The sequence below is a fragment of the Pseudomonas sp. PLB05 genome (genome assembly GCF_021106615.1).
GTDB classification, from domain to species: domain Bacteria; phylum Pseudomonadota; class Gammaproteobacteria; order Pseudomonadales; family Pseudomonadaceae; genus Chryseomonas; species Chryseomonas benzopyrenica.
Genome location: NZ_JAJOHO010000003.1, coordinates 449,979 through 505,144 on the forward strand (window position 1 = coordinate 449,979; position 55,166 = coordinate 505,144).

General features: G+C 64.5%; 54 protein-coding genes and 4 tRNA genes (2 of these 58 cut by a window edge). 14 read left to right on the forward strand and 44 right to left on the reverse strand.

Going from position 1 to position 55,166, the window contains the following annotated elements:
• A protein-coding gene (gene dacB / locus LRS53_RS14865; RefSeq protein ID WP_231356423.1) for a D-alanyl-D-alanine carboxypeptidase/D-alanyl-D-alanine endopeptidase crosses the window boundary here: on the forward strand, positions 1-1,360 show its 3' portion. The gene continues 104 nt to the left of window position 1, outside the view; only the last 1,360 of its 1,464 coding nucleotides appear in the window; its start codon lies beyond the left edge, outside the window; it ends in the stop codon at positions 1,358-1,360.
• Between the two features lie 159 nt (positions 1,361-1,519).
• Here the strand turns inward: dacB and LRS53_RS14870 are convergent, their stop codons facing one another.
• The 25 genes from LRS53_RS14870 to LRS53_RS14990 form a co-directional block, all read right to left on the reverse strand.
• Positions 1,520-1,678: a DUF3309 family protein gene (locus tag LRS53_RS14870; protein ID WP_007159093.1), complete on the reverse strand. Its 159-nt coding sequence runs from the start codon at positions 1,676-1,678 to the stop codon at positions 1,520-1,522.
• A gap of 202 nt (positions 1,679-1,880) precedes the next feature.
• Positions 1,881-3,536, reverse strand: coding sequence for a cation acetate symporter (locus tag LRS53_RS14875; protein WP_231356424.1), 1,656 nt, complete (start codon positions 3,534-3,536; stop codon positions 1,881-1,883).
• Positions 3,533-3,844 (reverse strand): DUF485 domain-containing protein, encoded by a 312-nt coding sequence (locus tag LRS53_RS14880; protein WP_017639709.1) that lies wholly within the window; start codon positions 3,842-3,844, stop codon positions 3,533-3,535. The genes LRS53_RS14875 and LRS53_RS14880 overlap by 4 nt, the downstream gene beginning before the upstream one ends.
• Before the next feature lie 96 nt (positions 3,845-3,940).
• The gene (locus LRS53_RS14885) at positions 3,941-4,843 is read right to left on the reverse strand and encodes an efflux RND transporter periplasmic adaptor subunit (protein WP_231356425.1); all 903 of its coding nucleotides are present in this window, start codon (positions 4,841-4,843) and stop codon (positions 3,941-3,943) included.
• Positions 4,844-4,871: 28 nt separating this feature from the next.
• Positions 4,872-5,075, reverse strand: a complete 204-nt coding sequence (locus LRS53_RS14890) for a DUF1656 domain-containing protein (RefSeq protein WP_017639707.1) — start codon at positions 5,073-5,075, stop codon at positions 4,872-4,874.
• Positions 5,062-7,065: an FUSC family protein gene (locus tag LRS53_RS14895; RefSeq protein ID WP_231356426.1), complete on the reverse strand. Its 2,004-nt coding sequence runs from the start codon at positions 7,063-7,065 to the stop codon at positions 5,062-5,064. The genes LRS53_RS14890 and LRS53_RS14895 overlap by 14 nt, the downstream gene beginning before the upstream one ends.
• Before the next feature lie 154 nt (positions 7,066-7,219).
• Entirely contained in the window at positions 7,220-8,218 is a 999-nt protein-coding gene (locus tag LRS53_RS14900; protein ID WP_184291157.1) for a tRNA dihydrouridine synthase, read from the reverse strand.
• Between the two features lies 1 nt (position 8,219).
• Positions 8,220-8,660 carry an acyl-CoA thioesterase gene (locus tag LRS53_RS14905; protein ID WP_017639704.1) on the reverse strand — a complete coding sequence of 147 codons (441 nt, stop codon included), beginning with the start codon at positions 8,658-8,660 and terminating at the stop codon, positions 8,220-8,222.
• A gap of 142 nt (positions 8,661-8,802) precedes the next feature.
• Positions 8,803-8,879, reverse strand: a tRNA-Arg gene (locus LRS53_RS14910).
• Between the two features lie 60 nt (positions 8,880-8,939).
• Positions 8,940-9,016, reverse strand: a tRNA-Arg gene (locus tag LRS53_RS14915).
• Positions 9,017-9,122: 106 nt separating this feature from the next.
• Positions 9,123-9,213, reverse strand: a tRNA-Ser gene (locus LRS53_RS14920).
• A gap of 61 nt (positions 9,214-9,274) precedes the next feature.
• Positions 9,275-9,460 carry a carbon storage regulator CsrA gene (csrA, locus tag LRS53_RS14925; protein WP_007159101.1) on the reverse strand — a complete coding sequence of 62 codons (186 nt, stop codon included), beginning with the start codon at positions 9,458-9,460 and terminating at the stop codon, positions 9,275-9,277.
• 155 nt (positions 9,461-9,615) lie between these two features.
• A complete protein-coding gene (locus tag LRS53_RS14930) occupies positions 9,616-10,851 on the reverse strand; it encodes an aspartate kinase (protein ID WP_017639703.1) in 1,236 nt (411 codons plus the stop codon).
• 84 nt (positions 10,852-10,935) lie between these two features.
• On the reverse strand, positions 10,936-13,560 hold the full coding sequence (alaS, locus tag LRS53_RS14935) for an alanine--tRNA ligase (protein ID WP_231356427.1): 2,625 nt from the start codon (positions 13,558-13,560) through the stop codon (positions 10,936-10,938).
• A gap of 185 nt (positions 13,561-13,745) precedes the next feature.
• The gene (ltaE, locus tag LRS53_RS14940; RefSeq protein WP_231356428.1) at positions 13,746-14,744 is read right to left on the reverse strand and encodes a low-specificity L-threonine aldolase; all 999 of its coding nucleotides are present in this window, start codon (positions 14,742-14,744) and stop codon (positions 13,746-13,748) included.
• Between the two features lie 11 nt (positions 14,745-14,755).
• Positions 14,756-15,763: a succinylglutamate desuccinylase gene (gene astE, locus LRS53_RS14945; RefSeq protein ID WP_231356429.1), complete on the reverse strand. Its 1,008-nt coding sequence runs from the start codon at positions 15,761-15,763 to the stop codon at positions 14,756-14,758.
• A gap of 200 nt (positions 15,764-15,963) precedes the next feature.
• On the reverse strand, positions 15,964-16,260 hold the full coding sequence (locus tag LRS53_RS14950) for a GTPase (RefSeq protein WP_231356430.1): 297 nt from the start codon (positions 16,258-16,260) through the stop codon (positions 15,964-15,966).
• A gap of 14 nt (positions 16,261-16,274) precedes the next feature.
• Positions 16,275-17,636 (reverse strand): N-succinylarginine dihydrolase, encoded by a 1,362-nt coding sequence (astB, locus tag LRS53_RS14955; RefSeq protein WP_231356431.1) that lies wholly within the window; start codon positions 17,634-17,636, stop codon positions 16,275-16,277.
• The gene (gene astD, locus LRS53_RS14960; RefSeq protein WP_231356432.1) at positions 17,633-19,096 is read right to left on the reverse strand and encodes a succinylglutamate-semialdehyde dehydrogenase; all 1,464 of its coding nucleotides are present in this window, start codon (positions 19,094-19,096) and stop codon (positions 17,633-17,635) included. The genes astB and astD overlap by 4 nt, the downstream gene beginning before the upstream one ends.
• Positions 19,097-19,105: 9 nt before the next feature.
• On the reverse strand, positions 19,106-20,113 hold the full coding sequence (gene astA, locus LRS53_RS14965) for an arginine N-succinyltransferase (RefSeq protein WP_231356433.1): 1,008 nt from the start codon (positions 20,111-20,113) through the stop codon (positions 19,106-19,108).
• Between the two features lie 26 nt (positions 20,114-20,139).
• Positions 20,140-21,159: an arginine/ornithine succinyltransferase subunit alpha gene (gene aruF, locus LRS53_RS14970; protein ID WP_231356434.1), complete on the reverse strand. Its 1,020-nt coding sequence runs from the start codon at positions 21,157-21,159 to the stop codon at positions 20,140-20,142.
• 62 nt (positions 21,160-21,221) lie between these two features.
• Positions 21,222-22,442: an aspartate aminotransferase family protein gene (locus LRS53_RS14975; RefSeq protein ID WP_231356435.1), complete on the reverse strand. Its 1,221-nt coding sequence runs from the start codon at positions 22,440-22,442 to the stop codon at positions 21,222-21,224.
• 186 nt (positions 22,443-22,628) lie between these two features.
• Positions 22,629-23,093 (reverse strand): glycine zipper 2TM domain-containing protein, encoded by a 465-nt coding sequence (locus tag LRS53_RS14980; RefSeq protein WP_017639693.1) that lies wholly within the window; start codon positions 23,091-23,093, stop codon positions 22,629-22,631.
• A gap of 132 nt (positions 23,094-23,225) precedes the next feature.
• Positions 23,226-23,873: a pyridoxamine 5'-phosphate oxidase gene (pdxH, locus tag LRS53_RS14985; RefSeq protein WP_231356436.1), complete on the reverse strand. Its 648-nt coding sequence runs from the start codon at positions 23,871-23,873 to the stop codon at positions 23,226-23,228.
• Between the two features lie 80 nt (positions 23,874-23,953).
• On the reverse strand, positions 23,954-24,799 hold the full coding sequence (locus LRS53_RS14990) for an OmpA family protein (RefSeq protein WP_231356437.1): 846 nt from the start codon (positions 24,797-24,799) through the stop codon (positions 23,954-23,956).
• Between the two features lie 307 nt (positions 24,800-25,106).
• Here LRS53_RS14990 and LRS53_RS14995 point away from each other — a divergent pair, with 307 nt between their 5' ends.
• Together LRS53_RS14995 and LRS53_RS15000 are read left to right on the forward strand one after the other, a co-directional pair.
• Positions 25,107-25,526, forward strand: coding sequence for a hypothetical protein (locus tag LRS53_RS14995; RefSeq protein WP_231356438.1), 420 nt, complete (start codon positions 25,107-25,109; stop codon positions 25,524-25,526).
• Positions 25,527-25,781: 255 nt separating this feature from the next.
• Positions 25,782-26,375, forward strand: a complete 594-nt coding sequence (locus LRS53_RS15000) for an NYN domain-containing protein (RefSeq protein ID WP_231356439.1) — start codon at positions 25,782-25,784, stop codon at positions 26,373-26,375.
• A 9-nt stretch (positions 26,376-26,384) separates the two neighbouring features.
• Here LRS53_RS15000 and LRS53_RS15005 read toward each other — a convergent pair whose 3' ends face one another.
• The 4 genes from LRS53_RS15005 to LRS53_RS15020 form a co-directional block, all read right to left on the reverse strand.
• Positions 26,385-27,530, reverse strand: coding sequence for a serine hydrolase domain-containing protein (locus LRS53_RS15005; protein ID WP_231356440.1), 1,146 nt, complete (start codon positions 27,528-27,530; stop codon positions 26,385-26,387).
• Between the two features lie 171 nt (positions 27,531-27,701).
• Positions 27,702-29,846: an ATP-dependent DNA helicase DinG gene (gene dinG, locus LRS53_RS15010; RefSeq protein WP_231356441.1), complete on the reverse strand. Its 2,145-nt coding sequence runs from the start codon at positions 29,844-29,846 to the stop codon at positions 27,702-27,704.
• 135 nt (positions 29,847-29,981) lie between these two features.
• Positions 29,982-30,242 (reverse strand): DUF1145 domain-containing protein, encoded by a 261-nt coding sequence (locus LRS53_RS15015; RefSeq protein ID WP_017638810.1) that lies wholly within the window; start codon positions 30,240-30,242, stop codon positions 29,982-29,984.
• 90 nt (positions 30,243-30,332) lie between these two features.
• A complete protein-coding gene (locus tag LRS53_RS15020; protein WP_231356442.1) occupies positions 30,333-30,998 on the reverse strand; it encodes an OmpA family protein in 666 nt (221 codons plus the stop codon).
• Positions 30,999-31,134: 136 nt separating this feature from the next.
• On the opposite strand from LRS53_RS15020, the gene LRS53_RS15025 reads away from it, so the two are divergent.
• Positions 31,135-31,632, forward strand: coding sequence for a DUF6231 family protein (locus LRS53_RS15025; protein WP_231356443.1), 498 nt, complete (start codon positions 31,135-31,137; stop codon positions 31,630-31,632).
• Between the two features lie 10 nt (positions 31,633-31,642).
• Entirely contained in the window at positions 31,643-32,107 is a 465-nt protein-coding gene (locus LRS53_RS15030; RefSeq protein WP_173147001.1) for a YchJ family protein, read from the forward strand.
• Positions 32,108-32,119: 12 nt separating this feature from the next.
• On the opposite strand, the gene LRS53_RS15035 is transcribed toward LRS53_RS15030, so the two are convergent.
• Positions 32,120-32,686 carry a hypothetical protein gene (locus LRS53_RS15035; protein WP_231356444.1) on the reverse strand — a complete coding sequence of 189 codons (567 nt, stop codon included), beginning with the start codon at positions 32,684-32,686 and terminating at the stop codon, positions 32,120-32,122.
• Positions 32,687-32,855: 169 nt separating this feature from the next.
• Here LRS53_RS15035 and LRS53_RS15040 point away from each other — a divergent pair, with 169 nt between their 5' ends.
• Positions 32,856-33,338, forward strand: coding sequence for an LEA type 2 family protein (locus tag LRS53_RS15040; RefSeq protein ID WP_064306598.1), 483 nt, complete (start codon positions 32,856-32,858; stop codon positions 33,336-33,338).
• Position 33,339: 1 nt separating this feature from the next.
• Positions 33,340-33,537, forward strand: a complete 198-nt coding sequence (locus LRS53_RS15045) for an SEC-C metal-binding domain-containing protein (protein ID WP_058762382.1) — start codon at positions 33,340-33,342, stop codon at positions 33,535-33,537.
• A gap of 121 nt (positions 33,538-33,658) precedes the next feature.
• On the opposite strand, the gene LRS53_RS15050 is transcribed toward LRS53_RS15045, so the two are convergent.
• Positions 33,659-35,152, reverse strand: coding sequence for a RimK family protein (locus LRS53_RS15050; protein WP_064306599.1), 1,494 nt, complete (start codon positions 35,150-35,152; stop codon positions 33,659-33,661).
• Positions 35,153-35,291: 139 nt separating this feature from the next.
• On the opposite strand from LRS53_RS15050, the gene LRS53_RS15055 reads away from it, so the two are divergent.
• From LRS53_RS15055 to yghU, 3 genes are all read left to right on the forward strand, one after another.
• On the forward strand, positions 35,292-36,386 hold the full coding sequence (locus LRS53_RS15055; protein WP_231356445.1) for a GNAT family N-acetyltransferase/peptidase C39 family protein: 1,095 nt from the start codon (positions 35,292-35,294) through the stop codon (positions 36,384-36,386).
• Positions 36,387-36,451: 65 nt separating this feature from the next.
• Positions 36,452-37,354, forward strand: a complete 903-nt coding sequence (locus LRS53_RS15060; protein ID WP_231356446.1) for an AraC family transcriptional regulator — start codon at positions 36,452-36,454, stop codon at positions 37,352-37,354.
• Between the two features lie 159 nt (positions 37,355-37,513).
• Complete coding sequence (gene yghU, locus LRS53_RS15065; protein WP_064306601.1) at positions 37,514-38,347, forward strand: glutathione-dependent disulfide-bond oxidoreductase; 834 nt, start codon at positions 37,514-37,516, stop codon at positions 38,345-38,347.
• A 34-nt stretch (positions 38,348-38,381) separates the two neighbouring features.
• On the opposite strand, the gene LRS53_RS15070 is transcribed toward yghU, so the two are convergent.
• Complete coding sequence (locus tag LRS53_RS15070) at positions 38,382-39,773, reverse strand: CoA transferase (protein WP_231356447.1); 1,392 nt, start codon at positions 39,771-39,773, stop codon at positions 38,382-38,384.
• A gap of 162 nt (positions 39,774-39,935) precedes the next feature.
• Here LRS53_RS15070 and LRS53_RS15075 point away from each other — a divergent pair, with 162 nt between their 5' ends.
• From LRS53_RS15075 to LRS53_RS15085, 3 genes are all read left to right on the forward strand, one after another.
• Positions 39,936-40,979 (forward strand): SDR family oxidoreductase, encoded by a 1,044-nt coding sequence (locus tag LRS53_RS15075; RefSeq protein WP_231356448.1) that lies wholly within the window; start codon positions 39,936-39,938, stop codon positions 40,977-40,979.
• Between the two features lie 889 nt (positions 40,980-41,868).
• Positions 41,869-43,500, forward strand: coding sequence for a methyl-accepting chemotaxis protein (locus LRS53_RS15080; protein ID WP_231356449.1), 1,632 nt, complete (start codon positions 41,869-41,871; stop codon positions 43,498-43,500).
• Positions 43,501-43,967: 467 nt separating this feature from the next.
• Positions 43,968-44,405 carry a YqaA family protein gene (locus LRS53_RS15085; RefSeq protein WP_231356803.1) on the forward strand — a complete coding sequence of 146 codons (438 nt, stop codon included), beginning with the start codon at positions 43,968-43,970 and terminating at the stop codon, positions 44,403-44,405.
• Between the two features lie 77 nt (positions 44,406-44,482).
• Here LRS53_RS15085 and LRS53_RS15090 read toward each other — a convergent pair whose 3' ends face one another.
• The 3 genes from LRS53_RS15090 to LRS53_RS15100 form a co-directional block, all read right to left on the reverse strand.
• Entirely contained in the window at positions 44,483-45,256 is a 774-nt protein-coding gene (locus LRS53_RS15090) for a lipopolysaccharide biosynthesis protein (RefSeq protein ID WP_231356450.1), read from the reverse strand.
• A gap of 549 nt (positions 45,257-45,805) precedes the next feature.
• The gene (gene uraH / locus LRS53_RS15095; protein WP_231356451.1) at positions 45,806-46,204 is read right to left on the reverse strand and encodes a hydroxyisourate hydrolase; all 399 of its coding nucleotides are present in this window, start codon (positions 46,202-46,204) and stop codon (positions 45,806-45,808) included.
• A gap of 11 nt (positions 46,205-46,215) precedes the next feature.
• Positions 46,216-46,689: a heme-binding protein gene (locus tag LRS53_RS15100; RefSeq protein ID WP_231356452.1), complete on the reverse strand. Its 474-nt coding sequence runs from the start codon at positions 46,687-46,689 to the stop codon at positions 46,216-46,218.
• Between the two features lie 257 nt (positions 46,690-46,946).
• On the opposite strand from LRS53_RS15100, the gene LRS53_RS15105 reads away from it, so the two are divergent.
• Positions 46,947-47,198 (forward strand): hypothetical protein, encoded by a 252-nt coding sequence (locus LRS53_RS15105; RefSeq protein ID WP_081594562.1) that lies wholly within the window; start codon positions 46,947-46,949, stop codon positions 47,196-47,198.
• A gap of 598 nt (positions 47,199-47,796) precedes the next feature.
• Here LRS53_RS15105 and LRS53_RS15110 read toward each other — a convergent pair.
• From LRS53_RS15110 to thrS, 9 genes are all read right to left on the reverse strand, one after another.
• A tRNA-Pro gene (locus LRS53_RS15110) sits at positions 47,797-47,873 on the reverse strand.
• 64 nt (positions 47,874-47,937) lie between these two features.
• Positions 47,938-48,297, reverse strand: coding sequence for a MerR family transcriptional regulator (locus tag LRS53_RS15115; protein ID WP_160922895.1), 360 nt, complete (start codon positions 48,295-48,297; stop codon positions 47,938-47,940).
• A complete protein-coding gene (gene ihfA / locus LRS53_RS15120) occupies positions 48,278-48,580 on the reverse strand; it encodes an integration host factor subunit alpha (protein WP_007159196.1) in 303 nt (100 codons plus the stop codon). Before ihfA ends, LRS53_RS15115 begins: the two co-directional genes overlap by 20 nt.
• A gap of 3 nt (positions 48,581-48,583) precedes the next feature.
• A complete protein-coding gene (gene pheT / locus LRS53_RS15125) occupies positions 48,584-50,962 on the reverse strand; it encodes a phenylalanine--tRNA ligase subunit beta (RefSeq protein WP_231356453.1) in 2,379 nt (792 codons plus the stop codon).
• 18 nt (positions 50,963-50,980) lie between these two features.
• Positions 50,981-51,982 (reverse strand): phenylalanine--tRNA ligase subunit alpha, encoded by a 1,002-nt coding sequence (gene pheS, locus LRS53_RS15130; protein ID WP_017638834.1) that lies wholly within the window; start codon positions 51,980-51,982, stop codon positions 50,981-50,983.
• Between the two features lie 96 nt (positions 51,983-52,078).
• A complete protein-coding gene (gene rplT / locus LRS53_RS15135) occupies positions 52,079-52,435 on the reverse strand; it encodes a 50S ribosomal protein L20 (RefSeq protein WP_007159199.1) in 357 nt (118 codons plus the stop codon).
• Positions 52,436-52,465: 30 nt separating this feature from the next.
• A complete protein-coding gene (gene rpmI, locus LRS53_RS15140) occupies positions 52,466-52,660 on the reverse strand; it encodes a 50S ribosomal protein L35 (RefSeq protein ID WP_007159200.1) in 195 nt (64 codons plus the stop codon).
• Positions 52,661-52,721: 61 nt separating this feature from the next.
• Positions 52,722-53,255 (reverse strand): translation initiation factor IF-3, encoded by a 534-nt coding sequence (gene infC / locus LRS53_RS15145; RefSeq protein WP_017638835.1) that lies wholly within the window; start codon positions 53,253-53,255, stop codon positions 52,722-52,724.
• 20 nt (positions 53,256-53,275) lie between these two features.
• Positions 53,276-55,166: the 3' portion of a threonine--tRNA ligase gene (gene thrS / locus LRS53_RS15150; RefSeq protein WP_017638836.1), read on the reverse strand. It continues 32 nt past the right edge of the window; only the last 1,891 of its 1,923 coding nucleotides appear in the window; its start codon lies off the right edge, out of view; it ends in the stop codon at positions 53,276-53,278.

The window sequence follows — 55,166 nt, forward strand, 5'->3', positions numbered from 1 at the left end:
AAAGGCGATGCAGACCAACAAGATTCCCGGTAGCGATCTGTCGCTGGTGATGCTGCCCCTCGACGGCCCGGGCGAAAACGACTACTACAACGCCGACGTCTCGGTGAATCCGGCGTCGGCCATGAAGCTGATCACCACCTATGCCGCCCTGGAACTGCTGGGCCCCACCTACCAGTGGAGGACCGAGTTCTATACCGACGGCACCCTCAAGGACGGCATCCTCAACGGCAACCTCTATCTCAAGGGTGGCGGCGATCCCAAGCTGAACATGGAGCGCCTCTGGCTGCTCATGCGCGACCTGCGCGCCAATGGCGTGCTGGAGGTCACCGGCGACCTGGTGCTGGATCGCGGTCGCTTCGTGAAGCCCAACCTGCCGGCCTTCAACGACGACGGCGAAGACGAGAACAAGACCTTCCTGGTGGGCCCGGATTCGCTGCTGGTGAACCTGAAATCGGTACGCATGGTGGTGCGCTCGGCCGATGGCCGCGTCAGCGTCTCCATGGATCCACCGCTGACCAACGTCAACATCGACAACCAGATGCGCGCAACCGGCAAGAGCGGCTGTCCCGCCTGGCCGGACGTGCGTTTCAATCCGGTGCCCCAGGCCGATGGCAGCACCAGCCTCATCGTCAGCGGCCAGTTGCCGGACGGCTGCAACGCCCAGAGCTATCTGTCGCTGCTCGATCACCCGGCCTACACCGCCGGCGCGGTGCGGGCCATCTGGCAGGAGCTGGGCGGCAGCATCAAGGGCCGCACCCGCGAGGGCAGCGTGCCGCGCAACGCCGAGGTACTGGCGCGGGCCTTCTCGCCCGATGTGGTGGAGATCATTCGCGACATCAACAAGTACAGCAACAACACCATGGCCCAGCAGCTGTTCCTGTCCATCGGCGCGCAATTCCGCACCTCGGCGGATGCCGACGACGGCAAGGCGGCGCTGCGGGTCATCCGCTCGTGGCTGGCGCGCAAGGGCATCAATGCCAGCCACCTGATCATGGAGAACGGCTCGGGGCTGTCCCGTGCCGAACGGGTCAGCGCGCGGGAGATGGCGGAGATCCTCAGATCGGCCTGGCAGAGCCCCTATGGGCCGGAGTTCATCTCCTCGTTGCCGCTGGCCGGCATGGACGGCACCCTGCGCAAGCGCATGAAGAATTCGCCGCTGACAGGCCAGGCGCACATGAAGACCGGCACCCTGAACAACGTCCGCGCCCTGGCAGGCTTCGTTCGGGACGCCAACGCCCGCAACTGGGTGGTGGTCGCCATCCTCAACAGCAGCCGTCCCTGGGGTGCCTCCTCCATCCTGGACGAGGTCGTGCTGGATCTTTATCTGCGCAGCCGCCAGGACGGCGCGGTCGCCAACTGACGCGCAAAACAAAACCGGCGTCTGCTCACGCAGACGCCGGTTTTGTTTACAGCACTCGGCAAGGCAGGCCGGAAAGCCGACGTTACCGCGGTGCACCGCATTGGGCAAGACCTTTGTCCAATGCACCCTTGTGGGGCACTTTCAGGCCGCGGCTATGGCCTAGATCATGCCGAGCAAGAGCAGCACCAGCAGGACCACCAGGATGGCGCCCACGATGCCGGACGGGCCATAGCCCCAGCTGCGCGAATGGGGGAACACCGGAAGTCCGCCGATGAGCAGGACCAGCAGCACCAGAACCAGGATGGTCGAGAGAGTCATCTGCCATTCTCCATGAAGGCCAGGGGTCGACCGTCGTCGTAACAGGTTGCTACGAAGCGACGGGCCTGTTCCATGGACCCGCGCCAGCGGCGGAAAATTCCGAAGTCGTCAGGCGACCTCTGCCATCCCTCGATCCACCGGTGTTCCCGGCAAAAAAAAGCCCGGATCAGGGATCCGGGCTCGGTCTTGGTGCAGGTATCTATCAGTGCGAGACGGCGCCGCTGGCCCCCAGGCCGGTCTGGGATCTGACGAACTGCGGGTAGAAGCGCGCGCGCTCTTCTTCGGCAGCCGCCGACTTGTCGGTGATGGAGAAGAACCAGATGCCGATGAAGGCCACGGCGATGGAGAACAGCGCCGGGTATTCATAGGGGTAGATCGGCTTGGCATGACCGAGGATGGTCACCCAGATGGTCGGGCCGAGCACCATCAGGCCCACCGCGGTGATCAGGCCGAGCCAGCCGCCGATCATGGCGCCCCGCGTGGTCAAGCGCTTCCAGTACATCGAGAGCAGCAGGATGGGGAAGTTGCAACTGGCGGCGATGGAGAAGGCCAGGCCCACCATGAAGGCGATGTTCTGCTTCTCGAAGAGGATGCCCAGGGCAATGGCGACTACGCCCAGCGCCACGGTGGTCATCTTGGAGACGCGAATCTCGTCCTTCTCGTTGGCCTTGCCCTTCTTGATCACGCTGGCGTAGAGGTCATGGGAGACCGCGGAAGCACCGGCCAGGGTCAGACCGGCCACCACCGCCAGGATGGTGGCGAAGGCCACCGCCGAGATGAAGCCCAGGAAGATGCTGCCGCCCACGGCGTTGGCCAGGTGCACCGCCGCCATGTTGTTGCCGCCCAGCAGGGCGCCGGCGGCGTCCTTGAAGGCCGGGTTGGTGCTGACCAGCAGGATGGCGCCAAAGCCGATGATGAAGGTCAGGATGTAGAAGTAGCCGATGAAGCCGGTGGCGTAGAACACGCTCTTGCGGGCTTCCTTGGCGTCGCTCACGGTGAAGAAGCGCATCAGGATGTGCGGCAGGCCGGCGGTGCCGAACATCAGTGCCAGACCTAGGGAGAAGGCCGAGATCGGATCCTTCACCAGGCCGCCGGGGCTCATGATGGCCTCGCCTTTTGGGTGCACGGCGATGGCTTCGGCGAACAGTCGGTTGAAGTCGAAGCCGACGTGTTTCATCACCATGAAGGCCATGAAGCTGGCGCCGGACAGCAGCAGCACCGCCTTGATGATCTGCACCCAGGTGGTGGCCAGCATGCCGCCGAAGAGGACGTAGAGCACCATGAGGATGCCCACCAGCACCACGGCCAGGGTGTAGTCCAGGCCGAACAGCAGCTGGATCAGCTTGCCGGCACCGACCATCTGGGCGATCAGGTAGAGGGCGACCACCACCAGCGAACCGCAGGCGGACAGGGTACGGATGTCCTTTTGCTTGAGGCGATAGGACGCCACGTCGGCGAAGGTGTACTTGCCCAGGTTGCGCAGGCGCTCGGCGATCAGGAACAGGATGATCGGCCAGCCCACCAGGAAGCCGATGGAGTAGATCAGGCCGTCGTAGCCGGAGGTGAACACCAGAGCGGAAATGCCCAGGAAAGAGGCGGCCGACATGTAGTCACCGGCGATGGCCAGACCATTCTGGAAACCGGTGATGCGCCCGCCAGCGGCGTAGTAGTCCGCTGCCGAGCGGTTGCGCTTGGAGGCCCAGTAGGTGATGCCCAGGGTGGCGCCGACGAAGGCCACGAACATCAGGATGGCGGAGACGTTCAGGGGTTGGCGCTGGACCGCGCCGCTGATGGCGTCGGCCGCCCACAGCGAAGGCGAGAGGGCCAGCAGTGCAGCGGCCAGGGAAAGACGTCTCATGGCTGCACCTCCCGGAGGATTTCCGCGTTGAGCCGATCGAATTCGCCATTGGCCCGGCGTACATAGATACCGGTCAGGACGAAGGCCGACAGGATCAGACCGACGCCCAGGGGAATGCCCCAGGTCATGGCGGTCTCTGCATGGATACGGGTGCCGAGGACCCTGGGGGCGAAGGCGATCAGGAGAATGAAGGCGGAATAGAGTCCGAGCATGATGGCGGAGAGCGTCCAGGCAAAGCGCCCGCGCTTGGTCACCAGTTCTTGGAAACGCGGACTGGCTTCAATCCGCCGGTAGGTGCTGTCATTCATTATTGTTGTTCCTTACAGCATGACGGGAGCGTCGAGCTCTACTCTAGGCCCGCCCGGTAAGGCTTCCAGACGACTTTAGTCGTACCTTCTCCGACCTCAGTAATCCCAGAGCCGACGCCAGCCCTGCAGCGGGTGGTGACCCTCGCCATTGAGCACCGAGACGCTCGCCGTCATCCCCGCGCTGAGGTGGATATCCACCGGTACGTCCAGCAGTTCGATGCGCACCGGAATGCGTTGCGCCAGGCGTACCCAGTTGAAGGTCGGCTCGACGTTGGCCAGCAACTGGGCATCGTTGGCCGCATTGCGATCGGTGATGCCGCTGCTGATGCTCGCCACCCGTCCCTGCAGCGGCGCTGCCTGGTTCATCAGGCGCACCCGTACCGCAGCGCCGGGGTGGATATGGGGGATCTTGGTCTCCTCGAAATAGGCCATGACGTAGAAGGACTTGGTATCCACCAGCGCCATCACCGCCTGGCCGGTCTGCACATAGTTGCCCTCGGCGAATCTGAGGTTGGTGATCCGCCCTTCCCGCGGCGCCAGCACCCGGCTGCGATCCAGGTTGATCTGAGCCAGGTTCACGTCGCTCAGGGCTTCCTGGTACTGGCTGCGGGCGACGGCGACATTGACCTGGGCGGTCTCGCGGTCCTCGGCGCTGATGGCGCTGGTACCCAGGCGCTGGCGCCGGGCCGCCTCGCTTTCGCGCAGACGCAGTTGCTGCTGGCGCGTATCGGCCACCGCCTTGGCATGGTCGAGATTAGCCTGATAGCGCTGCTGATCGATATGCAGGAGCAGATCGCCGCGCTTTACCAGCTGGTTGTCTGCCACTGCCAGGCGCGTCACCCAGCCGGACACGTCGGGCGCGACCACCACCACATCGGCCCGTACCCGCGCATCGCGCGTCCAGGGCGTATAGAGATAGAAATGCCACAGCCAGGTACCGGCCAGGATGGCGAGCAGTACCACGATCAGGGTTATCGCCACACGCAGGGTCTTGTGCATCGCCTTTGCGATCCTCTTGTCATAGGGCTCAGGTGGCCAGCACGGCCACGATGCCGGCCAGCCAGAGCACGAACAGCGCGCAGCCGAACAGGGCGCCGTGCCAGAGATGGCGGCCGAGGCCGCTGCGCTGCAGTAGCCACAGCGAGAGGGCCGTCAGTAACAGCGCCAGGACGCCATAGACGAACAGCGGCCCCAGGTAGACCCCGCCGATGGCCCATTCATGCAGATTCATCCGCGCCCTCCTCCACTACCGCCTCTAGACAACAGCTGCGCCAGGTCTGCTGGAGCTGGCCGATGGCACCGCGCGCCAGTCGATGCGGCTCATCGTCCGGCGCCTGGTCCAGCGCCTGGCGCAAACGCTCCGCTGCGGCGTCCAGCGCGCCCGGCTGGAGGTCACCGAAGCCCACTTCCAGCTGTTCGGCAAAGCGCGCGAGAAAGGCATCCCGCGCCCGCGCCACCTCGCCCTGGGCATCGGCCAGGCAGGCGCGCAGGTGCAGCAATTCGTTGCCCAGGTCCAGCGCCAGCAACCCCTGCTCCCAGCGCCCGCGCTCGCCCGCCGACAGCTGCTCGATATGCCGCGCCAGCAGCAACAGGCGATCCGCCATGCGTCCACCGAACCAGGTCTCGGCATTGGCCAGAGGGACCCTGGTCAGTCGCTGCAGGTCGTAGGTGGTGGCCTCCAGGATCCGGCGACTGGTACGCCGCGGCGTCCGCAGGCTGATCAGCCGGAACATCAGCACCGCCGCGCCCACCCCGATCAGCAGACTCTGCAACTGGTTGAGCAAGGCGCCCATCTCCACCTGGCCGTGATTGTTGGGCGAGACCAGCACCAGCAGGTGGATGGCGAAGGCCGTCGCGGTGCCCACCACGCTGGGTGGACCGGCCATCCCCAGGGCGGCAAAGAACAGCGGCACCCCCAGTACCAGGCACAGCAGCGGATAGCCACTGATCTGCGGCAGCAGCACCTGGCTGACGAGGATGGCGACCGGTGCGGCATAGAGGATGCCGCGCAGGAACCCGAGACCTATGGTCGCGGCGTTGTCGCGATTGGCGAACAGACTGCAGATGACGCCGGCCATGAGCATGGCACCCGGCGCCGAGGGCCAGGCACTGGCCAGCCAGAAGACGCCTACGGCCAGCAGCGCACAGGCGCTGCGCAGGCCATAGAGCAGCGCCGTCTGGACATCGCGATGGCGGGCCAATGCCGAGGGCGCCACGGCGCTGAGCTGCGCCGTATGGACGCTGTCCAGGGCTCGACCGGCGAGCAAAATCTTGTCCAGCAGGATGGCGAAGCGGGCCAGCAGGTAGCGCTGGTCGTTGTCCAGCTCCGGGGCGGTGCCGGCAGCCTCTCGCAGACGCTGCAGGAGGGCTTCCAGAGCGGGAGCCTGGGGGTCGGCCAGGGTCACCAGCAGTTCGTCGCGCCAGGGCTGCAGCGCGACCCTTCGCGACTCGTCCAGGCCACGCCACTGGCGCATGGCGCCGCGAGCGGTGCGCAGCAGGCTGAGCAGGTCGCGCGAGAGCAGGCGCAGCGCCCGGGCACGCTGCCGGCCACGCTGGCCTTCGAACCAGGCGTGGTCGCGCTGAGCATCCACCGCCACCACCTGGCCGAGCATGGCCAGCAGGCCCTGGGTGGCGTCCTGGGCCTCCGCCAGCTCCGCCCGCGCGGCGGCCACGCCCTGCTCCCAGGTGCGCCGCGCCTGGGCGGCCAGATTCTGCTCCACGCGCTGCGGCCAGAACAGCGTGCTGACCGCCGAGGCCACGACGATGCCCAGGCAGATCTCGGTACAGCGGGCCACCGCCTGGTCGAACACCGTCAGCGGATGGGCGATGGCGGGCAGACCGATGATCGCCACCGTATAGCCGGCCAGGACGAAGCCATAGGCGACATGGTTGCGCAGCAGGGTCGAGGCGGCCGTGCAGAGGGCCATCCAACCTGCAAGGGCCAGCAGGAACAGCCAGGGGGTCTGGGCGAAGAAGCCCATGAGTACCACCGCCATGCAGGTGCCAGCGAGGGTGCCGAGCAGGCGGAACAATCCCTTGGCCAGCACCATGCCGGACAGCGGCTGGGAGACGATCATCACCGTCATGCAGGCCCAGACCGGTTGCTCGAGGCTGAAACGAAAGGCCAGCCAGAGCGCCAGTCCGGCGGCGAACAGGGTCTTGCCGGCAAAGAGGAGCGCCGCCGGCGTGGGTGCGAGAAAGACCGTCCAGGGTAGGCGCACGTCGGCTCTTGGTCTGCAGGGGATCCAGCATAGGCCGCGCGACCCGGGCGAAGTTCCAGCGGGTCGCCCGGACGAAAAAAAGGCAACCCGGGGGTTGCCTGAAGTGCCTTGCGTGCTCGAGCGACGACGCTCCGTCGTCACCACTCCCTGCAGACTAGACGAGTTGCAGCCGGCGTTCTTGATCGAGATCAAGATTGCCCGGGTTTTGCCCGGCCATGCCGAGCAGGCGGTCGATCAGGGCGCAGTCGGATTCACGCCGCACCTGGGCGAACAGAGCCGCCGCCTCGGGATAGCTGCGCGTCAGCATGCCCAGCCACTGTTTGAGGCGCCCTGGGGCGTAGCGCGGCGCCAGCTTGCGCTGCGCCATGACCCAGAAGCGCTGCACTCGCGGCAGGATCTCGGCCCAGCTTTGCGCAGCCGTCTCCTCGCCGCGTACGGCAGCGGCGATCTGCAGCGCCAGATCCGGTCGCGAGACCAGGCCGCGGCCCAGCATGACCGAGGCCTGACCGCTGACACTGCGGCAGCGCCAGTAATCATCCAGAGTCCAGATCTCGCCATTGGCCAGCACCGGCACGGACACCCGGTCGGCCACCCGCGCCACCCACTCCCAGTGCGCCGGCGGCCGATAGCCCTCGACCTTGGTTCGTGCATGGACCACCAGTTGCGCCGCGCCGCCTTCCGCCAGGGCCTCGGCGCAGGCCAGGGCGCTGTTCGGGCTGTCATAGCCCAGGCGCATCTTGGCGGTGACCGGAATGTGCGCCGGAACGGCCTGACGCACGTTCTCGACGATCCGGTTGAGCAGTTCCGGCTCCTTGAGCAGCACCGCGCCGCCGCGGGACTTGTTGACGGTCTTGGCCGGGCAGCCGAAGTTGAGGTCGATCACCGGTGCGCCCAGGGTGCAGGCGAAGGCCGCATTGTCGGCCAGGCAGGCCGGATCCGAGCCCAGCAGTTGCACGCGCATGGGGGTGCCCGATGGCGTACGCGCCCCCTGCCCCAGCTCCGGCGCCAGCTTGGCGAAGGCCGCCGCTGGCAGCAGGCGATCGCAGACACGGATGAATTCGCTCACGCACCAGTCGAGTCCACCGACTTCGGTCAGCAACTCGCGCAGGATGTCGTCGACGAGTCCCTCCATGGGCGCCAGGGCGATCTCCATGTCAGACGTCCTCGCCGGGCAGCGCCTGACCGTAACCGGCCAGGAACTCAGGTGGCATACGCTTGGGCTTGCCGGAAGACAGCTCGATGCAGACGAAGGTCGTCCGGGCGCGCAGCAGGGTCACGCCATCGGCGGGACGCTGCAGCTGGAATTGCCGGGTCATGCGCAGACGGCGATCCCAGTCCACCAGCCAGGTGCCGAGCACCAGCTCATCGTCCTGGTAACCGCTGCTGAGGTAGTCGATCTCGTGGCGCACCACGGCCATGGCGCGATCCAGGCGCTGGAAGGTGGCCAGGTCCAGGCCCAGGGCCGCCGAATGCTGCCAGGCGCACTGTTCGAGCCAGCTGACGTAGACGGCATTGTTGGCATGGCCCAGGCCGTCGATGTGCTCGGCACCGATGCGCAGCGGCAGGAGATGGGGCGTCGGTCTGTCCCACTGCATGATGAGACCCTCTCGCGGGCAAGGTCGAAAGACGGAAGGCCAGGCCGAACGGGATCCTGGCCAGGTCATCGGTCGCGGATACTGGCATGAATCCGCGGACAATAAAAAAGGGCCTGCATCGCTGCAGGCCCTTCTTCATGTTTGGCGCACTCGGGAGGATTCGAACCTCCGACCGCTCGGTTCGTAGCCGAGTACTCTATCCAGCTGAGCTACGAGTGCGTTTCGGTGAGTTTAGCCAGAACACCGCTGGTACTGCTGAAGCCAGAAGCTTCGTCGATTTGGCGCACTCGGGAGGATTCGAACCTCCGACCGCTCGGTTCGTAGCCGAGTACTCTATCCAGCTGAGCTACGAGTGCGTTGAAGCTGCGTATTCTAGCTTCCGTTTCTGACGTGTCAAGCAAATTTGCTTGTTTATCAGGTACTTACCATTTGGTCAGTACAGCGGAGCCAGTTTGAAGCAAATGGCGGTGAGGGAGGGATTCGAACCCTCGACACCCTTTTGAGGTGTACTCCCTTAGCAGGGGAGCGCCTTCGGCCACTCGGCCACCTCACCGCAACGGGGCGAAACTATATCGAAGGTTTGCCCGTTTGCAAAGAGAAAAATTCAAAAAAAATCAGTGGTTTGGTTCTTGGTCCTTTTCCTTCTGGATGCGCTGGTAGATTTCCTCGCGATGAACCGCGACTTCCTTGGGTGCATTGACGCCAATGCGGACCTGGTTGCCCTTGACTCCCAGTACCGTCACGGTGACTTCGTCACCCACCATCAGGGTCTCACCAACCCGACGAGTCAAAATAAGCATTCCATTCTCCTTAAGCTTTAACTCAGTCTGCACGTATGAACCGAAACGATCCCTGAATGGACCCTCTAGTCGCTATTGACCTCTGTCCATGCAAGTAAAGTTCCGCAAGAGCCGCGATAGATGAGGCCCCTGTGGCAGGGACCTCGCTTGGCGGGTCACTCGGCGCCGCGTGCGGGGGCGTCGAGCTCGAAAGCGGTGTGCAGCGCGCGAACGGCCAGCTCGAGGTATTTCTCCTCGATGACCACCGACACCTTGATCTCGGAGGTGGAGATCATCTGGATGTTGATGCTCTCCTTGGCCAGGGCTTCGAACATCTGGCTGGCCACGCCGGCGTGGGATCTCATGCCGACGCCGACGATGGAGACCTTGGCGATCTTGCTGTCGCCCACGGACTCGCGGGCCCCGATCTCGACGCCGGTGCGCTTGAGGATCTCCAGCGCCGCCTGGTAGTCGTTGCGGTGCACGGTGAAGGTGAAGTCGGTGGTGTTATCGTGCGCGACGTTCTGCACGATCATGTCGACTTCGATGTTGGCCGCGCTGATCGGGCCGAGGATCTTGAAGGCCACGCCGGGGGTATCCGGCACACCGCGAATGGTCAGCTTGGCTTCGTCACGGTTGAAGGCGATGCCGGAGATGATCGGCTGTTCCATGGATTCCTCTTCATCAAGGGTAATGAGGGTGCCCGGACCCTCCTGAAAGCTGTGCAGCACGCGCAGCGGCACGTTGTATTTGCCGGCGAATTCCACCGAGCGGATCTGCAGCACCTTGGAGCCGAGGCTGGCCATTTCCAGCATTTCCTCGAAGGTGATCTTGTCCAGCCGCTGGGCCTGGGGCACCACGCGCGGATCGGTGGTGTAGACGCCGTCGACGTCGGTGTAGATCTGGCATTCGTCGGCCTTCAGCGCGGCCGCCAGGGCCACGCCCGTGGTGTCGGAGCCACCACGGCCCAGGGTGGTGATGTTGCCCTGCTCGTCGACGCCCTGGAAGCCGGCCACGACCACGACCTTGCGTGCCTTGAGGTCGGCGCGGATGCGGGCATCGTCGATCTGCTGGATACGTGCCTTGGTGTGGGCGCTGTCGGTGAGGATGCGCACCTGGCTGCCCGTGTAGGAGACCGCCTGGACGCCGCGCTTGAGCAGCGCCATGGTCAGCAGGCCGATGGTGACCTGCTCGCCGGTGGAGACCATGACATCCAGCTCGCGCGGATCGGGTTGCTCCATGATCTGCTTGGCGAGGCCGATGAGGCGATTGGTCTCGCCACTCATGGCCGACACCACCACCACGATCTGGTCGCCCGCTTCATGGAAGCGTTTCACCTTGTCGGCGACCTGCTCGATACGCTCCACCGTACCCACCGAGGTACCGCCGAATTTCTGTACGATCAATGCCATTGCTTGCTGCCCGTCCGCAGAAAAATCTGATTCATGTTGTTATGGGAGGAAGCGAGCCGCCCTCCCCGGCGACCCGCAGCGCTCTTAGAGGCTTTCCTCGGCGTACTGGCCGGCACAGGCCAGGGCCGCTGCGAGCTGGCTGGCATCGGTGCCGCCGCCCTGGGCCATGTCAGGACGACCACCGCCCTTGCCCCCGACCACGGCTGCGGCGCGCTTCATCAGCTCGCCGGCCTTGAGCTTGGCGGTCAGGTCGGCAGTGACGCCGGCCACCAGCACCACCTTGCCGTCGGCTTCGCCGCCCAGCAGGATCATGCCGCTGCCCAGCTTGTTCTTGAGCTGGTCGACCAGCGCCAGCAGCGCCTTGCCGTCGAGGCCGTCGAGACGCGCGGTGAGCACGTTGGCGCCCTTCACATCCTGCGCCTGGTCCACCAGGTCACCGGCCGAGGCACTGGCGGCCTTGGCCTTGAGCTGCTCGATTTCCTTTTCCAGCTGGCGATTGCGCTCGACCAGCGCGGCCAGCTTGTCCAGCACGTTGTCGCGACTGCCCTTGAGCAGGCTAGCGGCTTCGCGCAGTTGCTCCTCGGCGCCGTTGAGGTAGGCCAGGGCCGCGGTGCCGGTGATGGCTTCCACGCGGCGTACGCCGGAGGCCACGCCACCTTCGCTGACCAGTTTGAGCAGGCCGATGTCGCCGGTCTGGGCGACGTGGGTACCGCCGCACAGCTCGACGGAGAATTCACCGCCCATGCCGACCACGCGTACCACGTCGCCGTACTTCTCGCCGAACAGCGCCATGGCGCCACGGGCCTTGGCCTCGTCGATGGCCATGACCTCGGTGGTCACCGCGCTGTTCTTGCGGATCTCTTCGTTGACGATGGTCTCGATGCGCTTGAGCTCCTCGGGCTTGATGGCCTCGAAGTGGCTGAAGTCGAATCTCAGGCGCTGGTCGTTGACCAGGGAGCCCTTCTGGTGGACATGGTCGCCCAGCACCTGGCGCAGCGCGGCGTGCAGCAGGTGGGTACCGGAGTGGTTCAGGGCGATACCCTGGCGGCGACCGGCATCCACCTGGGCCATGAGCGCGGTGCCGACGTTGAGGCTGCCCTTGGTCACCACGCCATGGTGCAGGAAGGCGCCCTGGGTCTTGGTGGTGTCGCGCACGGCAAAGCCAACGCCGGCGCTTTCCAGGAAACCGGTATCGCCGACCTGGCCACCGGATTCACCGTAGAACGGCGTCTGGTCGAGGATGACCACGCCCTCTTCGCCTTCGGCCAGGCTGTCCACTGGCTGACCGGCACGGTACAGGGCGACGATGGTGCCCGAGGCGCTGGTGGTGTCGTAGCCGAGAAAACGGGTTTCGCCCTCGACCTTGACCAGGCTGTTGTAGTCCACGCCAAAGGCGCTCGCGGAACGGGCCCGCTCGCGCTGGGCCTCCATCTCGCGTTCGAAGCCGGCCTCGTCGAGATTCAGGTTGCGCTCGCGGGCGATGTCGTTGGTCAGGTCGACCGGGAAGCCGTAGGTGTCATAGAGCTTGAATACCACGTCGCCGGGGATGGTGTCGCCCTGCAGCTGCGCCAGATCCTGTTCGAGGATCTTCAGGCCCTGCTCCAGGGTCTTGGCGAACTGCTCTTCCTCGGTACGCAGCACACGCTCGATGTGGGCCTGCTGCTGGACCAGCTCGGGATAGGCCTGACCCATCTCGGCCACCAGGGCGGCGACGATCTGGTGGAAGAAGGTGCCCTTGGCGCCCAGCTTGTTGCCGTGGCGGCAGGCACGCCGAATGATGCGGCGCAGCACATAGCCACGGCCTTCGTTGGACGGCAGCACGCCATCGGCGATCAGGAAGCTGCAGGAGCGGATGTGGTCGGCCACCACCTTGAGCGACGGGGCGTCGTCGTTGGCGCAACCGATGGCCTCGGCGGAGGCTGCCAGCAGCTGCTGGAACAGGTCGATCTCGTAGTTCGAATGCACGTGCTGCAGCACGGCGCTCACCCGCTCCAGACCCATGCCGGTGTCGACGCTGGGCGCCGGCAGCGGATGCAGGACGCCATCGGCGGTGCGATTGAACTGCATGAAGACGTTGTTCCAGATCTCGATGTAGCGATCGCCGTCTTCTTCCGGCGAACCGGGCGGGCCGCCCCAGATCTCGGGGCCATGGTCGAAGAAGATCTCGGTGCACGGACCGCAGGGACCGGTGTCACCCATGGTCCAGAAGTTGTCCGACGCATAGGGCGCGCCCTTGTTGTCGCCGATGCGCACCATCTGCGCCGCGGGCACCCCGACTTCCTTGGTCCAGATGTCGTAGGCCTCGTCATCGGTGGCGTAGACGGTGACCCAGAGCTTTTCCCGGGGCAGACCCAGCCACTGGGGCGAGGTGAGGAATTCCCAGGCGAAGGTGATGGCGTCGCGCTTGAAGTAGTCGCCGAAGCTGAAGTTGCCCAGCATCTCGAAGAAGGTGTGGTGACGCGCCGTGTAACCGACGTTCTCCAGGTCGTTGTGCTTGCCGCCCGCGCGCACGCACTTCTGGCTGGTGGCAGCGCGGGTGTAGCTGCGCTTTTCCATGCCGAGGAAGCAGTCCTTGAACTGGTTCATCCCGGCGTTGGTGAACAGCAGGGTCGGATCGTTCGCAGGGATCAGCGAACTGGAGGCGACCCGGGTGTGCCCCTTCTCTTCGAAGAAGCGGAGGAAGGCTTCACGGATTTCGGCGCTTTTCATATTCATTCCAGACAATGGGCTTTTCGACGCGCGTGACGGGCATCCGACTGGATCGCAGACGAGACGAACGGAGCGGGCGCCGCAGACGCGGCACGTGCGGAAAACGGACACGCATGCCTGGGAGTATATCGACGCCTGCGCCCCGGTGTCGCCCCGGTTGCGCAGGAAAAACGTCGTCGGAAGACTTAGCGGTGGCGGTAGGCGGCGAAAGCGGCGATGACCGCCTCGATATCGGCAGCGTTGACGTCCAGATGGGTCACCAGGCGCAGGCGTGGGGCCGGACTGACGCGGATGCCGCGTGCGGCGAGGAAGGCCTGCAGGGCGGGTGCTTCGTTACCCATGGCGAGGTAGACCATGTTGGTCTGCACCGGCTCCACCTGGTAGCCGAGTTCGGCCAGGGCGGTGCCGAGCTGGGCGGCATGGGCGTGGTCTTCGGCCAGGCGCTCGACCTGGTGATCGAGGGCATGCAACCCCGCCGCTGCCAGCATGCCGGCCTGGCGCATACCGCCGCCGACCACCTTGCGCCAGCGACGCGCCTTGGCGATCAGCTCGGCATCGCCGCAGAGTACCGAACCCACCGGTGCACCGAGACCCTTGGACAGGCAGATCGACACCGAATCGAAATGCTGGCTGATCTCGCGCACCGGTACGCCCAGCTTGACCGCAGCGTTGTACAGCCGCGCGCCGTCCAGGTGCAGAGCCAGACCGTGCTCCCGGGTGAAGGCGCGCGCCGCCGCCAGATAGGCCAGCGGCAGGACCTTGCCGTGCATGGTGTTTTCCAGCGCCAGCAGCCGGGTACGGGCGAAGTGGAAGTCGTCGGCCTTGATGTAGCTGCGCACCAGGTCGAGGTCCAGGCTGCCGTCGGCGGCGATCTCGATGGGCTGCGGCTGGATGGAGCCGAGCACCGCGGCGCCCCCGCCTTCGTACTTGTAGGTGTGGGCCTGCTGGCCGACCAGGTATTCGTCGCCCCGCTCGCAGTGCGCCAGCAGGCCGAGCAGATTGCTCATGGTGCCGCTGGGCACGAAGAGTCCGGCCTCCAGGCCGAGATCGCCCGCCAGACGCTGCTCCAGCCGGGTAACGGTCGGGTCTTCGCCATAGACGTCATCGCCGAGTTCGGCGTCCAGCATCGCCTGGCGCATGGCCGGCGTGGGCTGGGTGACGGTATCGCTGCGCAGATCGATCATGCGGTGGCTCCTTATGCCGGGACCACGATGAGTCCGGCCCGCAGGCCGACGGCGACCTTGGGATTGGGAAAGATGATGCGCGCCTCGGCTTCGTCGACGATCCAGCGCTCGCTGCCGTCCTCGGCCAGCAACGAACCCTGGCGCAGCGGCGAGAAGTTAGCCACGTCGTCGGCCAGGTGCAACTGGAAGCGCGGACTGGACTTGTACACCTGGCGCGCCACGCGGAATCTCAGCAGCGAGGAATCTGGCGGCGGCAGTTCGGCTTCACGGCCTTCGATCAGGGCTTCGAGCAGCAGCTGCAGGCGACTCAGGTCGAGTTCGCTGTTCTCGCCGAAGGGCCGCGCCTGACCCAGCTCCAAGGTCAGGGCCTCGGCCTGGCATTCGGCGTAGGTGTAGGCGCTGAAGGTGATACCCGGCTTGTCGTAGAGCAGCACGGCTTCGATGCCGGCGGCTTCCAGGCGCTGCAACTCGGCTTCCGAATGCTCACGCCCGGCGCTCCAGGGATAGAGGGCGAAGCGCGGCAGCGCCGAGGCGCGCAGCGCGGTGTGCAGGTCGTAGTGCAGGCGCGCCCGGTCGGGCTTGCTGAAGAATTGCGCGGACAGACGTTCGAGGTCGTTGGCGCGCTGCGCCTCGGAGCCTTCGGCCTGGGCGTGGCGGCCATTGAACAGGCGATTCAGGTCCTGCTCGACGTAGCGGGTACCGCGACGCATGGCGTCGGGATTACCGTACATGAACAGCAGGCGGCAGGCGGGACGCAGGGCGCCGCTGGCGATGCCGCCGAGCAAGGCGTCGAGCAGCTCCATGGGCGCGGTCTCGTTGCCATGGATGCCCGCCGAGAGCAGCAGGTCCAGGTGGTTGTCGCGCGCCACCGGCGGAGTGACTTCCAGCACGCCTTCGGTCAGCCAGTGGAGACGGGTGCCGTCGGCAGTCAGTTGAATCTTTTCGGTCGGCTCGCGGCCGGCCAGGGTCAGGTCCAGCAGGCGGCCAAGCGCCAACCGATAACGTTCAGATGCAGCCATGCTCTACTCCGCTGAGCGACGTGTCGGGGCTAGTGTGGCGCTTCAGAAGTTGTCTACACAATTTTGGCGGCGCTTTTGGTTCCCGAGCGGCGTTGCCCCTCCTCGCCATAGCCCTGCTATGACTCGTCGCGGCGCCTTGCCCGGAAACAAAAATCACTCGCCAATTCTTGCGCGAACGTCTGAAACACCACACTAGATACTCAATGATCGTGGCCGCAACCGCAATCGGCGTCATGCACATGATTCTCATCGCCGTCGTCGGTGAAGGTCTCCAGGGCGATGGACAGGCCCAGGGCATTGAGGGCCTGGGGCCGCAGCACCAGGACCGGGGTCTGCTCTTCGTCATCCTGGGAGTCGGCGAAGATGTTGAGACCGCCGCTGCCGTCGGCTTCCAGCCAGAGGTCGCGACCAGCCAGGCGGATGGCCAGGCGCTGGACCTGCAGCGTCTGCTGCTCGTCGGCGGTGGGTTCGAGGATGAGATCGAGACGGTCGCTCATGGAAACTCCGGGCGTCAGGGCAATTGAAAGGGATAGACCGAGCCGAGGCCCAGCAATTGGGTCAGCTCGTCGAGGGCGGTGCGGACCTCGCCCAGCAACTGGGGATCGGCGAGATCCGCAGGTGTCAGGCGGTCGCGGTAGTGGCGGTCCACCCAGTCGAGTAGTTGGGTGTGCAGCGTCGGCGTGAAGCGCACCCCTGGATTCACCGCCGCCAGTTCGTCGGGCTTGAGGGCCACCCGCAACCGCAGGCAGGCAGGTCCGCCGCCGTTCTGCATGCTTTGCTTGAGATCGAACACCTTGACCTCGCCCAGGGGCCCCGCGCTATTGACCTGGGCCTGCAGATAGTCCCAGACCGCCGGATTCTGCCGGCACTCGTCGGGCACCACCAGCAACGCGCCTTGCCCGAGTCGATCCAGCAGCTGGCTGTTGAACAGATAGGAGCGCACGGCATCGCCGACGCTGATCTCGTTGCGCCGCACGCAGAGGCGCTGCAGCTGGCCGCCGCGCCGGGCGAGCTTGGCCTGCAGTTCGTCGAGCACCCGGTCGCTGTCGAGAAAGGCATCCTCGTGGTGGAACAGCACCTGGGCGTTGCCCACCGAGATGACGTCGTTGTGGAAGACGCCCTGGTCCACCACCGCTGGATTCTGCTGGGCGAACACCACGCCCTCCTCGCTCAGGCCATGCAGACGGGCGATGGCCTGGGAGGCTTCCAGGGTCTGGCGCGCTGGATAGCGATGGGGCTCAGGATAGCGTGGATCGAAGGCGCTACGACCGAAGACGAAGAATTCCACGCCCGGGGCGCCGTGGTCGTGGCTGAAGCGGGTGTGGTTGGCCGCGCCCTCGTCGCCGAACTGGGCCACCGAGGGCAGCGGCGCATGGTGCTGGAAATGCGCAGGATCGCGAAACATCGCCTGGAGGATGCGCGCCGTGGTGGTCGGTTCGAGGCTGCGGTGAAATTTGCAGGCCAGGTTGGCCGGGGTGAAATGGACCCGGCCATCGCGGGTGTCGGCGCTGGGGCTGACGGTGGCGGCGTTGGCCGTCCACATGGCCGAGGCGGAGCTAGCGGACAGCAGCAGCGGCAAGGCTTCGCGCGCCGCACTTTCCAGCACCTGGGCATCGCTGCCGGCGAACCCCAGGCGGCGCAGCGAGGCGATGTCGGGCCTTTCGTGGGGGGCCAGCACGCCCTGCTCGAAGCCCAGCTCCATCAATGCCTGCATCTTCGCCAGGCCCTGGCGCGCCGCCTCACGGGGATTCGAGCATTGCTGCTTGCTGGCCTGGGAGGCCACGTTGCCATAGGACAGGCCCGCATAGTTGTGGGTCGGACCGACCAGGCCATCGAAATTGACCTCCCGAGCAGCGAGAGCGAGGTGACTCATAGGTGTAGTCCTGGGGGCAATTGGGCAGGCAGGCTCAGGGCGTCGCTCTCCAGCGAGGCGACCGGGAAGGCGCAGTAATCCGCGGCGTAGTAAGCGCTGGGACGGTGATTGCCCGAGGCGCCGACGCCGCCAAAGGGCGCTGCACTAGCCGCCCCGGTCAGGGGACGGTTCCAGTTGACGATGCCGGCACGCACGCCCTGCCAGAACCGTTCGTAGGTGGCCGGATCGTCGGCCAGCAACCCGGCCGCCAGACCGAAGCGGGTGGCATTGGCCAACGCCAGGGCCTGGTCGAAGTCCGCATAGCGCTGGACCTGCAGCAGTGGCCCGAAGACCTCCTCGTCGGGTAACTCGGAGATCCCCGAGACATCGAGGATGCCCGGGGTGAGCAGCGCGCGCGTCGCATCCGGCTGACGCATTTCCAGCAGCGCGCGGCCACCCTGCGCCAGGCGCTGGGCCTGGGTCCGCAGCAGGGCCTCGGCAGCGGCGAAGGAGATGACAGTACCCATGAAAGGCGCCGGATCGGCGTCGAAGCGACCGGTACTGAGACCCGCGCTGACGCTTACCAGACGCGCCAGCAGCGCATCGCCCCAGTCACCCTGGGGCACGAGCAGCCGGCGCGCGCAGGTGCAGCGTTGGCCGGCGGAAAGAAAGGCCGACTGGACGGTAGTCACCACGGCAGCGTCCAGATCGGTCACTGGCGCGACCACCAGGGGATTGTTGCCGCCCATCTCCAGGGCCAGCAGCCGCTGCGGACGGTCCGCGTTGAGGCGGTGCAGGGCCGCGCCCGTGGCGCTGGAACCGGTGAAGAGGATGCCGTCCAGACCGGGATGCGCGGCCAGGGCCTCACCCGTGGCACGCCCCCCTTGAATCAGGTTGAGCACGCCTGCTGGCAGCCCGGCGGCGATCCAGCAATCCAGGGTCAGGGCAGCGAAGCGCGGCGTCAGCTCGCTAGGCTTGAACACCAGCGTATTGCCAGCCAGCAGCGCCGGCACGATATGGCCGTTGGGCAGATGGCCGGGAAAGTTGTAGGGACCAAACACCGCCAACACCCCATGGGGGCGATGACGGGTCACGCTACGGGCGTCGGCTACCGTCGCCGAGCGCTCGCCGCTACGGACCGCTTCGGCCTGGGCGGAGATGGCCACCTTGGCGATCATGCTGCCGAGCTCGGTATCGGCCTCCCACAGTGGCTTGCCGGTTTCCTCGGCCAGGGCATGGGTCAGCGCCGGGCGGCGTTGCTGCAGCACCTGGGCGAAGGCCTGCAGGATCTCCAGGCGCGCGGCCTGGCCGCGTCTTTCCCAGGAGGGAAAGGCCTGGCGCGCCGCGGCGATCGCCTGGTCGACGTCCGCTGCATCCGCGGCGGCGCCCTGCCAGAGCGCGGTACCGGCGTAGGGATCGAGCGAGGTGAAGGTCTCGCCGCGCCCGGGGCACCACTGACCAGCGATATAGAGGCTATCCATGGAGTCTCCTCAGGGCATCAGGCGCACGGCGCGCACCTGAGCGCCGGCCATCAGCCGCAGTTCGCGGGCAGTGGCCAGATCGACCACCAGGGTGCCGGCAGCCAGGCGAGCGCGGGCACTGGTGATGCGGCAGTCCTGGCATTTGCGGTTGTGGATTAGATAGATCTCGGCATCGTCGCCCGGCGTGCCGACCGCTAGTACCAGGCGCTGACTGTCGCGGATCGCGCGCACCTTGGCGGTCTCGGCCTCGACGGTCGGACCCGCGTCGAAGATGTCGACATAGCCCTGGTAGTTGAAGCCCTCGGCCTCCAGCAGCCGGCGCGCCGCCTCGGTGTCCGGATGTACCCGGCCGATCACCTGGCGCGCTTCCGGCGACAGGAAGCAGGTGTACAGCGGAAAGCGCGGCATCAGTTCGGCGATGAAGCCGCGATTGCCGATGCCGGTAAGATAGTCCGCCTGGGAGAATTCCATCTTGAAGAAATGGCGGCCCAGGGCTTCCCAGAAGGGTGACTGGCCCTGGTCGTCGGACATGCCGCGCAACTCGGCGATGAGGCGCTCGGCGAACAACTCGCGGAATTCGGCGATGAACAGGAAGCGTGACTTGGATAGCAGGCGCCCAGCCGCGCCACCACGCCGATCCGCGCGCAAGAACAGCGAGCAGAGTTCGGAGCTGCCGGTCATGTCGTTGGCCAGGAACAGCGTGGGGATCTGCCGGTGGATGTCCAGTTCGCGCGAGGCGCTCACCGTCAGGCCGACCCGGTAGTTGTACCAGGGCTCACGCAGGCCCAGGGCGGCGGCGATCCCGGCGATGCCGATGACTTCGCCGTCCTCTTCGAGGGCGAAGAGATAGTCCGCATCGGCGGCTTCAACCTGCTGCAGGAAACTGCGCTCGGCATTTTCCACCCGCTGCGCCAGGCGTTCTTCGCTGGCCGGCAGGGTGGTGAGGCCGGCGCCGGCCGCCTGCGCCAGTTGCAGCAGCGCGGGCACATCGGCACGGGTGACGGGACGGACGATCATCGGACCTCCAAAGACGCTAGGGTCGGCTACAGCGCTACCAGACGAACCCGGTCGCCTTCGGCGATCTCCAGGGTGGCGATCTGCTCGGGGGAAAGGACGACGGCTTCGCCGGGCGTCCAGCGCAGCGGCGTGGCTAGCGCCCGGAAATTCTCCAGGCCATCGTTGGCGATCAGGAACCAGGGCGCGTCCTCGGGCGCTGCTGCGCCTTCGCTCACCGGTGCGAGACGGCTCTCGGCGATGGACCTGATGGCCGTGGTGCGGGCGTGCAAGGTCGGGCCGCCATCGAAGATATCGATGTAGTTATCGGTCTCGAAGCCTTCCCGACTGAGGATGTCGAAGGTGATCTGGGCGCGCGGGTGCACCTGGCCCATGGCTTCCTGAGCACTGTCGGGCAGCAGGGGCACATAGAGCGGATAGGTCGGCATCAACTCGGCGAGAAAGGTGCGGCTCCTCTGTCCGGACAGCCGCTCGGCGGTGGTGTAGTCCAGGTCGAAGAAGTTGCGCCCTACTCCATTCCAGAACGGCGATTCGCCGTCATCGTCCGCCAGGCCGACGATCTCCACCACCACCGTCTCGGCGAAACGCGCCGGGTGGGCGGCCATGAACAGCAGCCGGGCACGGGAGTTGAGTTCGGCGTGGGGGGTGTCGAGCAGCGGGCGCTGGACATAGAAGCTGCTCAGCACGCTGTTGCCGGTCAGGTCGTGACAGAGCGACAGCACATGGACCTTGTTGTGGATCTTCAGCTCGCGCGAGGCATGGATGAAGGTCTCGTTGCGAAAGCTGTAGAAGGGCTCGGAGAAGCCCGCCGAGGCGACGATGGCCGAACAACCCAGCAGCTCGCCGCTGGTGGTGTCTTCGAGCACGAAGAAATAGCTCTCCTCGCCATGAAAGCCCACCTCGGCCGCAAGCGAAGACTCCGAGGTGCGAATCTTGTCGCGCAACCGCTCGGGGTTGTCGGGCAGCGAGGTGACGCCAACCGGGCTATCCGCGGCGAGCCGCTGGACCAGGGGCAGATCCGCCGCGCGCGCAGGGCGCATTACCAGCATGAGAACTCCTTGTGAACGGATCCATCCCTGGATGCCAGCGGTACGCGTCCCGCGTCCGGAGATTAGCCTTGGGTGAGCCGCGCCAGGGCGCGATCCAGGCGGGCCAGGCCTTCGTCGATATCGGTGTCGGCGATGATCAAGCTCGGCGCCAAGCGCAGCACGTCCGGGCCGGCCTGCAGGATCATCAGGCCTTCTTCGTTGGCGGCGGTGACGATGTCCTTGGCGCGTCCCTTCCAGCTGTCGTTGAGCACGGCACCGATCAGCAGACCCAGGCCGCGCACCTGCTCGAACAGGCTATAGCGGGCGTTGAGCTGCTCCAGGCCGGCGACGAAGCGCTGATGGCGCGCGGCGACACCGGCCAGGGTTTCCGGGGTGGCGACAATGTCCAGCAGCGCGGCGCCCACGGCGCAGCCCAGGGGATTGCCGCCATAGGTGCTGCCATGCACGCCGGCACTGAAGTGCTGGGCGACCTTGTCGGTGGTCAGCATGGCCGCCAGCGGGAAGCCGCCGCCGATGCTCTTGGCGGTGGTGAGGATGTCCGGCACCACGCCATAGTGCTGGTAGGCATAGAGATGACCGCTACGACCGACGCCGCTCTGCACCTCGTCGAAGATCAGCAGCGCGCCCTGGGCGTCGCACAGGCGGCGGGCGCCTTCCAGGTAGGCCTGGTCGGCCGGCAGCACGCCGCCCTCGCCCTGGATGGGTTCGAGGATGACGGCGCAGGTCTCGTCCGACACCACGGCTTCGAGAGCGGCCAGGTCGTTGAAGGGCACATGACGGATGCCTTCGATCTTGGGACCGAAGCCATCGGAATACTTAGGCTGCCCCCCGACGCTGACGGTGAACAGGGTCCGGCCGTGGAAGCTGTTGGTGGCGGCGACGATCTCGTAACGGCTGCCGCCGCTGACGTCATGGCCATAGCGCCGGGCCAGCTTGCAGGCCGCCTCGTTGGCTTCGGCGCCGGAGTTGGCGAAGAACACCCGGTCGGCGAAGGTGTGGTCCACCAGCTTGCGCGCCAGACGCAGGGCGGGTTCGTTGGTGTAGATGTTGGACACGTGCCAGAGCTTGCCGGCCTGCTCGGTCAGGGCGTCGATCAGCGCCGGATGGCCATGGCCCAGGGCGCTGACCGCGATGCCGCCGGCGAAATCGACGTATTCGCGATCGGCCTGGTCCCAGACGCGGGAGCCCTCTCCTCGCACCGGAATGAACGCGGCAGGGGCGTAGGTCGGGACCATCACCTCATCGAAGGCGGCGCGTTGCACGTTGGGTTGAGAAGCGGACATCGGGATTTCTCCTGCCGATCACGGCGGTGACTGAGGGGGATTGTAGGACGACCTCCAGACGCGGCATTGCGCCCAGGCGACAACTATTTACGGGCGAAAACGCAAACGGGCGTCAGACTCGCAGTCTAGCGATTCGGACACCCGCTCTGGAAGGGCAAGGACGTACCTTCCGGTACGCCCGAGAAATCAGTTGGGCGCGACGCGGCTGGTGCCGTTGACGGTCAGGATGCGCACCCGCTCGCCGACGCGGAAGATCTCACCCTTGTTGACCGCCTGCACATAGGCACGCGAGCCGCCGTCATCTTCCTTCACGGTGATCTCGACGCCGTTGGCCTTGGTGAAGCCCTCTTCGGTGGCCGAGCCCAGCAGGCCGCCCGCCACCGCACCGATGATGGCGGTCACGAAACTGCCACGGCCACCGCCGATGGCACTCCCGCCAATACCGCCGACCACGGCACCAGCCCCGGCCCCGATGGGCGACTTGGTGCCCTCGATGGTGACCGGACGCAGGGCGGTGATGGTACCGGTACGCACCGTCTGCACCTGCCGGGCCTCGTCACGCGAATAGACGTCGCCGGACTGATCCGAGGCGCAGCCGGCCAGCAGGGCGACGGCGGTCAGGGAGGCGGCGAGCTGAAGGACTCTGTTCATGGGGCAACTCCAAGGGCAGTTGAAAGACACTGGCCGCACCCACAAGGATGCAGGCGCAGATCGCTATTATCCTTGACCCAGGGCATCCAGGGAGGTTTCCGGTGACTGTAACCTGGGTACCTTGCGAACGCCTTAAGGCGCCAGGCGCTGGCGCTGCCACTCACCGTCGAGGCGCTGGTAGTCCAGCCGATCATGGAGGCGACTGGAGCGGCCCTGCCAGAATTCGATGCGCTGGGGCCTCAGGCGATAGCCACCCCAGAACGGCGGTCGGCTCGGCTCGCCGTCGGCGAAGCGCTGCTGCACCGCGGCCAGACGCTGCTCCAGTTCGTGACGGTCGGCGATGACCTGGCTCTGCGGCGAGGCCCAGGCTCCCAGGCGACTACCCAGTGGGCGGACCCGGTAGTAGGCGTCGGACTCCTCGGCCGACACCTGCTCCACCAGGCCTTCGATGCGCACCTGGCGTTCCAGCGCCGGCCAGAAGAAGGTCATGGCCGCGCGCGGCTGCCTGGCCATTTGCTGGCCCTTGGCGCTGTCGTAGTTGGTGTAGAAGACGAAGCCCTGGGGATCGACGCCCTTGAGCAACAGCACGCGGCAATGGGGCTGCCCCTCGTCATCGACGGTAGCCAGCCAGCAGGCGTTGGCTTCGACGGGCGGCTGCTCGGTGCGTACCGCCTCTTCGAACCACTGCCCGAACAGGGCATAGGGATCCGCGGGTGCCTGGGCTTCGGTCAGGCCGTCGCGGGTGTAGTCGCGACGCATATCGGCGAGGGACGGTGACATGGAAGTCTCCTGCTAGGTCGGTATCGACCTAGCTTAACCAAGTCCCGCCTGGCTCGCCTGCTTCAGGACAAGCTTTGTAGCTAGCGCGCCGCCAAGGACTGCAGACTGGCCAGCACGGTTGCGCGCGGCTGGATCAGCACCTCGACCCGGCGATTGACGGCACGGCCGGCGGCGGTGGTGTTGTCGGCACGCGGATGAGCGGCGGCCAGACCACGCACGATCAGGCGATTGCCGCTGTAGCCGCTGAGACGGAAGATGGCCGCCACGGCCTGGGCGCGCTGCAGGCTGATCTTGTCGTTGAGCGCCGCGGCACCGGTGCTGTCGCTGAAACCGAGCACGATGACGGCGCTGTCTTCGTCCACGCTCACCGACTTGGCCGAGCGCGACAGCGGGCCGAGCATCACCGGCAGCAGCATCTCGGCGCGATCCGGGTTGAAGGAGCTATCGACCGGCGCCACCAGCACCAGCGCATCATCGCGACGTTCGACCTTGACGTTGCTGCCGGCCACGGCCACGCGCAGCTTCTGCTCGTGCTCGTCCAGCCAGGCCTTGCTGACCTTGACCGGTACCGGCTTGAGCGCTTCCGCCTTGGCGACGGGCTTGACGTCTTCGCTGCCGAAGGGCCACCACCAGTGACCGCCCTTCTCACCCGCCGCAGCGGCCTGCTCCGGCTTGGCCGCCGGCGCCTTCGCCACGACCTTGGTGTCGGCCTTGGGCTCGGCGGCCTTTGCTACCGGTTTGACCGGTTCGGCAGCCTTGTCGCTACCGCCGAACGGCCACCACCAATGCCCACCGTTGGCGGCGGTGCTGGCTTGAGCAGTGCCCGGCTTGGCAGGCGTGGTGGCCTGGTCGCCAGTGCCCTGGAAGGAACTGCAGGCAGATACGCCCATGCAGAGAATGAGGGTGGTGGATTTGATCAGCTTCATGCAAAGTTTCCCATCGGCGAGCCGGAGGACAGAGTGAATCAATGCCCCGGCCAGAGCCGGCGGCATGAGTGAACTTAAAGTAGTTTCGAGATTGTGGCCGCAAACCTACGCCGGGCAAAGCGGTGGAGTCACGAAATTTGCGTGTATGCCGACCAGTGGCGTGTCCTTGCTCAAGACAAGGGGAAAATCCGCTCGGTCCTGCGTACCCCACTCGATGGTTCTTCGAGGGCCCGAAGCGACAAAAGGGGTCAGCCGTGAGCCCGCATCCGTTTCCAGCAAAGGCACCAGGCCACCAGGAGGCTTGATCATGGAAGGCTTCGTCGATGTCGCGACGCTCAAGGACCTGGCCGCCAGGTCCGACGCCATCACGCAGGCGTGCCGCTGCCAGCAGCGGGATCTTTCGGGATGGACCGCCTGGCCGGTGGGCTACCGGGAAACAGACTTTGCGCAGATCGGCACCCTGGGGCGCCACGCGCCTGAGGAGGCGATCCTCGAGGAGTATCATTCGGCAGGCACCCACTACTGGTCGAATGCCGCCCCCATCGCTCCGCGCTTCCATCCCTACAACCAGAGCACGCTATGGCGGTGCCTGGGCTGCCAGCGTCTCTACCTGAGGCATAACGACGACGGGGCCTACCATGTGGCACCACGAATCCGGCTGCTGCAGCCGGCGCTGATCGTCGATGCAGCCCACGCCAACGATGGGCGGGAAGCCACTGTGACGTGACCTCACCTATGCCAGTTGTCACCCGCGATGGCTAGGCGATCATGCGGGCGCTGGCGACCTGGCACGACGCAAACGGCGATCCAACGGCCGCTCCCCCGTCCGCTCCCCCGTCCGCAGCCGCTCTAGCTCGCGGTATCGGAAGATGCCGCTCGTTAGCTGCAGCGAAAACCGGGAATTAAGCCCACAATAGACGCCGCGCATCCCGCGTGCGGGTGTGCGCCCATCAACGGTAAAAGACCTGGTCCCAGCAATACGATGGCAACTACAACTCGAACGGGCGTCGCCTGGTTTGTCGACGGGGCCTACGCCCTGAGCGCCTGGAACGGCTCGGTATACGGCGCCAAATTCGACTATCTCAAACTACGGCTCTTCATCGAAGAGGATGCGGGCGAACCCATAGGCGACGCCTACTACTTCAACTGCGATAGCGACCCGCCCACCGTCGCCCAGACCAACTTCAACAAGTTTCTCAGCTCGGCGCCGCCCAAGGGTGCAGGCCTGAGGGTCAAGCTCTACTGGCTGCAGAGCAAGGCCCACGAATGGCCTATCTCGGCAGGCGGCGGCCCGATCCTGCATCCGGTGACGGGCGAGCAGTACACCACCAAGAGCCAGAAAGGCGTCGATGTCGGCCTGGCCTTCAACCTGATGCGCTCCCATGCCAAGCGCGGCTGGAAGAAGCTCTACCTGGTGGCCGGCGACGGCGATTTCCATGAGGTCGTCCAGTACCTGGTGGAGAACGAGGGCGTCGAGGTCACGGTGATCGGCGCGCACTTCTCCATCAGCGGCGAGATCGCGCCCTATGTCCGGGTGATCGAATTCAAGGACATCGAGACGGCCATCGCCCGCTAGCCGAGGGCCTCAAAGACACTCCCCCACCGCGCGTGCCAGGGCCTGGGCGCGCGGGTCCATCAATACATAGGGTCCCAGGGTGTTGGTGACGAAGCCGAAGGCCACCTCGCGCTCCGGATCGGCGAAGCCGGTCGAGCCGCCCGCCCCCGGATGGCCGAAGGCCTGAGGCCCGAGGCCATAGGTGGCGTTGGCCTGGTCCGGTTGATCGAGCATGAAGCCCAGGCCGAAGCGGGTCGGCGTCAAGAGCGTACGGTCTTCGCCCTGGCTGTGCTCGCGCAGGGCCTCGCTCAGGGTTTCCCACTCCAGCAGATCGCCGGCCAGCAGACCGGCATAGAAGCCGGCCAGGCTGCGCGCATGGCCGTGGCCGTTGGCGGCCGGCTGCTGGAAGCGGCGCCACTCCGCCTTGTTGGTGCTGGTGAGCACGCCGGATGGATTGCCAAAGGCCAGGGTCGGCAAGGCGCCCGGATCGCTCATGGTGGTCTTGAGCAGGCGCTGCGCGGCGGCATCACCCAGCACCCCCTTGCCGCGTACGATATGGGCGACGCGCTCGTCTTCGCTCGCCGGCAGACCGATATGGAAATCCAGACCCAGGCGCTCGGCGGTCCGGGCCACGATGGCCTCGCCCGGGCCACGGCCGTCGGCGCGACGGATCAGTTCACCCAGCAGCCAGCCAAAGGTGATAGGGGCATAGCCATGGGCGGTGCCGGGCGTCCACCAGGGTGCCTCGGCGGCGACCGCGGCGGTCATGGTGTCCCAGTCGTACAGGGCGTCACCCGCCAGGCGTTCGCGCAAGGCGGAGACGCCGGAGCGATGACTGAGCAACTGGCGCAGAGTGATGTCGGCCTTGCCAGCCGCAGCGAATGCCGGCCAGCGTTCGGCGACCGGGGCATCGAGTGCCAGCTTGCCCTCCTCCACCAACTGCAACGCCGCCACCGTGGTGAAGGCCTTGGTGCAGGAGAACAGATTGAGCAGGGTATCGGTGTGCCACGGCGTCTGGCCGTCCTTGTCCGCCATCCCGCCCCAGAGATCCAGCACGGTTTCACCACCGACCTGGACGCACAGCGCCGCCCCGCGCGTCTGGCCGGTCGCGAGCAACTCGGTGAAGGCTTCGCGGACGGATTCGAATCTCAGGTCGTGATAGCCGTGGACGGTCATGGGTTTTCCTTGCTGTGGTTCTTCGGTATCGCGGCCATGGGCCGCTCCTACAAGGTCCGATGTGCCTGTAGGAGCGGCCGCTTCGGCGGACCGCCATGGCCGCGATAAGGCAGTTGCACGTAATGTCACCTAGAAGCGGCCGCAACAGCGAACCGCCATGGCCGCGATCTCTTACTGGATCTCCCGCCGGAACGGCGGCAGCGCATTGAGGATGGCCTTGCCGTAGCGCTGGGTCACCAGGCGGCGATCCAGCAGCGAGATGGTGCCGCTGTCCTGCTCGGTACGCAGCAACCGACCGCAGGCCTGGATCAGCCGCAGGGAGGCGTCGGGCACGGCGATCTCCATGAACGGATTGCCGCCGCGCGCCTCGATCCACTCGGCCAGGGCGGCTTCTACCGGATCGTCCGGCACGGCGAACGGAATCTTGGCGATGACCACGTGCTCGCAGTAGGCACCGGGCAGGTCGACCCCTTCCGCAAAGCTGGCAAGACCGAACAGCACGCTGGCCTCGCCGTCGTCGACGCGCTTCTTGTGCTTGTTCAGGGTCTCCTGCTTGGACAGGTTGCCCTGGATCAGTACCCGCTTGCGCCAGTCCCGTTCCAGGCCGTCGAAGACGTCCTGCATCTGCCGTCGCGAGGAAAACAGCACCAGGGCGCCACGCGCGCCCTCCAGCATGGCCGGCAATTCGCGGACGATGGCCGCGGTGTGCTCGGCCGCATTGCGCGGATCGGCCTTGAGATCCGGCACCCGCAGCACCCCGGCCTCGGCGTGGCGGAACGGGCTAGGGACCACGGCGGTGGCCGCCGAGCGCGGCAGGCCTGATCTCATGCGGAAGCGGTCGAAGGTGCCCAGGGCGGTCAGGGTCGCCGAGGTCACCAGGGCGCCGTAAGCCACGTTCCACAGATGACGCCGCAGCATCTCGGCGGCGAGGATGGGGCTGGCGTTGACCTCGATGTCGTAGAGCGATCCCGTTTCCGCCAGGGTCATCCAGCGCGCCATGGGCGGGCTGTCTTCCGGGTCTTCGCAGGTAAAGGCCGTCCACAGCTCCCAGTTGCCCTGGGATCTTGCCAGCAGACTGCCGAACAGCGGATACCACTCCTCGGCCTGGTAGCTGGCCAGGCCGATGCTGGATTCGCCGTCCATGGCCTGCTTGAGCATCTCGGTCAGGCGGGTGAACAGATCGGTGAGCTTGGCGAAGCCTTTCTTGAGCTCGATGCCCATCTCGCGCAGGTCTTCCGGGATCACCCCGCCGACGAATCTGTGACGCGGCCGCTCGCGGCCTTCCATGTCCTCGCCCGCGCGAAAATCCGCCAAGGCCTCGCAGGCGGTGAACATGAATTGCTGCTGGGTGCGGATTTCCCGCGCCAACTCCGGCACCTGTTCCACCAGCCGGCCGAGATCGCCCGGCAGGGGGTGCTGGGCAAGGAGCTTGGTGAGGTTCTTGGCGATCTGCTCCAGCCACTCGGCGGTGGATCTCAGCCGGGTGAAATGGGCGAAGTGGCCGATGGCCTTGTCCGGCAGGTGGTGGCCTTCGTCGAACACATAGAGGGTGTCGCGCGGATCCGGCAGGATGGCGCCGCCACCCAGGGCCAGGTCGGCCAGCACTAGGTCATGGTTGGTGACGATGACATCAACCTTGGTCATGCCTTCGCGCGCCCGGTAGAAGGCGCACTGCTGGAAATTCGGGCAATGGCGATTGGTGCACTGGCTGTGGTCGGTGGTGATGCGCGACCACTGGACGTCCTCGATGGCTTCCGGCCAGCTGTCACGATCACCGTCCCAGCGATTGCCGGCCAGGCGCTCGATCATCTTGCCGAACAATTCGTTGGACGCCTCGTCCACGTCGATCTTGAAGCCATCCTCGGCGAACAGCTGTGCGGTGGCGTTCTGCGCCTGGCCTTCCTGGAGCAGCATATCGAGCTTGGACAGGCACAGGTAGCGCCCGCGCCCCTTGGCCAGGGCGAAGCTAAAGGACAGCCCACTGTTGCGCAGGATGTCCGGCAGGTCCTTGTGCACGATCTGCTCCTGCAGCGCCACCGTCGCCGTGGCGATGACCAGACGCTTGCCGGCCGCCTTAGCCGCAGGGATAGCGGCCAGGGCATAGGCCACGGTCTTGCCGGTACCCGTGCCCGCCTCCACTGCCACCACGGCCGGCTCACCTTCGCGATGGCCCTCCTCGTCCTGGGCGATGGCGCCCAGGCCCTTGGCGGTTTCCGCGATCATCAATCGCTGGCCGTAGCGCGGCTTGAGCGACTTGGCTTCGAGGAAACGCGTGTAGGCGCCCTGGATCTGGGTCTTGAGTTCGGTGCTGAGCATGCCTGGTTCCGGGCGATGGCAAAGCAGCGCCACGTCCGGCGGACGAGCGCTGTATGCATCTACAGTAATGGATCTTGGGCGCTATGATAACGCGCCTGTCGTCAGGATGCGCCCAACGTTGTGGTCGCAGGCCGATCAGGCGCTCGGCAGCTGAGGGGGCAGGCGATGAAAGGCGCCAAAGATCAACAGGCTCAGGCGGTCGAGCCAGGGGTGGCGACGCAGACGCAAGGCACGACGGCTGGCGAAGACTTCGCCCAGGTGCAGCAGCAGCAGGGCCAGGGCGACCAGCGCGAGCAATTCGGGGAAAGGACGAGCGAGAGGAAGAGCGAGGGCGGCGGCTGCGGCGAGCCAGAACAGCAGGAGTAGAACTTTGCCGGTAAGGGACAGGGTTTTCATGGATTCCAGCAGGAGGACGAGATGGATCGGACCATAACGCCTATTGCCGGAAAAAGTAAAGGCGGCGGACCAGGGTCCGCCGCCGGTGCATCACTCGCGGTCGATCTGGATTTCGACGCGGCGGTTGGTGGCACGGCCTTCAGCGGTCTCGTTGGTGGCGATCGGCTGACGCTCGCCCATGCCCTTCACGGACACGACGCTTGCCGCCGGCACGCCGGCCTGGATCAGGTAGTTGCTGACCGACTTGGCCCGACGCTCGGACAGACGCTGGTTGTAGGCATCGGTACCCTTGCTGTCGGTGTGACCGGTGATCGACAGGCGGGTGCTGGCGGCTTCGCCACGCAGACGGCCGGCGATACCATCGAGCTGAGCACGATCCTGCGGGCTGACCTCGGCGGAGTCGAAGGCGAAGTGCAGGTCACGGGCGGTGATCACTTCCTGCTTGGGCAGCGGTGCCGGCGCAGGAGCCGGTGCGGGCGCCGGAGCCGGAGCCGGAGCCGGGGCGGGTTCCATGCGAGCGACCTGCTCGTTGCCCTTGCCATGCACCCAGCAATAGGCGCCAGCGGTGGTGCCGATACCCAGGGCCGCCATGCCGGCGACGTTACCGCTCTGAGTAGCACCTGCCGCGCCGCCGACCAGGGCGCCGACCGCTGCGCACACCGGCCAATCGGATTTCTGTACGCCGCCCGCACAACCAGCCAGCACGGTGCTTGCCAGGATGAGGGGTAAAGCTGTCCTTGCGATGCTCTTGCTCATGAAGGGGTCTCCTATAGACCAGGTACCGCGAGTTGTGCTCGTCTTTCGTTTTATGGCGCTGTCAGACTAATGGTGGCGTACACATCTTGACAACGCTGGTTGCTTAGTCAATCGCGATTTGATTAGGGTTCCCTTAATGGCAAACATATTCTCCTCCCGCACCCCGCAACAGGCTCTGGCAAGCCTGCTCGAGCACCACCAGCCCAAGCGCCTGCTCTGTATGGCGCGCGAGCCGCTGCCAGCGCTTGAGGCCTATGCCGAGGCCCATCCGCACTGCCAGGTGGTACAGGCAGCGGTGCCCCTGGATGACCCGGCGCTGCTGGCCGAGCGCTACGACCTGGTGATCGTCGCCGATTGCCTGGAACACCTGCCGCTGCGCCAGGGCCGCGAATTGCTCGGCGGCTTGCGCAACCTCAACACCTCACGCCTGGCGGTGCTGGTGGACCTAGCCGCCAGCGACTGGCAGGTGACAGACTTCTACGCCCTCGCCCTGCAGGCCAGCGAGCGCTTCGCCCGCGAGGGCCAGGTGGTCACCCTGTTCAGCTATGATCTGCACGACTACAAGCAGGTCCCGGACTGGCTCAATGCCAAGTTCTGGGCCAATCCGCAGAATTTCGGCAAGTACTGGTGGTGAGATGCAACCCATGGCCCCCTGCCCCTGTGGCTCGGACCGCTCGCTCGGCGACTGTTGCGGAGCCTTTCATGCCGGTACTCCGGCGCCCGATGCCGAACGGCTGATGCGTTCACGCTACAGCGCCTATGTGCTGGGGCTGATCGACTACCTGGTAACCACCACGGCGCCTGCCCAGCAGGAGCAGTTGGACCGGGAGGCCCTGGCGGCCTGGAGTCTGGGCAGTCGCTGGCAAGGGTTGCAGGTGCTGGAGCATCGCCCCGAGCCGGGGGATCCCGCCCATGCCCGGGTCAGCTTCGTGGCGCGCTGGGAGGATGGGCGCGGCGCCCATCGCCATGAAGAGCACTCGGGCTTCGTCCAGCGCGAGGGACGCTGGTACTTCCTCGATCCGACCGTACGCCCCCTGCCGGGTCGCAACGACGCCTGCCTGTGTGGCAGCGGCGCCAAGTTCAAGAAGTGCTGCGCCGGCTTCCTGTAACGCCGGCCGCGCTCATTCCTTGACCAGCGTCAGGTGATCGGTATCCGGGACCGCTACGGGTAGCGGCTCGAACGCCGGCCCCAGATTGCTGCCCACCGGCGCCAGACTCAGGTGTGAGAGATCGACTCGCGGCGACGCCACCGGTGCGGCCTCATCCTGGAGATCGGCGCCCACCGGTGCCAGGCCGAAATCCGGCGCCTGGATATCAACGAAGGCCGCCATCACGGCATCCCGGGGAGCAACCGACAGAGATCCACGCTCGGCGGAAGGTCGCGAGGCGGTCGCCGCGGGGGCTGGGGTAGGCCCCCGCGACTCGGCAGGTGCGGCAGCCGGCTCGATCGTCTCGGCCATGGGCACGACCTCCACCAGCGCCCCCGCCTGGGCCAGGGTGGCGCGATAGCGCTCGGCCGTGGCGGCATCGAGGCGGTTCTTGATGATCATGCGGCGACCGGAAAAGAGCACGGCGATGCGCTGTTCATCCGCCTGAAACAGACGCATCAGATTCTGTCGGGTCTGCTGCGCATCGGCGCCAGCGACCAGTTCGCCTTGGAAGGCGATTTCATAGAGCACGGCGGACATGACGACCTCCTCGGTCACGGCAAGAGGTGCAGGATGCAACGTCGCGCCGGGGCGGTCCAGTCCGCACGGTCGCCAGGCCCAGGCGTTTTTTTGTTAGCCTGTGCCGAAGCGGCCCCGACTTGTGCAGCAATCGGTGCTTGTTAAACTGCGCAGAAAACGGGAGTGCCGCATGCTTCGCCAGGCCTTGTTCATCACCCTGCTCGGCGTCTTGCTCAGCAGTCTTGGCGGTTGTACCTATATCGGGCGCAACTATGACGAGCCTCAGGTCGAACTGACCGGCGTGGAGCTGATCCGTGCGCGGCTGTGGAGCCAGGATTTCGTGCTGCACTTCCGCGTCCAGAATCCCAACGACAGCGCCCTGCCCGTACGTAGCCTGGCCTACACCGTCTACCTGAACGATCTGCTGCTGTCCCAGGGCGTCGCCAACCTGCATGCGTCAGTTCCCGCCAACGGTCGACGCAGCTTCTCCGTACCGGTGCAGACCAATCTGTGGCGTTACGTGAAGGACGTGGGCCGCATGCTCGAAGACCCTGAGCAGCCGATCAGTTACCGCCTGCGTGGCCGGGTGAAGACCGGTTGGCTGTTCGGCCGCAGTGTCCATTTTTCTCGCCAGGGACAGTTCGTGCCTGGCGCCTACATCCCGGAGTTATGAGATGAACCAACACGTCCACGGTCCCGATTGCAATCACGACCACGATCACGACCATGGCCATGCGCACCACGTCCACGGCCCGCACTGCAATCATGGTCATGCCCAGGAGCCGGTGCGCAATCCGCTGAAGGAAGTGGGTCGCAACGATCCCTGCCCGTGCGGCAGCGAGAAGAAATTCAAGAAGTGCCACGGCGCCTGAGCCCGTTTCCGTAGGTTGGGCTGAGGCGGTTCTACCGTCGAAGCCCAACATAGCGGAGTCAGCCTGGACTGTTGGGCTTCGCTACGCTCAACCCAACCTACCCCTCCGCGACCCTGGCGCGTTACCAGGGCTGTCCGCCGCGTTGCGATTCCAGCCGCCGGATGAACTCCTCCAGCACCAGGGCGTAGAGATCGTCCTTGAGCACCAGATCCTCTACCCCGCAATCGATGTTGGGGTTGTCGTTCACCTCGATCACCGCCAGCTTGTCGCCCGCCTGCTTCAGATCCACGCCATAGAGGCCATCGCCGATCAGGTTGGCGGTGCGTACTGCCAACTCGACCACCGCATGGGGCGCGTCCTGCACCGCCAGAGTGCGGAAATCGCCGCTGACCTCGGTGGCGCTGGCGCTGTGGTCGTAGATCTGCCAGTGGCCCTTGGACATGAAGTACTGGCAGGCGAAGATCGGCTCCTGGTTCAGCACACCGATGCGCCAGTCGTATTCGGTGTAGAAGAACTCCTGGGCCAGCAGCAGCACCGAGCGCTCGAACAGCTCGGCGCTGGCCTTGCGCAGCTGCGCCGCGTCCTCGACCTTGATGACGCCCCGGGAAAAGGAGCCATCGGGAATCTTCAACACCAGCGGAAAGCCCAGCCGCTCGCCGAGGCCTTCGAGCTGGCCGGGATTGTCCTTGTAGAGGATCTCGGTCGCCGGCATGTCCAGCTTGTGGGCGCGCAAGAGGTCGGCCAGATAGACCTTGTTGGTGCATCTGAGAATCGAGCGTGGATCGTCCATCACCACCAGACCCTCGCTTTCGGCCTTCTTGGCGAAGCGATAGGTGTGGTGGTCGATGGCGGTGGTCTCGCGGATGAACAGGGCGTCGAATTCACCCAGCCGCGCGTAATCCTTCTTTTCGATCAGCTCCACGTCCAGCCCCAGGTGCTTGCCGACGCGCACGAAATTCTTCAGCGCCTTGGCATCTGACGGCGGAAAGGCTTCCTTGGGGTCATGCAGGATGGCCAGGTCGAAACGATATTTTTCGCGCCGCCCCGGCTTGAGCCAGACGCGGCGACTGAAACCGTCAAGGGCGTTGGCGAATTGATCTTCCTGCTGTTCGTGCAGCTTATGGATGCTGCCCAGCTTGAGGCCGCCGATGTGCCAGCCAGCGCGGTCGCGGCGGAATTCCACCAGCAGCAGCGGACAGGGAAAGGCCTCGAATACCTGGCGCGCCAGATCCTGCAGAGGCGCGATGTCGGTATTGCCGAAATAGAGCGTGAGGGTGAAGCCGTCGGCGCTACCGTAGGGATGACCGGCCAGCGCCTTGGTCAGCAGCTTGTCCAGGTCCTCCAGCGCCAGGCCATAGAGCGACTTGCGCGCTAGTTCGCTGATGGTGCGTACCGAGGGGATGACCTTGTGCCCCCGGGCTTCGGCGAGCAGCGAGCAGTAGTAGCCGTGGCCGAGGTACTTCTGGCTGCGGCAGAGGTTGATCACCTGCACGCGCTTGCCATTGTCCTGTTCGTTGGATTGCTCCAGGTATTCCTGGGCGGTGATGACGTCTTCGCTGGGATAGTAGGACGACCAGTCTTCCTTGCGTTCCACGACGATATACAGCTTGCTCACTGGACCTCCTGGTTGCGGGGCGTGGTCCCGGTGGAAACCCGGATGCCGCCGGACCACTCCAACTGTTGTAACGCGGGTGCTATTAACCGTTGCTTAACCATGCCAGGCTGCCCGCTCTGCTCCAGGAGAATCCTTCGCGATGAGTTTCATGCTCAGGCCCGCCGGGCTGGACGATCTGGCGGCACTGGTCGATCTGGAAGCCCGCTGCTTCAGCTATGACCGCCTTTCCCGGCGCAATTTCCACTACATGCTCACCCGTGCGAACGCGGTCCTGATCCTGGCGGAAAACGACCGCCAGGTGGCCGGTTACGCCCTAGTGCTGTTCCACCAGAACACTTCTCTCGCCCGGCTCTATTCCATCGCCGTCGATCCGGACGCGCGCGGTCATCGCCTGGGCCAGCGCCTGCTGGAGGCTGCCGAAGCCGAGGCGGTGGAGCGCGACTGCGCCTACCTGCGCCTGGAGGTCCGACCGGACAACGCTGCCGCCATCGCCCTCTATGAGCGCAACGACTATCTGCCCTTCGCCACGGTGGAGGACTATTACGAAGACCACAGCCAGGCGCTGCGCTTCGAGAAGCGCATCCGCCAGCCGCGCGAGGGCCAGGCCCGACCGGTGCCCTTCTATCGCCAGACCACCGACTTCACCTGCGGCCCGGCCAGCCTGCTGATGGCCATGGGCGCGCTGCAGCCGGGCCGCCCGCTGGAGCGGCGCGAGGAGCTGCGACTGTGGCGCGAAGCCACCACCATCTACATGACCGCCGGTCATGGCGGCTGCGGACCTCATGGCCTGGCGCTGGCGGCGCTGCGCCGTGGCTTCAAGGTCACCCTGCAGGTCAATACGCGCGGTCCGCTGTTCCTCGACGGCGTACGTAGCGAGGAGAAGAAGGAGGTGATGCGCCTGGTGCACGAGGACTTCAGCGCCGAGGTCAAGCAATCGCCCATCGAGCGGCTCTACCGTACCCGCCTGGACGTGGCCGCCTGGGTCGCCGAGGGTGCCTTTCCACTGGTGTTGATCAGCTCCTTCCGGCTGACCAAGGCCAAGGGACCTCATTGGGTGCTGGTCACCGACTGCGACGAGGACTTCGTCTACCTGCACGATCCCGATGTCGACCACAGCCAGCACCGTCGCGAACTGGACTGCCAGCACATTCCCGTGTCCCACGCCGAATTCGACAAGATGAGTCGCTTTGGTCGCGGCAAGCTGCGTGCGGCGGTAGTCCTGCGGGCAGGGTGAGGCGGGGTTGCACGGTGGCGCGAACAGGGCCAGGATCAGGACCAAGAACAATGACGGGGCGGTCCATGAGTCAGGCCTTGCGCAAGAACAACCCTTCCTACGAGTTGATGGAGGACCTGAGCGGTCACTCGGTGATCTACCGGGAGCATGGCTTTCCCTGCCCGCTGGTGCGCTGGCATTTCCACAAGGAATACGAGCTGCATTTGATCGTGGCCAGTTCGGGGACCGCCTTCATTGGCGACTATATCGGCAACTTCTATCCGGGCAGCCTGTTCCTGACCGGTCCGCATCTGCCACACAACTGGATCAGCCGCGTCGCCGAGGGCGAGGTGGTGGCCAAGCGCGACATGCTGGTCAACTTCACCAACGAGACGGTGGATAACGCCACGGCGGTGTTTCCCGAACTCAGCGGCCTGGCACCGCTGCTAGAACGTGCCCGCTATGGCATCGAATTCCAGGATCCGCAATTGATCGCCCGCGCCGAGGTGTTGCTGCAGCAGATCTCCGAGAGCGGCGGTGCCACCCGCCTCGGCCATTTTCTGGTGTTGATGGAGGCGCTGGCCACGTCGGAGCGCTATCAGCTGCTGTCCGGCAGCGTCGAACCGGCCACGGCCAGCGAACAGGCGGTGGATCGCACCAACCGGGCGCTGAATTTCATCTTCGACCACTACCAGCGTGACTTCACCCAGGAAGAAGTGGCCGAGCACCTGGGCATGACGCCCACCTATTTTTCCCGCTTCTTCCGTCAGGCTACCGGTCGCACCTTCGTCGAATTCGTCAACAGCCTGCGCATCAGCAAGGCCTGCGAGATGCTCTCCCACAGCAGAATGCCGGTTACCGATATCTGCTTCGAGGCCGGCTTCAACAACATCTCCAACTTCAATCGACGCTTCCACCAGCTCAAAGGCATGACCCCGCGGCAATACCGTAGCCTGACGGTGCAGCGCCTGACTGAACAGAATGCCTGATCCCGGGCTGTGCAGCGTCTGGACGGAGCGCTGATCTACCGATCACGCCTGCGCCGCAGGATCCGGTTTGTCGCCAGCTTGAGAGCCACTGAACAGACCCAATGTATAGTTCGGTTATGATCGAACTACCCATCCGTGTCGACCGAGGACAGAGCCACCATGAGCGAACCCTACACGCCCCCACGCGTCTGGACCCCCACTACCTCCGGCGGCAACTTCGCCAGCATCAACCGCCCCATCGCCGGCGCGACCCATGACCAGGAGCTGCCAGTCGGCGAGCACCCCTTCCAGCTCTACTCCCTGGGTACGCCCAATGGCATGAAGGTGACCATCCTGCTGGAGGAACTGCTGGCCCTAGGGCACACCGACGCCGAATACGACGCCTGGCTGATCCGTATCGGGGAAGGTGATCAATTTTCCAGCGGTTTCGTCGAGATCAACCCGAACTCCAAGATCCCGGCCCTGGTGGATCGTCGCGGCGCCGAACCGCTGCGTGTCTTCGAGTCCGGCGCCATCCTGCTCTATCTCGCCGACAGCTTTGGCGCCTTCATTCCCAAGGATCACGCCGGTCGCACCGAGACGCTGAACTGGCTGTTCTGGCAGATGGGTTCGGCGCCCTTCCTGGGTGGCGGCTTCGGGCATTTCTACGCCTATGCGCCGGAAAAGCTCGAATACCCCATCAACCGCTACGCCATGGAAGCCAAGCGCCAGCTCGATGTCCTCGACCGCCTGTTGGCCGAGCGCCGCTATGTGGCCGGCGAGGACTACGGCATCGCCGACATCGCCATCTGGAGCTGGTACGGTAACTTGGTGCTGGGTCAGTTGTACAACGCCGCGGAATTCCTTTCCGTGCAGGACTACCAGCACGTGCAGCGCTGGGCCCAGGCCATCGCCGCGCGGCCGGCGGTGCAGCGTGGCCGCAGGGTCAATCGCACCTGGGGTGAGCCGGGCGAGCAACTGGCCGAGCGGCATTCGGCCAGCGACCTGGACTGACCCAACGAGCGGTGGCAGAAGGGGTCCGCTGCCGCTAGCGCCCCCAGTCCGCCGTGGCGGAGCCGAGTCGCGTCGCGGGGCGACGCCACTGCAGCTCTACCTCACCCATTCGGAGCGGCGCCCGCAAGCGCAACGCAGGCCCCCAGGCGGTGGGTTCCTGAGCTTCACCGTAGTCCTCCTCCGCTGGTCCTCGATACGCTGATCCGTCGCTCGCGCCTGGCCGCTCGGTCAGCAGCAAGGCGGTACGGACCAGGGACAGCCGCGCCGTCAATGCCTGCCCTTCCCGTTGACGCCGTGCCAGCCCGCGCAGGGCAGCGGCTGCCAGGAGATAGCCAGTGGCATGGTCGAGCGCCTGCACCGGCAAGGGTACCGGCGTCTCCACCCCTTGCCAGGCACTGCCAGCCGCTGCGATGCCGCAGGACATCTGCACCAGGCTGTCGTAGCCCCGTCGTAGTGCCCAAGGACCACTCCAGCCGTAGGCACAGAGGGACACATCAATCAGGCCGGGATTGAGCGCGCGTCGCTGTACGTCTCCATAACCCAGCTGCTCCAGCGCATCAGCGCGATAACCGTGAACCAGGATGTCCGCCTCGGCCAGCAGCGCCGCGAACCTCTGGCGGTCGGCGGGCCGCCTGAGATCGAGCCGCGCGCAGCGCTTGCCCAGGGTGACCTCGGGCGCCTGGGCCGGTTCGTCCCACGCGGGCGGATCGATCCGCAGCACCTCGGCGCCCAGCCCTGCCAGCAGGCGGGTAGCGATCGGCCCGGCGAGGATGCGGGTCAGGTCGAGGACGCGGATGCCCTGCAAAGGGCGTTGTGGATCAGGGCGCCAGTCGCGCGGCGCGGCAACGGACGTCCACTCCTGGGCTATCAGGGGTTCGGCGCCAACGGCTTGCCCCTGGGGATGCGCCTGCCACTCCGCCTGGCTGCGCAGCCTCGCCGCGCAGCCGCCCGCAGCGACGATAGCCGTTTCCAGGGCTTCGCCAGAACCGTCGGCCATGACCTCGGCGACGGCGGCCTGGCTATTGCCACAGCCCAGCACGGCGAGGGCGCGCTCCCGGTGATGAGGCGCATTGGCGTGCAACCGCAGCCAGCCGTCACGGGTGCGGTAGTCACCCGTCATGGGATCCCAGACGGCGGGCAACTCCCAGCCCAGGGGACGCAGGGATGTCTTGAACCAGGCCGCGGCGAGATGTCGGTCCACCTGTACCGGCAATCCGGGCGCCCCTTCGGCCAGCAGATCGGCGGTGGCCAGGCCGGCGACCGCGATCGCCGCCGTGGCGAGATCGCTGACCGGGAAGCAGGAGGCCAGGCTGTCGTCGCCGAGGACCTGCAGGTTTGTCGCCTGGGCAGCAGGCAATCCAAGGGCGACCACGAGTTCGCTAAGCAAGGCGTGAAAGGCGGCAGGCGTACGGGACGAGTTGGCCAAGGCGAGGTCCTCCGCGGCAGCAGGCAGTGCTGCCACAGTAACCCTGCCTGTACGACCAGGACACCAGCGTTCGTCCGCCTACCGTCCAGCCCGACGCGGGGACAAATCGCCCGGCACAAGGGTCTCCCCTTCATCGCCTCACCACACCCTATCGGAGACCCCATGACCGAACGACAGCTGCTCATCGCCGGTGCCAGCGGCATCATCGGCCAGGCCGTGCTGGAGGCCTTCGCCAAGGCCGGCTGGTCCATTACCACCGTTGGCCGCTCGAAACAGGGCCCAAGCCGCTTTCCCCATCTGACCGCCGACCTGCTGGACCAGGACAGCCTGGCAGCGGCCAAGGCCGATCTGGCCGGCGTGACCCATCTCTTCTACAGCGCCCTCAAGCCGAACCCCGATCCAGGCGTGGAGGCGGACGAAAACGCCGCCATGCTTGAGAACCTGGTGGGCGCGGTGCGTAGCGCCGGAGCACCCCTGGCCCGCATCACCTTCGTCCAGGGCGGCAAGATCTACGGGGCTCACCTGGGGGTCTACAAGACGCCGGCCCGCGAGGACGACAGTCGTCACTTCCCGCCCAATCTCTACTTCCGCCACGAAGACTTCGTCCGCAGTCTCGAAGGTGATGGCATTCGCTGGACGGCGCTGAGGCCCGACATCGTCATCGGCCATTCCCTGGGATCAGCCATGAATCTGGGCAACCTCATCGGCGTCTATGGCGCGCTCTGTCGCGAGACCGGCACGGCCATGCAGTTTCCCGGAACGGAGCAGGCCTATCGCGGTGCCCTGGTCAACGTCACCGCCGCGCCGCTATTGGGCGAGGCCGCGGTCTGGGCAGCGGAAGAAGAACGCGATGGCGCCTACAACCTCACCAATGGCGACGTCTTCCGCTGGAGTCACGTCTGGCCGCAGCTGGCCGACTGGTTCGGGCTGGAGGTGGGCGAGCCGCAACCCATCTCCCTGGCCCAGCGCCTGACCGCACTGAAACCGGTCTGGCAGGCGCTGGCAGAGCGCGAAGGACTGGCCGAGGCCGATCCCGAACGGATCGCACCCGGCGCTTTCGGCGACTTCATCTTCCATGTCGAGAAAGACGCCATCTTCGACGTGACCAAGGCGCGGCAGGCCGGCTTCGGGCGGATGATCCTGAGGTCCGACGAGGTCTTGCTCGCGCATCTGGAGGACATGCGCCGGCGGCGGCTGATTCCCTGAGGTGCGGTTTCCGTAGTCCGGGCGACACGGGCCGAGTGCGGGGTATCCTCAACACGTTCCATGCTCCGCACGGATAACGTACCGCTCACGTCAGCTGATCCAGGTGATGCTGTCTGCGGTCCGTCAGGCAGTGAAGGTGAGTTGGATCCTCGGCCATTCAACGTCCTGACGATGAGGGGACTGCTGCGCGGTATAGAACGGTCGGATAACCGGGCCGCGTGAAGCAGAAAACGATGCGCGAAATGACTGGGCGCCCTGGCGCCCTCAAAGTCTAGCCATCGCTCCAACCTCCTACGCCCCGGTGTGCACGGCCACTCGCATTACCAGGGCGTGCACCGCGCGTCAGCGGCTTGCTTATCGAGGCTTCAGCAACCAAGCATTGTCGTCGGGCAGATTTGACCCGTGTTACCACAACCAAGAGTACGCGCCATATCAGTCAAGCAGGGTGCGTGCATACACCATGATTAACTCATTATTAAAAATCAAAAACATAATAACCCCCTCCAGCTCACGAACCTTTCAATTAATACTTCCCACCTTATTAGATAACACACCCGATCAAGTTCACCCAGAATAACATTAGAAGCCACATCACATCGAATTGGCAGGCTAAGCTTTCCAGCCAACGCTTTACCTGCAGCGGGTAGACCCTCCCTCAGGCTGACAGTTAAACGAAGCGTTAGCGCCTGCCGCTTGGCTCAATAGCTACGCAGAGTGACATCGTCCACGCACAGCTCAGTGGCACCATGCTCTAACGCAAACGTTTTCATTATTTATCGTGCTTAGCTTCTTGTCGTTTGTCGGAAAAGAAACAGCACAATTAAAGATTGAAAGTGAAACTCCGATAAGGAGAAAGCACCAATGCTCAACCTCCCTGCGGAGTCAGTCCATGCTGTCCAATATGTCGATTTCTAAAAAACTGATGTCAGGCTTTGGCTTGGTCATCGCCATTATTTGCGTACTTGTTCTAGTCGCCCGCCATGGATTTTCGGCAATTGACCAGTCAGTTAGTTGGAATATCCATACCTATCGAACCCTAGACGGTGCCAATAAGCTTCTCGTCAGCCTGACCAACATGGAAACTGGCATGCGTGGCTTCGCGCTGAGCGGGCAAGACGACTTCCTCGAACCGTACTCGAGCGGCAAAGCCGCATTTGAGAAGGCTTGGCACGAACTGAAGTCGCTTACTGCGGACAATCCCATCCAGCAGACGCGGCTGGATGAGCTGAACGTAGTTAGAGAGCGCTGGCTGAACGACGACCTTGAGCGCTCGATCCAGCTACGCCGGTCCGTCGTCCAAGGCAGTGCAAGCATGGACGACATGGTCAAGCGCATTGTCGATCGTCAGGACAAGGCGAAGATGGACAAGATGCGCCAGATCATCACGGACTTTAGCAACGACGAAGCAAAGCTACTGGATATCCGCACGGCAGAGATGCGGTCGGCCGAACAAGGCGCGCTGTGGATGCTGACCGGCGGTGGGCTCCTGGCTGCCATTGCATCGCTAATCGTAGCGCTGGGACTTTCCCGCTCCATCAAACGCCGTCTGGGTGACGCCATCGCCTCGGCACAGGCCATCGCGGCCGGTCAGCTAGATATGGATATCAAGCACTCGGGGAGCGACGAAATCGCCAGCCTGCTGAAGGCATTCAGCGCCATGCAAGGACGGCTGCGTGAAATGATCGTGGAAATCAAGGACGGTACAGGCCGCCTGCTCCATGCTGCCAACGACATCTCCGGCACATCTGAAGAGTTGGCGCTTGCTGCCCGCGATCAGTCGGCTTCTGCGTCGTCGATGGCGGCTACCGTCGAGGAGCTTACGGTGAGCATCGCCCACGTCTCAGCAAACGCTGGCGATGCCCATACCATCTCGAGCGAGTCCGGCAAACGCTCTGTCGAGGGCGGCAAGGTGATTCGTCGCACGCTTGACAGCATGACGGAGATCGCTAGCACCGTACAAAACTCAGCTGAACAGATTTCGGAACTGGGGCGCCATACCGATGAGATTACCTCGATCGTGAATGTCATCAGTGCGATCGCCGAACAGACCAACCTGCTTGCGCTCAATGCCGCCATCGAGGCAGCACGCGCAGGCGATCAGGGCCGCGGCTTCGCCGTGGTGGCGGATGAGGTTCGTCTACTGGCCCAGCGTACCGGCAAATCCACCCAGGAGATCGCCGATATGATCAAGAAGATCCAGATAAGTACCCAGGAGGCCGTCAGCAGCATGAATGTCGGGGTGGCTCAGGTTAATGAGGGGGTGGAGTTGGCCAGCTCGGCCAGCCTTGCGATCGACGAAATCCGCGACGGCGCAGATCGGATTATCTCGGTGGTCGATCAAATTTCCCTGTCGCTGCGAGAGCAGTCAGCAGCGAGCCAGGATGTCGCCCGTAACGTCGAGCGAATTGCACAGATGGCGCAGACCAACAGTCATTCCAGTCAGAGCGCATCGCGCAACGCGGTGGACATTCAGCACCTGGCTCAGGCGCTGGACAGGCAAGTTGCACAGTTCCGTCTATAGCAATCCTTAGCCCGCTTGTTCAAGCGGGCTGTTTTGCCGATACGAGGGCTCACTTCTCTTGGCCTGGCACATCAGCCTATGCCGTTTGGAAGGGTTGAAACATGGGTGAGCCTCACCAAGGTCGCCTTTTCCGAAGCGCACTCGCCCCTGCTTGCTGCGGTCGCTCTGCGCGTAATTTGGATGGGACTGGTTGAGTATCCCCGCTAGGCATCCGGTAGCGGCCTATGGCGTGGACTGCAGACGTAGGCAAAAGGAAGCCCGGGATTCGCGCCTAACAGGATCGGTACTCTTGCGCAGCGGCGCCGGTGACCTGCTTGCGGAAAGGCTCTACGGCAAACCCTGCCGTCCCGTACAGCTGGCAACACTCAAGGCAAACTGGACATCATGTCCGACTGCCCTGCATGCCGTGGCTATCGCTTGACGCTGCGCACGGATCATTCAACCACTAGCCCCATAGGAGGCAAATCCTGGAAGCCTTAAGCGTCTACCTGGGCCTTGCCGTCCTCGCCTTTGGTGCGGCCACCCTGCTGCCCCTACAATCGGAAGCGGCCTTCGCGGGGCTGCTGCTGACCGAACGTTACGCCATGCCACTCCTGCTGCTAGCCGCGACGCTTGGCAATGTCGCCGGCTCAACGCTGAACTGGTGGCTCGGCACCCATCTCGAACGCTTTCGCCAACGCCGCTGGTTTCCGGTATCGCCGAAACGGCTTGCCCGCATTCAAGCGGCCTATCAGCGCTATGGCTGGTGGTCGCTGCTGCTCAGCTGGACGCCCGTGATCGGTGATCCGCTGACCCTGGTCGCCGGCGTGATGCGCGAACCCCTGTGGCGCTTTTTACTGGTGGTGACCCTGGCCAAGACCACGCGCTATGTAGTGGTCTGGGGGCTTACCCAGGGTTGGCGCTGATCGAGCGCGCGAGGAAGGTCTTCCCGTCCTTACGTCCAGACTTCTCGGTACGCCACAGGAGTACTGAACGCGCACTCTCAGCCGGCTTGACGGGTCCGCTGACCCAGCCAGGTCGCCTCGACGGAGGCCAGATCGGCGCGTGGGATGAGTTGCGCAGGAATGCAGCTGCAGCGCGACAGGTTGAAGACCTGACGGCCCTCGGCGGTCATGACGTCCTGCATGACCTTGAGCCCGGGCAGGATACGGTTGTACAGGTGCTCGTCCAGACCACAGGGCGATCTAGCGCCTGTGCTGCCTTCGTAGAAGCGTGGGGCCCGGGCATTGAGGTCGACACCGGCCAGATAGATCTTGCTAAAGCCCAGGTGATAGGCCAGTTGCAAGGCGATGAAGGCAACGGTCCGGACATCGAAGATGCCGTAGTCCATGTCCCGGCTGAAGCCGATGTCGCGCGCTCGGCGACTGAGCAAGGTGAGCGTGCGTTCGGCCTGGTCACGCTCCAGCCCGAGGTAGTGTTCCAACCGGGTACTGGGCGCTCGTCGCAACGCGTGAGCCTTGGCCTGCCGGCTTTCCGGGAGCCGTTCGATTGCCGCAGGCCACAATGCCAGCCGTTGCGCCTGCTCGATCCCGCGCGCATAGAGCTCAGGTTGCTGCTCGGCAAAGCTCAGGTCGCTGCAGACGTAGAAGAGCGGACGGATGCCGCTCCCGCTCAGCTTGGCGATGGCACCGTTCATGGTGATGATCGGCACATCCTGCCAGGCGTCCAGGTTGAGTTCGGCAGCCGAAGGTCCGGAAGCCAGCAGGAGCACCGGGCCACGTTGACTGTTGCGCAAGGGCGCGAAGTCCTGGCTCACAGCGGCGAGCCACCTGGACGTGCGGCATTGAGGACCTTGGACAGGCGGTTTGAAAGCTGCTCGAGTGGCATACCACCAGCTCCCTGTACGGCAATGACGAAGGTTATTAGTCATACATATTCAATGGTACCGATAAAAAAGTAACCGGGCACCCTGTTGAATGACGCCACCAACGCTACGTTTTGCCGCTTAGGACTCACTTAAGGTGCCTATACCGAATGTGGTGCCCATAGCAATTAAGAGACTTGTCTGTGAGCCAGCAGAAGCCGAGGCGGCCCAGGGCCTGGAACGATCCGGAGATCCGCCCTGCCCCCACCGACATCGCGCCACTCGTGGGAGCTCGCGAACGACCGATTGCCTCTTAACGGAGACACCGCTCCGACGATCAGGAATACCGCGCGGAGAGGCGCCATTCGCGCAGGGCCTCGACCGCTCGCGAATGGCCCTCACCAAGCATGGCAGGGTCACAGGGCTGGAGGTTGCCGCCAACCGCACTGTGCCTGTACGAGCGCGGTGGACAGGCGCGAGGACTTACGCCTCCCCGGCGATCTAGGAACCGCGGTAGGTGCTGAAGCCGTAGGGGCTGAGCAACAAGGGGATATGGTAGTGCTGCTCCGGCTGGGTGACATCGAACACCACGGGGATTTCGGGGAAGAAGGCGCTGCGGCCCTGCTGGCGATAGTAGTCGCCGGTCTTGAAGACCACCCGGTATTCACCCTTCTCGAAGGTCTTTTCCTGGGGAAACAGCGCCGGCACCCGTCCCTGCTCGTTAGTGACCTCCTCCGCCAGCGGCTGCCAGCCCTGCCCTACCTGGCGTTCCAGGGTCACATGCACCCCCGCCGACGGCTTGCCGTCTTCCAGGTTGAGCACATGGACGCTCAGGGGGTTGGGTGCAGCAATCGCGAAGCCGGACAGGGCCAGACCAGACAACAGGACGAACGTCTTCATGGAGATTTCCTTCAGGGATGGGAGGTGAGACTGAGGTGTTCGGCGGCCGCCAGCGCACAGCGCTCGTCCGCCCCGCCACCGCCGGCACCGGCGATGCCCAGGGCGCCGACCAGCTGGTCGCCTTCGTAGAGGGGGATGCCACCGCCGAGCAGCAGCAACTCGGGAAGGGTGACGAGATTGGCCGCATCCGTGTTCTGCCGGGCGCGCTCGGCAAGCGCCTGCGACGGGGTGCGGGTGGACAGTGCGGTAAAGGCCTTGCGCCGCGCCGCCTCGCCATTATGCGGCCCGACGCGGGTATCGCGTTGCAGGAGGATCAGTTGACCGCTGCGGTCGAGCACCGCCAGGGCGGCGCTGCAGGGCGCGGCCTGCGCCAGACGCTGGGCAGCCGCGAGGTCGAGATCGGGATGCTGCGGCAACGCCGCCTGCGCCTGACCGATGAACGCGGCGCCTAGTAAGGCGGTGGAGAGAGAAAGAAAGCGCGACATGATTCGAGGTCCAGGAGATGACCCCGCCAACTTATCCTGATCGTTCGGTCAGGAACGGGTACTGCGGCATGACAATTTTGTCAGGTTGCTCAGTGAGATAGCTGTCCAGGCAAGATCAATAGGTGTCTCCGTAAGGCGTGGTACTGCCTGCATGATCAAGACGTTTCGGCTGACCTAGATGATGTCCGGTAACTCCTGACCAGGCACTGGTCATCTCCACGCTTGTCATAGCCTGTACACCCATACGAGGCGAACTCATGGCTATCAATGCAGAACTCAAAGCTGAACTCTTGCGCCGGCTGTATCACTCGCACCCGGAAGGGCTGGGCAATGAAATCCTCGATAACCATCACGGCGAAGAGGCCGTGATGGATGTCCTCCAGGACCTGCAAGCGCATGGACTTATCCAGAAAGGCCATCTGTCCACAGACACTCAAGGAAAACGCGCTTTGGTACCGCCCGTTAAGCTGACGTCCGCGGGAGTAGACGTAGCAAAGGACGTTGAGTGATGGAAAGGGCCCATCGCCAGCGTTGGGCCCTTTCCATCAGGCTTCTAATACATCAAGACCATCTGATCCAAGAGACCTGATACCTGCAGCGTCACTGCAGTATTTCTGGACCCGACATCAATGTCAGTTGAGTTGCGGAGAGAAAGAAGGTATCGGTTGCCGCAACGGCACCATGCCGCACAGGGTGTCCTGCGCTATATGGATTAGCCTCTGTACAACAAGTGCCTGCGCTCGGTGATGCTGCGTTAAAAGTCAGCTGGATCGCCAGTCCGATCGGAATGCTCGTTTACCACTCGTAACCTCGAGCGCGAGTCCGATCCGCTTCCTCGCCGATTTTTGCCCTGCCTGATCTTCGCTCGACGACTTTTCTTACAGAGCCTAGGTCGAGATTGAGTAGAACTCGCTGGATCTACCAAGCCGGCTTGGTCACCGCCTGATCGCGTGATCATAGCGCGAGATTCTGGTTGGCCCCGTGGGGGACCCTTTGGGCATGCGCCAAACCACTGGCCGATTCTGCTTGGATTTTGATTCTGTTTTGATCAGAGCCTAGAAACGAAAAAGGCCCAAGCCACTAAGTGCTTGAGCCTCATCGTTAATTTGGTCGGGACGGAGTGATTCGAACACTCGACCCCTTGCACCCCATGCAAGTGCGCTACCAGGCTGCGCTACGCCCCGACTGTGTTCCTCTAGGGAACGGCGTGCATCTTACTGCAACACTTTGATTAATGGAAGCTTTTTTTCACTTCTTCAGTACGACGAGGACTTCTTCGAGTTCGCTGATCATCTGGCGGATGAGCTGGTGGTACTGCGAACCCTCGTCGCGGGTTTCATCGCCCTGGGTGAGACGCTGGCGCGCCCCGCCGATGGTGAAGCCTTCGTTGTACAGCAGGGCGCGGATCTGGCGAATCATCAGCACGTCGTGACGCTGGTAATAGCGTCGGTTACCGCGGCGCTTCACCGGGTTGAGCTGGGGAAATTCCTGCTCCCAGTAGCGCAGCACGTGCGGTTTGACCAGGCAAAGGTCGCTCACCTCACCGATGGTGAAGTAGCGTTTGCCCGGTATGACCGGCAGCTCGTCGTTATGACTTGGTTCCAGCATAGGCCTCGACCCTGGCTTTGAGTTTCTGCCCGGGGCGGAAGGTCACCACACGGCGCGCCGTGATGGGTATCTCCTCCCCCGTCTTGGGATTGCGTCCGGGGCGCTGGCGCTTGTCGCGCAGGTCGAAGTTGCCGAAACCGGACAACTTGACCTGCTCGTTGCTTTCGAGCGCATGACGAATTTCTTCGAAGAACAGTTCGACCAATTCCTTGGCTTCACGTTTGTTCAGACCGAGCTCTTCAAACAGACGTTCGGCCATCTCAGCTTTCGTCAGGGCCCCCATGCACTATTTCCTTAAGGTGGCGTTGAACCTTCTTTCCAGAGAAACGAGGATTTTCTGCGTCGTTTCGTTGACTTCTTCATCGGTTAATGTGCGCGATGGATGTTGCAAGGTCAAGCCGATGGCGACGCTTTTTCTATGTGGATCAATACCTTTGCCTTGGTAGACGTCGAACAGACGCAGCTCCTTGAGGCCTTCTCCAGCGTTTTCGCGGATGTCGGCCAAGAGGTCACCTGCGGCTACGGTTTCGTCCACCACCAGCGCCAGGTCACGCCGCACTTCCGGAAAGCGCGACAGCTCGCCAAAGCGCGGCAGGCTGCCGGTGGTCAGGGCATCGAGCGCCAGCTCGAAGAGGAACACCGGACGATCCACGTCCAGCTCGCGCGCCACTTCCGGGTGCAGGGCGCCCAGATAGCCGACTGGCTGCCCTGCCCTTTCAATCAGTGCGGTCTGCCCCGGGTGCAACGCCGGATGCTCACCTGCAACGAAGCGGAAGTCGCTACCCGCACCCGACTGGGCCAGCAGCGCCTCGACATCGGCCTTGACGTCGAAGAAGTCCACCGCTTCACGCCCGGACGACCAGCTCTCCGGCAGACGCGAACCGCAGACGGCGCCGGCCAGGACGTTTTCCTGCACCAGGCCTTCCAGCTGACCAACGAATCTCAGCCCCGACTCGAACAGCCGGACGCGGTCCTGCTGACGGTTGAGGTTGTACTGCACGGCCTTGACCAGACCCGGCCACAGCGACGAGCGCATGGCGGCCATGTCGGTGGAGATGGGGTTGGCCAGCATCACCGGCTGGGCCGCAGGGGCGAACAGCCGGAAGGTCTTTTCGTCGATGAAGCTGTAGGTGATGGCTTCCTGGTAACCGCGGGCCACCAGCAGGCGACGCAATTGGCTCAGCTCGCCCTTGCTTTCAGGCAGGGGTTGCGGCGCCAGACGGGCCTGGGGAAAACGGATCGGCAGCTGGTTGTAGCCATAGAGGCGCGCCAGTTCTTCGATCAGGTCCACTTCGATGCTGATGTCGAAACGGTGGCTGGGCACGCCTACCTGCCAGCGACCGGCTTCCAGGCGGGCTACGGCGAGACCCAGGCCGCTGAGCAGACGCTCGACCTGTTCGTCATCAAGGGTAAGACCCAAGACGCGCTCGATGCGCTCGGCGCGCAGCAGGATCGGCTCGACCTGCGGCAGGTGCTCGGCACTGACCGCTTCGATCACCGGACCCGGTTCGCCGCCAACGATATCTAGCAGCAGACGAGTCGCGCGCTCCATGGCCTTGCGCGCCAGTTCGAAGTCCACGCCCCGCTCGAAGCGGTGGGAGGAATCGGTGTGCAGGCCATAGGAGCGAGCCTTGCCGGCAACGGCGATGGTGTCGAAGAAGGCGCTTTCCAGGAACAGATCACGGGTACCGGCGGCGACGCCACTGTGCTCGCCCCCCATGACGCCAGCGATGGCCAGGGCGCGTTCGTGGTCGGCGATCACCAGGGTATCGTTGCGCAGTTCGATGTCCTGGCCATCCAGCAGCACCAGGCGCTCGCCGGCATCGGCCAGGCGCACGCGGATGCCGCCCTTGATCTGGTCCAGATCGAAGGCGTGCATGGGCTGACCCAGTTCGAGCATCACATAGTTGGTGACGTCGACGGCGGCGTCGATGCTGCGCACGCCGCTGCGGCGCAGGCGCTCGACCATCCAGTCCGGCGTCGGACGGGACAGGTCGACGTTCTTGACCACGCGACCCAGGTAGCGCGGGCAGGCCTGGGGCGTCAGCACCTCGACCGGACGGGTCTCCTGGTGCGTAGGCGCTACGGCCTCGACCTGCAGCGGCTCGACGGTGGCGTTGTACAGGGCACCCACTTCCCGCGCCAGACCGGCGATGGACAGGCAGTCACCACGGTTGGGCGTCAGGTCGACATCGATGATGGCGTCGTCCAGCTGCAGGTAGTTGCGGATGTTCTCGCCCACCGGCGCGCCGGCCGGCAGCTCCAGCAGGCCGCTGTTGTCGTCGCTGATCTGCAGTTCGCTGGCCGAGCAGAGCATGCCGTGAGACTCCACGCCGCGCAGCTTGGCCTTCTTGATGGTGAAGTCGCCCGGCAGGGTTGCGCCGACGGTGGCGAAAGGCACCTTGAGGCCCGCGCGCACATTGGGTGCGCCGCAGACCACCTGGAAGGATTCCTGACCGTTGCTGACCTGGCAGACATTGAGCTTGTCGGCATCGGGATGGCGCTCGACGGAGACCACCTCACCGACGATGACGCCCTGGAAGCTGCCAGCCGCCGCTTCGACGCCGTCCACTTCCAGGCCGGCCATGGACAGCCGGGCAACCAGATCCTCGTGCGTAGCCGCAGGGTTCACCCAGCTACGCAGCCATTGTTCACTGAATTTCATAGGACTCCCGTCTGGCAGCTAGCGGAATTGCGCCAGGAAGCGCAGATCGTTGTCGAAGAAGAGGCGCAGGTCGTTGACCCCGTAGCGCAGCATGGCCAGGCGCTCGGCGCCCATGCCGAAGGCGAAGCCCTGGTACTTCTCCGGATCGATGCCGGCCATGCGCAGGACATTGGGATGGACCATGCCGCAGCCCAGCACTTCGAGCCAGCGCGAAGCCGGTTCGCCGTCGCGGCTCGGGCGGCGAATATCCACCTCGGCCGATGGCTCGGTGAAGGGGAAGTAGGAGGGACGGAAGCGGACTTCCAGCTCTTCCTCGAAGAATTCGCGCAGGAAAGTCACCAGGGTGCTCTTGAGATCGGCGAAGCTGACTTCCTCGTCGATCACCAGGCCTTCGACCTGATGGAACATCGGCGAGTGGGTCTGATCGCTATCGCAGCGGTACACGCGACCCGGGCAGATGATGCGGATCGGCGGCTGCTGGCTCTCCATGGTGCGGATCTGCACCGGCGAGGTGTGGGTGCGCAGCAGCATGTTGGCGTTGAAGTAGAAGGTGTCGTGCATCGCCCGTGCCGGGTGGTGGCCGGGGATGTTGAGCGCTTCGAAGTTGTGGTAGTCGTCTTCGATTTCGGGACCGGTGGCGACGCCATAGCCGATGTTGGCGAACAGGCGCTCGATACGCTCCAGGGTGCGGGTGACGGGATGCAGGCCACCGGAGGCCTGACCACGCCCGGGCAGGGTCACGTCGATGCGTTCCGCGGCGAGGCGAGCGGCCAGGGCGGCCTGCTCCAGCGTCGCCTTGCGGCTGTTGATTGCGTCCTGGACACGTTCCTTGGCGGCGTTGATCAGCGCGCCAGCCTGGGGACGCTCCTCCGCCGTGAGGTGGCCCAGGGTCTTCATGATCTGGGTCAGTTCACCCTTCTTGCCCAGGTAATTGACCCGGAGCTGTTCCAGGGCATTGGTGTCTTCGGTGTGCCGCACGGCCTCCAGTGCTTGGGAGACCAGCGCATCCAGGTTTTCCATCTAGGGACTCCAGATACAAAATAGGGGAAGAGCTATGAGGCTCTTCCCCTATTGATAATGTTGCTTCGCGCCAGGGGCGCGAGATTGCCGGGGGGCTTAAGCCAGCGAAGCTTTAGCTTTCTCGACAATCGCAGCAAACGCCGCTTTTTCGTTCACGGCCAGATCGGCCAGTACCTTACGGTCGATCTCGATGGCCGCTTTCTTCAGGCCGGCGATCAGACGGCTGTAGGACAGACCGTTGATACGAGCACCAGCGTTGATACGAGCGATCCACAGAGCGCGGAACTGACGCTTCTTCTGACGGCGGTCACGGTAGGCGTATTGGCCTGCCTTGATTACCGCTTGCTTAGCGACGCGGAAGACGCGCGAACGGGCACCGTAGTAGCCTTTGGCGAGCTTCAGGATTTTCTTGTGACGGCGACGAGCGATGACGCCACGCTTAACACGAGCCATGGGTAACTTCCTTTAAATTCTTGACCAGGATTAACGAAGGCGCAGCATGCGCTCGACCTTTTGGACGTCGGATGCATGCATCAGCGACGTACCGCGTAGCTGACGCTTACGCTTGGTGGTCATCTTGGTCAGAATGTGGCTCTTGAAAGCGTGCTTGTGCTTGATGCCACCAGCAGTTTTCACGAAGCGCTTCGCAGCGCCGCTTTTGGTTTTCATCTTTGGCATGTTCGGATACTCCGCATTGAGTGATTACGCATAACAGCAAGGCCTGCCAGTGCCCTGGTAGTTACTTTTTCTTCTTGGGGGCGATGACCATGATGAGTTGGCGTCCTTCCATCTTAGGATGCTGCTCAACGGCGCCGTGTTCGACGAGGTCAGCTTCGACCCGCTTCAACAGCTCCATGCCCAGCTCCTGGTGGGCCATCTCCCGGCCGCGGAATCTCAACGAGACCTTGGCCTTGTCCCCCTCGGTTAGGAAACGTACCAGGTTGCGTAGTTTTACCTGGTAATCCCCTTCTTCCGTCCCTGGACGAAACTTGATTTCTTTGACCTGAGCCTGCTTCTGGTTCTTCTTCGCCGCCGCGACTTGCTTCTTCTTCTCGAAGACGTGCTTGCCGTAGTCCATGATCCGGCAGACCGGGGGTACGGCGTCGGCGGTGATTTCCACCAGATCCAGCTTGGCGTCTTCAGCAGCCTGCAGGGCCTCCTGGATGGAGACGATGCCTACTTGCTGACCATCGGCGCCAATAAGGCGAACTTCCCGGGCGGTGATATTTTCGTTGATCGGTGCCCGGGGTGCGGCTCGCTTGTCTTGTCTCATGTCACGCTGCTTGATAGTGATTACTCCGAATCTTGCCGGCCACGCCGGGAAACCGCTTGCGTGAGCAGCTCGCGGAAACGCTCGACGGGCATGGAGCCCAGATCTACGCCTTCACGGGTACGCACGGCAACGGATCGTGTCTCAACCTCCCGGTCTCCAATAACCAGGAGATAGGGAACCTTGAGCAAAGTATGCTCGCGGATTTTAAAGCCGATCTTCTCGTTTCTCAAGTCGGCTTTGGCCCGGAAGCCCTCAGCGTTCAATTCGCCGACGACCTGCTGGGCGAAATCGGCCTGTTTGTCGGTGATATTGAGCACCACCGCCTGGGTCGGAGCGAGCCAGGCCGGGAACAGACCGGCATAGTGCTCGATGAGCATGCCGATGAAACGCTCGAAGGAACCGAGGATGGCGCGGTGCAGCATCACCGGACGCTGACGGCTGTTGTCCTCGGAGATGTAGCTGGCGTCGAGGCGCTCCGGCAGGTTGGGATCGTACTGCAGGGTACCACATTGCCAGTTACGGCCCAGGCAGTCCTTGAGGGTGAATTCGATCTTGGGCCCGTAGAAGGCGCCCTCGCCCGGCTGGTATTCCCACTCCAGACCCGAGGCGTCCAGGGCATCGGCCAGCGCCTTCTCGGCGCGATCCCACAGCTCTTCGGAACCGACGCGCTTGGCCGGTCGGGTGGAGAGCTTCATGATCACGTCGGTGAAGCCGAAGTCGGCATAGACCTGCAGGGTCAGCTTGATGAAGTCGGCCGCTTCCTTCTCCACCTGCTCTTCGGTGCAGAAGATGTGGGCGTCGTCCTGGGTGAAGCCGCGTACGCGCATGATGCCGTGCAGGGCGCCGGACGGCTCGTTGCGGTGGCAGGCACCGAACTCGGCCAGGCGCAGCGGCAGGTCGCGGTAGGACTTCAGACCCTGGTTGAACACCTGCACGTGGCAGGGGCAGTTCATGGGCTTGACCGCGAAGTCACGGTTTTCCGACGCCGTGGTGAACATGTTCTCGGCGTAGTTGGACCAGTGACCCGAGCGCTCCCAGAGGATGCGATCGACCACCTGGGGCGTCTTGATCTCCTGGTAGCCGTGGTCGCGCTGGACCTTGCGCATGTACTGCTCGAGCACCTGGTAGACGGTCCAGCCATTGGCGTGCCAGAACACCATGCCGGGCGCTTCTTCCTGCAGGTGGAAGAGATCGAGCTGCTTGCCGATGCGGCGATGGTCACGTTTCTCGGCTTCCTCGATGCGCTGGATGTAGGCCGCCAGCTGCTTCTTGTCCGCCCAGGCGGTGCCATAGATACGCTGCAGCTGCTCGTTCTTGGCGTCGCCACGCCAGTAGGCGCCGGACAGCTTGGTCAGCTTGAACGCCTTGAGGAAGCGGGTGTTGGGCACGTGCGGGCCCCGGCACATGTCGACGTATTCCTCGTGGTAGTACAGGCCCATGGCCTGCTCCTCGGGCATGTCGTCGATCAGGCGCAGCTTGTACTCCTCACCCCGGGCCTTGAACACCTCGATGACTTCGGCGCGCGGCGTCATCTTCTTGATGACGTCGTAGTCCTTGTCGATCAGCTCGCGCATCCGCGTCTCGATGGCCGAGAGGTCATCCAGGGTAAAGGGACGCTCGAAGGAGATGTCGTAGTAGAAGCCTTCGTCGATCACCGGGCCAATGACCATCTTGGCGGTCGGGAACAGCTGCTTGACCGCATGACCCACCAGGTGGGCGCAGGAGTGGCGGATGATCTCCAGGCCGTCCTCGTCCTTGGCGGTGATGATCTGCAGGTTGGCATCCTGCTCGATGAGATCGCTGGCATCGCGCAGCTGACCATCGACGCGACCGGCGATGGTGGCCTTGGCAAGACCGGCACCAATGGACTGGGCGACTTCGGCTACGGTGACGGGCTTGTCGAATGGACGT

Excerpts from the sequence above, each read along its gene's own strand:
- LRS53_RS14870 (WP_007159093.1), bottom strand. The coding sequence starts at position 1,678 with ATGACTCTCTCGACCATCCTGGTTCTGGTGCTGCTGGTCCTGCTCATC.
- LRS53_RS14875 (WP_231356424.1), bottom strand. The coding sequence starts at position 3,536 with ATGAGACGTCTTTCCCTGGCCGCTGCACTGCTGGCCCTCTCGCCTTCG.
- LRS53_RS14880 (WP_017639709.1), bottom strand. The coding sequence starts at position 3,844 with ATGAATGACAGCACCTACCGGCGGATTGAAGCCAGTCCGCGTTTCCAA.
- LRS53_RS14885 (WP_231356425.1), bottom strand. The coding sequence starts at position 4,843 with ATGCACAAGACCCTGCGTGTGGCGATAACCCTGATCGTGGTACTGCTC.
- LRS53_RS14890 (WP_017639707.1), bottom strand. The coding sequence starts at position 5,075 with ATGAATCTGCATGAATGGGCCATCGGCGGGGTCTACCTGGGGCCGCTG.
- LRS53_RS14900 (WP_184291157.1), bottom strand. The coding sequence starts at position 8,218 with ATGGAGATCGCCCTGGCGCCCATGGAGGGACTCGTCGACGACATCCTG.
- LRS53_RS14905 (WP_017639704.1), bottom strand. The coding sequence starts at position 8,660 with ATGCAGTGGGACAGACCGACGCCCCATCTCCTGCCGCTGCGCATCGGT.
- csrA (WP_007159101.1), bottom strand. The coding sequence starts at position 9,460 with ATGCTTATTTTGACTCGTCGGGTTGGTGAGACCCTGATGGTGGGTGAC.
- LRS53_RS14930 (WP_017639703.1), bottom strand. The coding sequence starts at position 10,851 with ATGGCATTGATCGTACAGAAATTCGGCGGTACCTCGGTGGGTACGGTG.
- alaS (WP_231356427.1), bottom strand. The coding sequence starts at position 13,560 with ATGAAAAGCGCCGAAATCCGTGAAGCCTTCCTCCGCTTCTTCGAAGAG.
- ltaE (WP_231356428.1), bottom strand. The coding sequence starts at position 14,744 with ATGATCGATCTGCGCAGCGATACCGTCACCCAGCCCACGCCGGCCATG.
- astE (WP_231356429.1), bottom strand. The coding sequence starts at position 15,763 with ATGGCTGCATCTGAACGTTATCGGTTGGCGCTTGGCCGCCTGCTGGAC.
- LRS53_RS14950 (WP_231356430.1), bottom strand. The coding sequence starts at position 16,260 with ATGAGCGACCGTCTCGATCTCATCCTCGAACCCACCGCCGACGAGCAG.
- astB (WP_231356431.1), bottom strand. The coding sequence starts at position 17,636 with ATGAGTCACCTCGCTCTCGCTGCTCGGGAGGTCAATTTCGATGGCCTG.
- astD (WP_231356432.1), bottom strand. The coding sequence starts at position 19,096 with ATGGATAGCCTCTATATCGCTGGTCAGTGGTGCCCCGGGCGCGGCGAG.
- astA (WP_231356433.1), bottom strand. The coding sequence starts at position 20,113 with ATGATCGTCCGTCCCGTCACCCGTGCCGATGTGCCCGCGCTGCTGCAA.
- aruF (WP_231356434.1), bottom strand. The coding sequence starts at position 21,159 with ATGCTGGTAATGCGCCCTGCGCGCGCGGCGGATCTGCCCCTGGTCCAG.
- LRS53_RS14975 (WP_231356435.1), bottom strand. The coding sequence starts at position 22,442 with ATGTCCGCTTCTCAACCCAACGTGCAACGCGCCGCCTTCGATGAGGTG.
- LRS53_RS14980 (WP_017639693.1), bottom strand. The coding sequence starts at position 23,093 with ATGAACAGAGTCCTTCAGCTCGCCGCCTCCCTGACCGCCGTCGCCCTG.
- pdxH (WP_231356436.1), bottom strand. The coding sequence starts at position 23,873 with ATGTCACCGTCCCTCGCCGATATGCGTCGCGACTACACCCGCGACGGC.
- LRS53_RS14990 (WP_231356437.1), bottom strand. The coding sequence starts at position 24,799 with ATGAAGCTGATCAAATCCACCACCCTCATTCTCTGCATGGGCGTATCT.
- LRS53_RS14995 (WP_231356438.1), top strand. The coding sequence starts at position 25,107 with ATGGAAGGCTTCGTCGATGTCGCGACGCTCAAGGACCTGGCCGCCAGG.
- LRS53_RS15000 (WP_231356439.1), top strand. The coding sequence starts at position 25,782 with ATGGCAACTACAACTCGAACGGGCGTCGCCTGGTTTGTCGACGGGGCC.
- LRS53_RS15005 (WP_231356440.1), bottom strand. The coding sequence starts at position 27,530 with ATGACCGTCCACGGCTATCACGACCTGAGATTCGAATCCGTCCGCGAA.
- dinG (WP_231356441.1), bottom strand. The coding sequence starts at position 29,846 with ATGCTCAGCACCGAACTCAAGACCCAGATCCAGGGCGCCTACACGCGT.
- LRS53_RS15015 (WP_017638810.1), bottom strand. The coding sequence starts at position 30,242 with ATGAAAACCCTGTCCCTTACCGGCAAAGTTCTACTCCTGCTGTTCTGG.
- LRS53_RS15020 (WP_231356442.1), bottom strand. The coding sequence starts at position 30,998 with ATGAGCAAGAGCATCGCAAGGACAGCTTTACCCCTCATCCTGGCAAGC.
- LRS53_RS15025 (WP_231356443.1), top strand. The coding sequence starts at position 31,135 with ATGGCAAACATATTCTCCTCCCGCACCCCGCAACAGGCTCTGGCAAGC.
- LRS53_RS15030 (WP_173147001.1), top strand. The coding sequence starts at position 31,643 with ATGGCCCCCTGCCCCTGTGGCTCGGACCGCTCGCTCGGCGACTGTTGC.
- LRS53_RS15035 (WP_231356444.1), bottom strand. The coding sequence starts at position 32,686 with ATGTCCGCCGTGCTCTATGAAATCGCCTTCCAAGGCGAACTGGTCGCT.
- LRS53_RS15040 (WP_064306598.1), top strand. The coding sequence starts at position 32,856 with ATGCTTCGCCAGGCCTTGTTCATCACCCTGCTCGGCGTCTTGCTCAGC.
- LRS53_RS15045 (WP_058762382.1), top strand. The coding sequence starts at position 33,340 with ATGAACCAACACGTCCACGGTCCCGATTGCAATCACGACCACGATCAC.
- LRS53_RS15055 (WP_231356445.1), top strand. The coding sequence starts at position 35,292 with ATGAGTTTCATGCTCAGGCCCGCCGGGCTGGACGATCTGGCGGCACTG.
- LRS53_RS15060 (WP_231356446.1), top strand. The coding sequence starts at position 36,452 with ATGAGTCAGGCCTTGCGCAAGAACAACCCTTCCTACGAGTTGATGGAG.
- yghU (WP_064306601.1), top strand. The coding sequence starts at position 37,514 with ATGAGCGAACCCTACACGCCCCCACGCGTCTGGACCCCCACTACCTCC.
- LRS53_RS15075 (WP_231356448.1), top strand. The coding sequence starts at position 39,936 with ATGACCGAACGACAGCTGCTCATCGCCGGTGCCAGCGGCATCATCGGC.
- LRS53_RS15080 (WP_231356449.1), top strand. The coding sequence starts at position 41,869 with ATGCTGTCCAATATGTCGATTTCTAAAAAACTGATGTCAGGCTTTGGC.
- uraH (WP_231356451.1), bottom strand. The coding sequence starts at position 46,204 with ATGAAGACGTTCGTCCTGTTGTCTGGTCTGGCCCTGTCCGGCTTCGCG.
- LRS53_RS15100 (WP_231356452.1), bottom strand. The coding sequence starts at position 46,689 with ATGTCGCGCTTTCTTTCTCTCTCCACCGCCTTACTAGGCGCCGCGTTC.
- LRS53_RS15105 (WP_081594562.1), top strand. The coding sequence starts at position 46,947 with ATGGCTATCAATGCAGAACTCAAAGCTGAACTCTTGCGCCGGCTGTAT.
- LRS53_RS15115 (WP_160922895.1), bottom strand. The coding sequence starts at position 48,297 with ATGCTGGAACCAAGTCATAACGACGAGCTGCCGGTCATACCGGGCAAA.
- ihfA (WP_007159196.1), bottom strand. The coding sequence starts at position 48,580 with ATGGGGGCCCTGACGAAAGCTGAGATGGCCGAACGTCTGTTTGAAGAG.
- pheT (WP_231356453.1), bottom strand. The coding sequence starts at position 50,962 with ATGAAATTCAGTGAACAATGGCTGCGTAGCTGGGTGAACCCTGCGGCT.
- pheS (WP_017638834.1), bottom strand. The coding sequence starts at position 51,982 with ATGGAAAACCTGGATGCGCTGGTCTCCCAAGCACTGGAGGCCGTGCGG.
- rplT (WP_007159199.1), bottom strand. The coding sequence starts at position 52,435 with ATGGCTCGTGTTAAGCGTGGCGTCATCGCTCGTCGCCGTCACAAGAAA.
- rpmI (WP_007159200.1), bottom strand. The coding sequence starts at position 52,660 with ATGCCAAAGATGAAAACCAAAAGCGGCGCTGCGAAGCGCTTCGTGAAA.
- infC (WP_017638835.1), bottom strand. The coding sequence starts at position 53,255 with ATGAGACAAGACAAGCGAGCCGCACCCCGGGCACCGATCAACGAAAAT.